The sequence below is a fragment of the Bradyrhizobium sp. USDA 4452 genome (assembly GCF_054063575.1).
This window is the reverse complement of the sequence record NZ_JBSSGK010000001.1, coordinates 1-49909: the sequence shown is the minus strand read 5'-3', so window position 1 is coordinate 49909 and position 49909 is coordinate 1. Positions and strand designations below refer to the sequence as shown.

At 59.1% G+C, this 49909-nt stretch carries 83 protein-coding genes (1 of these 83 cut by a window edge); 42 read left to right on the top strand and 41 right to left on the bottom strand.

What is annotated here, in order from left to right:
- Both ACVISU_RS00415 and ACVISU_RS00410 read right to left on the bottom strand, forming a co-directional pair.
- Positions 1–628, bottom strand: partial view of an ABC transporter substrate-binding protein gene (locus tag ACVISU_RS00415; protein ID WP_050402446.1) — the 5' portion only. It extends 386 nt beyond the left edge of the window; only the first 628 of its 1014 coding nucleotides appear in the window; its start codon is at positions 626–628; its stop codon lies beyond the left edge, outside the window.
- A gap of 161 nt (positions 629–789) precedes the next feature.
- Positions 790–1701 carry an amino acid ABC transporter substrate-binding protein gene (locus tag ACVISU_RS00410; protein ID WP_456705631.1) on the bottom strand — a complete coding sequence of 304 codons (912 nt, stop codon included), beginning with the start codon at positions 1699–1701 and terminating at the stop codon, positions 790–792.
- Between the two features lie 997 nt (positions 1702–2698).
- Between ACVISU_RS00410 and ACVISU_RS00405 the strand changes: the two genes are divergently transcribed.
- From ACVISU_RS00405 to ACVISU_RS00385, 5 genes are all read left to right on the top strand, one after another.
- A complete protein-coding gene (locus ACVISU_RS00405) occupies positions 2699–3325 on the top strand; it encodes an HAD family hydrolase (RefSeq protein WP_456705630.1) in 627 nt (208 codons plus the stop codon).
- Positions 3326–3348: 23 nt separating this feature from the next.
- On the top strand, positions 3349–4560 hold the full coding sequence (locus tag ACVISU_RS00400; RefSeq protein WP_456705629.1) for a molybdopterin molybdotransferase MoeA: 1212 nt from the start codon (positions 3349–3351) through the stop codon (positions 4558–4560).
- 244 nt (positions 4561–4804) lie between these two features.
- On the top strand, positions 4805–5509 hold the full coding sequence (gene lexA, locus ACVISU_RS00395) for a transcriptional repressor LexA (RefSeq protein WP_050402443.1): 705 nt from the start codon (positions 4805–4807) through the stop codon (positions 5507–5509).
- Between the two features lie 256 nt (positions 5510–5765).
- The gene (locus tag ACVISU_RS00390; protein WP_050402442.1) at positions 5766–6194 is read left to right on the top strand and encodes a hypothetical protein; all 429 of its coding nucleotides are present in this window, start codon (positions 5766–5768) and stop codon (positions 6192–6194) included.
- Between the two features lie 145 nt (positions 6195–6339).
- Complete coding sequence (locus ACVISU_RS00385) at positions 6340–6567, top strand: hypothetical protein (RefSeq protein WP_456705628.1); 228 nt, start codon at positions 6340–6342, stop codon at positions 6565–6567.
- Here the strand turns inward: ACVISU_RS00385 and ACVISU_RS00380 are convergent.
- Complete coding sequence (locus ACVISU_RS00380; RefSeq protein WP_456705627.1) at positions 6564–7013, bottom strand: hypothetical protein; 450 nt, start codon at positions 7011–7013, stop codon at positions 6564–6566. The two genes, ACVISU_RS00385 and ACVISU_RS00380, sit on opposite strands and share 4 nt — an antisense overlap.
- Before the next feature lie 53 nt (positions 7014–7066).
- Here ACVISU_RS00380 and ACVISU_RS00375 point away from each other — a divergent pair, with 53 nt between their 5' ends.
- The 15 genes from ACVISU_RS00375 to ACVISU_RS00305 all read left to right on the top strand — a co-directional run bounded on the left by ACVISU_RS00375 (position 7067) and on the right by ACVISU_RS00305 (position 11665).
- Entirely contained in the window at positions 7067–7405 is a 339-nt protein-coding gene (locus ACVISU_RS00375) for a hypothetical protein (protein ID WP_456705626.1), read from the top strand.
- Positions 7402–7644 carry a hypothetical protein gene (locus tag ACVISU_RS00370; protein WP_456705625.1) on the top strand — a complete coding sequence of 81 codons (243 nt, stop codon included), beginning with the start codon at positions 7402–7404 and terminating at the stop codon, positions 7642–7644. The genes ACVISU_RS00375 and ACVISU_RS00370 overlap by 4 nt, the downstream gene beginning before the upstream one ends.
- Positions 7631–7831 carry a hypothetical protein gene (locus ACVISU_RS00365; RefSeq protein WP_456705624.1) on the top strand — a complete coding sequence of 67 codons (201 nt, stop codon included), beginning with the start codon at positions 7631–7633 and terminating at the stop codon, positions 7829–7831. The genes ACVISU_RS00370 and ACVISU_RS00365 overlap by 14 nt, the downstream gene beginning before the upstream one ends.
- A 6-nt stretch (positions 7832–7837) precedes the next feature.
- Positions 7838–8332, top strand: coding sequence for a DNA-directed RNA polymerase subunit alpha C-terminal domain-containing protein (locus tag ACVISU_RS00360; protein WP_456705623.1), 495 nt, complete (start codon positions 7838–7840; stop codon positions 8330–8332).
- Positions 8329–8604, top strand: a complete 276-nt coding sequence (locus ACVISU_RS00355) for a hypothetical protein (protein WP_456705622.1) — start codon at positions 8329–8331, stop codon at positions 8602–8604. The genes ACVISU_RS00360 and ACVISU_RS00355 overlap by 4 nt, the downstream gene beginning before the upstream one ends.
- Positions 8601–8780, top strand: a complete 180-nt coding sequence (locus tag ACVISU_RS00350) for a hypothetical protein (RefSeq protein ID WP_456705621.1) — start codon at positions 8601–8603, stop codon at positions 8778–8780. Before ACVISU_RS00355 ends, ACVISU_RS00350 begins: the two co-directional genes overlap by 4 nt.
- Entirely contained in the window at positions 8773–9309 is a 537-nt protein-coding gene (locus ACVISU_RS00345) for a hypothetical protein (RefSeq protein WP_456705620.1), read from the top strand. The genes ACVISU_RS00350 and ACVISU_RS00345 overlap by 8 nt, the downstream gene beginning before the upstream one ends.
- A complete protein-coding gene (locus tag ACVISU_RS00340) occupies positions 9302–9529 on the top strand; it encodes a hypothetical protein (RefSeq protein ID WP_456705619.1) in 228 nt (75 codons plus the stop codon). Before ACVISU_RS00345 ends, ACVISU_RS00340 begins: the two co-directional genes overlap by 8 nt.
- Positions 9530–9742 carry a hypothetical protein gene (locus tag ACVISU_RS00335; RefSeq protein ID WP_456705618.1) on the top strand — a complete coding sequence of 71 codons (213 nt, stop codon included), beginning with the start codon at positions 9530–9532 and terminating at the stop codon, positions 9740–9742.
- Positions 9743–9756: 14 nt separating this feature from the next.
- Positions 9757–10023 carry a hypothetical protein gene (locus ACVISU_RS00330; RefSeq protein ID WP_456705617.1) on the top strand — a complete coding sequence of 89 codons (267 nt, stop codon included), beginning with the start codon at positions 9757–9759 and terminating at the stop codon, positions 10021–10023.
- A gap of 140 nt (positions 10024–10163) precedes the next feature.
- Positions 10164–10562 carry a hypothetical protein gene (locus ACVISU_RS00325; RefSeq protein ID WP_456705616.1) on the top strand — a complete coding sequence of 133 codons (399 nt, stop codon included), beginning with the start codon at positions 10164–10166 and terminating at the stop codon, positions 10560–10562.
- Positions 10563–10580: 18 nt separating this feature from the next.
- The gene (locus tag ACVISU_RS00320) at positions 10581–10730 is read left to right on the top strand and encodes a hypothetical protein (RefSeq protein WP_456705615.1); all 150 of its coding nucleotides are present in this window, start codon (positions 10581–10583) and stop codon (positions 10728–10730) included.
- A gap of 20 nt (positions 10731–10750) precedes the next feature.
- Positions 10751–11020, top strand: a complete 270-nt coding sequence (locus tag ACVISU_RS00315) for a hypothetical protein (protein WP_456705614.1) — start codon at positions 10751–10753, stop codon at positions 11018–11020.
- Positions 11020–11316 carry a hypothetical protein gene (locus tag ACVISU_RS00310; RefSeq protein WP_456705613.1) on the top strand — a complete coding sequence of 99 codons (297 nt, stop codon included), beginning with the start codon at positions 11020–11022 and terminating at the stop codon, positions 11314–11316. Before ACVISU_RS00315 ends, ACVISU_RS00310 begins: the two co-directional genes overlap by 1 nt.
- A gap of 103 nt (positions 11317–11419) precedes the next feature.
- Positions 11420–11665: a hypothetical protein gene (locus tag ACVISU_RS00305; RefSeq protein WP_456705612.1), complete on the top strand. Its 246-nt coding sequence runs from the start codon at positions 11420–11422 to the stop codon at positions 11663–11665.
- A 226-nt stretch (positions 11666–11891) separates the two neighbouring features.
- Here the strand turns inward: ACVISU_RS00305 and ACVISU_RS00300 are convergent, their stop codons facing one another.
- The 7 genes from ACVISU_RS00300 to ACVISU_RS00270 all read right to left on the bottom strand — a co-directional run bounded on the left by ACVISU_RS00300 (position 11892) and on the right by ACVISU_RS00270 (position 18271).
- Positions 11892–13805, bottom strand: coding sequence for a hypothetical protein (locus tag ACVISU_RS00300; protein WP_456705611.1), 1914 nt, complete (start codon positions 13803–13805; stop codon positions 11892–11894).
- Between the two features lie 387 nt (positions 13806–14192).
- Positions 14193–14447, bottom strand: coding sequence for a hypothetical protein (locus ACVISU_RS00295; protein WP_456705610.1), 255 nt, complete (start codon positions 14445–14447; stop codon positions 14193–14195).
- A 50-nt stretch (positions 14448–14497) separates the two neighbouring features.
- A complete protein-coding gene (locus tag ACVISU_RS00290; protein WP_456705609.1) occupies positions 14498–14875 on the bottom strand; it encodes a hypothetical protein in 378 nt (125 codons plus the stop codon).
- A gap of 18 nt (positions 14876–14893) precedes the next feature.
- Positions 14894–15310, bottom strand: coding sequence for a hypothetical protein (locus tag ACVISU_RS00285; RefSeq protein WP_456705608.1), 417 nt, complete (start codon positions 15308–15310; stop codon positions 14894–14896).
- 8 nt (positions 15311–15318) lie between these two features.
- On the bottom strand, positions 15319–16035 hold the full coding sequence (locus ACVISU_RS00280; protein WP_456705607.1) for a hypothetical protein: 717 nt from the start codon (positions 16033–16035) through the stop codon (positions 15319–15321).
- Positions 16036–16073: 38 nt separating this feature from the next.
- Positions 16074–17198: a hypothetical protein gene (locus tag ACVISU_RS00275; protein ID WP_456705606.1), complete on the bottom strand. Its 1125-nt coding sequence runs from the start codon at positions 17196–17198 to the stop codon at positions 16074–16076.
- A 191-nt stretch (positions 17199–17389) separates the two neighbouring features.
- Positions 17390–18271: a hypothetical protein gene (locus ACVISU_RS00270; RefSeq protein ID WP_456705605.1), complete on the bottom strand. Its 882-nt coding sequence runs from the start codon at positions 18269–18271 to the stop codon at positions 17390–17392.
- A 61-nt stretch (positions 18272–18332) separates the two neighbouring features.
- Between ACVISU_RS00270 and ACVISU_RS00265 the strand changes: the two genes are divergently transcribed.
- Positions 18333–18896 (top strand): HNH endonuclease, encoded by a 564-nt coding sequence (locus ACVISU_RS00265; protein WP_456705604.1) that lies wholly within the window; start codon positions 18333–18335, stop codon positions 18894–18896.
- A gap of 191 nt (positions 18897–19087) precedes the next feature.
- On the opposite strand, the gene ACVISU_RS00260 is transcribed toward ACVISU_RS00265, so the two are convergent.
- The 29 genes from ACVISU_RS00260 to ACVISU_RS00120 all read right to left on the bottom strand — a co-directional run bounded on the left by ACVISU_RS00260 (position 19088) and on the right by ACVISU_RS00120 (position 39169).
- Positions 19088–20782 carry a hypothetical protein gene (locus ACVISU_RS00260; RefSeq protein WP_456705603.1) on the bottom strand — a complete coding sequence of 565 codons (1695 nt, stop codon included), beginning with the start codon at positions 20780–20782 and terminating at the stop codon, positions 19088–19090.
- Positions 20782–21951 (bottom strand): hypothetical protein, encoded by a 1170-nt coding sequence (locus ACVISU_RS00255; RefSeq protein WP_456705602.1) that lies wholly within the window; start codon positions 21949–21951, stop codon positions 20782–20784. Before ACVISU_RS00255 ends, ACVISU_RS00260 begins: the two co-directional genes overlap by 1 nt.
- The gene (locus tag ACVISU_RS00250; RefSeq protein ID WP_456705601.1) at positions 21952–22821 is read right to left on the bottom strand and encodes a hypothetical protein; all 870 of its coding nucleotides are present in this window, start codon (positions 22819–22821) and stop codon (positions 21952–21954) included.
- The gene (locus ACVISU_RS00245) at positions 22818–23207 is read right to left on the bottom strand and encodes a GNAT family N-acetyltransferase (protein ID WP_456705600.1); all 390 of its coding nucleotides are present in this window, start codon (positions 23205–23207) and stop codon (positions 22818–22820) included. Before ACVISU_RS00245 ends, ACVISU_RS00250 begins: the two co-directional genes overlap by 4 nt.
- Entirely contained in the window at positions 23200–24765 is a 1566-nt protein-coding gene (locus ACVISU_RS00240) for a hypothetical protein (RefSeq protein WP_456705599.1), read from the bottom strand. Before ACVISU_RS00240 ends, ACVISU_RS00245 begins: the two co-directional genes overlap by 8 nt.
- Positions 24765–25403, bottom strand: a complete 639-nt coding sequence (locus tag ACVISU_RS00235; RefSeq protein WP_456705598.1) for a phage adaptor protein — start codon at positions 25401–25403, stop codon at positions 24765–24767. Before ACVISU_RS00235 ends, ACVISU_RS00240 begins: the two co-directional genes overlap by 1 nt.
- Before the next feature lie 105 nt (positions 25404–25508).
- The gene (locus ACVISU_RS00230) at positions 25509–26144 is read right to left on the bottom strand and encodes a hypothetical protein (protein ID WP_456705597.1); all 636 of its coding nucleotides are present in this window, start codon (positions 26142–26144) and stop codon (positions 25509–25511) included.
- Between the two features lie 60 nt (positions 26145–26204).
- Entirely contained in the window at positions 26205–27200 is a 996-nt protein-coding gene (locus ACVISU_RS00225) for a hypothetical protein (RefSeq protein ID WP_456705596.1), read from the bottom strand.
- A gap of 13 nt (positions 27201–27213) precedes the next feature.
- Positions 27214–28218 carry a phage major capsid protein gene (locus ACVISU_RS00220; protein WP_456705595.1) on the bottom strand — a complete coding sequence of 335 codons (1005 nt, stop codon included), beginning with the start codon at positions 28216–28218 and terminating at the stop codon, positions 27214–27216.
- A gap of 10 nt (positions 28219–28228) precedes the next feature.
- On the bottom strand, positions 28229–29323 hold the full coding sequence (locus ACVISU_RS00215) for a hypothetical protein (protein ID WP_456705594.1): 1095 nt from the start codon (positions 29321–29323) through the stop codon (positions 28229–28231).
- A gap of 18 nt (positions 29324–29341) precedes the next feature.
- The gene (locus ACVISU_RS00210; protein ID WP_456705593.1) at positions 29342–29566 is read right to left on the bottom strand and encodes a hypothetical protein; all 225 of its coding nucleotides are present in this window, start codon (positions 29564–29566) and stop codon (positions 29342–29344) included.
- Between the two features lie 131 nt (positions 29567–29697).
- Entirely contained in the window at positions 29698–30417 is a 720-nt protein-coding gene (locus ACVISU_RS00205; protein WP_456705592.1) for a hypothetical protein, read from the bottom strand.
- Between the two features lie 199 nt (positions 30418–30616).
- The gene (locus tag ACVISU_RS00200; protein WP_456705591.1) at positions 30617–32098 is read right to left on the bottom strand and encodes a hypothetical protein; all 1482 of its coding nucleotides are present in this window, start codon (positions 32096–32098) and stop codon (positions 30617–30619) included.
- 114 nt (positions 32099–32212) lie between these two features.
- Complete coding sequence (locus ACVISU_RS00195; RefSeq protein ID WP_456705590.1) at positions 32213–33412, bottom strand: hypothetical protein; 1200 nt, start codon at positions 33410–33412, stop codon at positions 32213–32215.
- Between the two features lie 113 nt (positions 33413–33525).
- Positions 33526–33804, bottom strand: a complete 279-nt coding sequence (locus ACVISU_RS00190) for a hypothetical protein (RefSeq protein WP_456705589.1) — start codon at positions 33802–33804, stop codon at positions 33526–33528.
- 36 nt (positions 33805–33840) lie between these two features.
- On the bottom strand, positions 33841–34059 hold the full coding sequence (locus tag ACVISU_RS00185; protein WP_456705588.1) for a hypothetical protein: 219 nt from the start codon (positions 34057–34059) through the stop codon (positions 33841–33843).
- Between the two features lie 3 nt (positions 34060–34062).
- Positions 34063–34230 carry a hypothetical protein gene (locus tag ACVISU_RS00180; protein WP_456705587.1) on the bottom strand — a complete coding sequence of 56 codons (168 nt, stop codon included), beginning with the start codon at positions 34228–34230 and terminating at the stop codon, positions 34063–34065.
- Between the two features lie 3 nt (positions 34231–34233).
- Positions 34234–34392, bottom strand: a complete 159-nt coding sequence (locus ACVISU_RS00175) for a hypothetical protein (RefSeq protein ID WP_456705586.1) — start codon at positions 34390–34392, stop codon at positions 34234–34236.
- 55 nt (positions 34393–34447) lie between these two features.
- Positions 34448–34924 (bottom strand): HNH endonuclease, encoded by a 477-nt coding sequence (locus ACVISU_RS00170; RefSeq protein ID WP_456705585.1) that lies wholly within the window; start codon positions 34922–34924, stop codon positions 34448–34450.
- Between the two features lie 27 nt (positions 34925–34951).
- Complete coding sequence (locus ACVISU_RS00165) at positions 34952–35137, bottom strand: hypothetical protein (protein WP_456705584.1); 186 nt, start codon at positions 35135–35137, stop codon at positions 34952–34954.
- Positions 35134–35667: a transcription termination/antitermination NusG family protein gene (locus tag ACVISU_RS00160; protein WP_456705583.1), complete on the bottom strand. Its 534-nt coding sequence runs from the start codon at positions 35665–35667 to the stop codon at positions 35134–35136. The genes ACVISU_RS00165 and ACVISU_RS00160 overlap by 4 nt, the downstream gene beginning before the upstream one ends.
- A gap of 163 nt (positions 35668–35830) precedes the next feature.
- Positions 35831–36328 (bottom strand): hypothetical protein, encoded by a 498-nt coding sequence (locus tag ACVISU_RS00155; protein ID WP_456705582.1) that lies wholly within the window; start codon positions 36326–36328, stop codon positions 35831–35833.
- 35 nt (positions 36329–36363) lie between these two features.
- Positions 36364–36612 (bottom strand): DUF2312 domain-containing protein, encoded by a 249-nt coding sequence (locus ACVISU_RS00150; protein ID WP_456705581.1) that lies wholly within the window; start codon positions 36610–36612, stop codon positions 36364–36366.
- Complete coding sequence (locus tag ACVISU_RS00145; protein WP_456705580.1) at positions 36590–36814, bottom strand: hypothetical protein; 225 nt, start codon at positions 36812–36814, stop codon at positions 36590–36592. The genes ACVISU_RS00150 and ACVISU_RS00145 overlap by 23 nt, the downstream gene beginning before the upstream one ends.
- 136 nt (positions 36815–36950) lie before the next feature.
- Positions 36951–37250, bottom strand: coding sequence for an HNH endonuclease (locus tag ACVISU_RS00140; RefSeq protein ID WP_456710733.1), 300 nt, complete (start codon positions 37248–37250; stop codon positions 36951–36953).
- A 221-nt stretch (positions 37251–37471) separates the two neighbouring features.
- The gene (locus ACVISU_RS00135; protein ID WP_456705579.1) at positions 37472–37921 is read right to left on the bottom strand and encodes a helix-turn-helix domain-containing protein; all 450 of its coding nucleotides are present in this window, start codon (positions 37919–37921) and stop codon (positions 37472–37474) included.
- Between the two features lie 74 nt (positions 37922–37995).
- On the bottom strand, positions 37996–38226 hold the full coding sequence (locus ACVISU_RS00130) for a hypothetical protein (RefSeq protein WP_456705578.1): 231 nt from the start codon (positions 38224–38226) through the stop codon (positions 37996–37998).
- 3 nt (positions 38227–38229) lie between these two features.
- Complete coding sequence (locus ACVISU_RS00125; RefSeq protein WP_456705577.1) at positions 38230–38562, bottom strand: hypothetical protein; 333 nt, start codon at positions 38560–38562, stop codon at positions 38230–38232.
- A 133-nt stretch (positions 38563–38695) separates the two neighbouring features.
- Positions 38696–39169, bottom strand: a complete 474-nt coding sequence (locus ACVISU_RS00120; RefSeq protein ID WP_456705576.1) for a hypothetical protein — start codon at positions 39167–39169, stop codon at positions 38696–38698.
- Between the two features lie 128 nt (positions 39170–39297).
- Here ACVISU_RS00120 and ACVISU_RS00115 point away from each other — a divergent pair, with 128 nt between their 5' ends.
- Positions 39298–39612, top strand: a complete 315-nt coding sequence (locus tag ACVISU_RS00115) for a hypothetical protein (RefSeq protein ID WP_456705575.1) — start codon at positions 39298–39300, stop codon at positions 39610–39612.
- Positions 39613–39614: 2 nt separating this feature from the next.
- Here ACVISU_RS00115 and ACVISU_RS00110 read toward each other — a convergent pair whose 3' ends face one another.
- Positions 39615–39872 (bottom strand): YdaS family helix-turn-helix protein, encoded by a 258-nt coding sequence (locus tag ACVISU_RS00110; protein WP_456705574.1) that lies wholly within the window; start codon positions 39870–39872, stop codon positions 39615–39617.
- 88 nt (positions 39873–39960) lie between these two features.
- On the opposite strand from ACVISU_RS00110, the gene ACVISU_RS00105 reads away from it, so the two are divergent.
- The gene (locus ACVISU_RS00105; RefSeq protein ID WP_456705573.1) at positions 39961–40617 is read left to right on the top strand and encodes a helix-turn-helix domain-containing protein; all 657 of its coding nucleotides are present in this window, start codon (positions 39961–39963) and stop codon (positions 40615–40617) included.
- On the top strand, positions 40617–40949 hold the full coding sequence (locus ACVISU_RS00100) for a hypothetical protein (RefSeq protein ID WP_456705572.1): 333 nt from the start codon (positions 40617–40619) through the stop codon (positions 40947–40949). The genes ACVISU_RS00105 and ACVISU_RS00100 overlap by 1 nt, the downstream gene beginning before the upstream one ends.
- Here ACVISU_RS00100 and ACVISU_RS00095 read toward each other — a convergent pair.
- The gene (locus ACVISU_RS00095) at positions 40946–41188 is read right to left on the bottom strand and encodes a hypothetical protein (RefSeq protein WP_456705571.1); all 243 of its coding nucleotides are present in this window, start codon (positions 41186–41188) and stop codon (positions 40946–40948) included. The two genes, ACVISU_RS00100 and ACVISU_RS00095, sit on opposite strands and share 4 nt — an antisense overlap.
- Positions 41189–41368: 180 nt before the next feature.
- Here ACVISU_RS00095 and ACVISU_RS00090 point away from each other — a divergent pair, with 180 nt between their 5' ends.
- The 18 genes from ACVISU_RS00090 (at position 41369) to ACVISU_RS00005 (ending at position 49891) form a co-directional block, all read left to right on the top strand.
- A complete protein-coding gene (locus ACVISU_RS00090; RefSeq protein ID WP_456705570.1) occupies positions 41369–41713 on the top strand; it encodes a hypothetical protein in 345 nt (114 codons plus the stop codon).
- Positions 41713–41925: a hypothetical protein gene (locus ACVISU_RS00085; RefSeq protein WP_456705569.1), complete on the top strand. Its 213-nt coding sequence runs from the start codon at positions 41713–41715 to the stop codon at positions 41923–41925. Before ACVISU_RS00090 ends, ACVISU_RS00085 begins: the two co-directional genes overlap by 1 nt.
- On the top strand, positions 41925–42158 hold the full coding sequence (locus ACVISU_RS00080) for a hypothetical protein (RefSeq protein ID WP_456705568.1): 234 nt from the start codon (positions 41925–41927) through the stop codon (positions 42156–42158). Before ACVISU_RS00085 ends, ACVISU_RS00080 begins: the two co-directional genes overlap by 1 nt.
- On the top strand, positions 42158–42751 hold the full coding sequence (locus ACVISU_RS00075) for a hypothetical protein (protein ID WP_456705567.1): 594 nt from the start codon (positions 42158–42160) through the stop codon (positions 42749–42751). The genes ACVISU_RS00080 and ACVISU_RS00075 overlap by 1 nt, the downstream gene beginning before the upstream one ends.
- Positions 42748–43143, top strand: coding sequence for a recombination protein NinB (locus ACVISU_RS00070; RefSeq protein ID WP_456705566.1), 396 nt, complete (start codon positions 42748–42750; stop codon positions 43141–43143). The genes ACVISU_RS00075 and ACVISU_RS00070 overlap by 4 nt, the downstream gene beginning before the upstream one ends.
- Complete coding sequence (locus ACVISU_RS00065) at positions 43140–43493, top strand: HNH endonuclease (RefSeq protein ID WP_456705565.1); 354 nt, start codon at positions 43140–43142, stop codon at positions 43491–43493. The genes ACVISU_RS00070 and ACVISU_RS00065 overlap by 4 nt, the downstream gene beginning before the upstream one ends.
- Before the next feature lie 127 nt (positions 43494–43620).
- Positions 43621–44091 (top strand): hypothetical protein, encoded by a 471-nt coding sequence (locus tag ACVISU_RS00060; RefSeq protein ID WP_456705564.1) that lies wholly within the window; start codon positions 43621–43623, stop codon positions 44089–44091.
- Complete coding sequence (locus ACVISU_RS00055; protein WP_456705563.1) at positions 44091–44417, top strand: hypothetical protein; 327 nt, start codon at positions 44091–44093, stop codon at positions 44415–44417. Before ACVISU_RS00060 ends, ACVISU_RS00055 begins: the two co-directional genes overlap by 1 nt.
- A 2-nt stretch (positions 44418–44419) precedes the next feature.
- On the top strand, positions 44420–44560 hold the full coding sequence (locus tag ACVISU_RS00050; RefSeq protein WP_456705562.1) for a hypothetical protein: 141 nt from the start codon (positions 44420–44422) through the stop codon (positions 44558–44560).
- Positions 44560–45402, top strand: coding sequence for a Lar family restriction alleviation protein (locus tag ACVISU_RS00045; protein ID WP_456705561.1), 843 nt, complete (start codon positions 44560–44562; stop codon positions 45400–45402). Before ACVISU_RS00050 ends, ACVISU_RS00045 begins: the two co-directional genes overlap by 1 nt.
- Positions 45395–45697, top strand: coding sequence for a hypothetical protein (locus ACVISU_RS00040; protein WP_456705560.1), 303 nt, complete (start codon positions 45395–45397; stop codon positions 45695–45697). The genes ACVISU_RS00045 and ACVISU_RS00040 overlap by 8 nt, the downstream gene beginning before the upstream one ends.
- Positions 45694–47043 (top strand): DUF4942 domain-containing protein, encoded by a 1350-nt coding sequence (locus ACVISU_RS00035; RefSeq protein WP_456705559.1) that lies wholly within the window; start codon positions 45694–45696, stop codon positions 47041–47043. The genes ACVISU_RS00040 and ACVISU_RS00035 overlap by 4 nt, the downstream gene beginning before the upstream one ends.
- A complete protein-coding gene (locus ACVISU_RS00030) occupies positions 47040–47312 on the top strand; it encodes a hypothetical protein (protein ID WP_456705558.1) in 273 nt (90 codons plus the stop codon). The genes ACVISU_RS00035 and ACVISU_RS00030 overlap by 4 nt, the downstream gene beginning before the upstream one ends.
- Positions 47305–47484, top strand: a complete 180-nt coding sequence (locus ACVISU_RS00025; protein ID WP_456705557.1) for a hypothetical protein — start codon at positions 47305–47307, stop codon at positions 47482–47484. The genes ACVISU_RS00030 and ACVISU_RS00025 overlap by 8 nt, the downstream gene beginning before the upstream one ends.
- A complete protein-coding gene (locus ACVISU_RS00020; protein ID WP_456705556.1) occupies positions 47474–47875 on the top strand; it encodes a hypothetical protein in 402 nt (133 codons plus the stop codon). Before ACVISU_RS00025 ends, ACVISU_RS00020 begins: the two co-directional genes overlap by 11 nt.
- 256 nt (positions 47876–48131) lie before the next feature.
- Positions 48132–48377 (top strand): Acb2/Tad1 domain-containing protein, encoded by a 246-nt coding sequence (locus tag ACVISU_RS00015; protein WP_456705555.1) that lies wholly within the window; start codon positions 48132–48134, stop codon positions 48375–48377.
- Positions 48374–48646: a hypothetical protein gene (locus ACVISU_RS00010; RefSeq protein WP_456705554.1), complete on the top strand. Its 273-nt coding sequence runs from the start codon at positions 48374–48376 to the stop codon at positions 48644–48646. The genes ACVISU_RS00015 and ACVISU_RS00010 overlap by 4 nt, the downstream gene beginning before the upstream one ends.
- Positions 48647–48865: 219 nt before the next feature.
- Positions 48866–49891, top strand: coding sequence for a tyrosine-type recombinase/integrase (locus ACVISU_RS00005; RefSeq protein ID WP_456705553.1), 1026 nt, complete (start codon positions 48866–48868; stop codon positions 49889–49891).
- The last annotated feature ends 18 nt before the right edge of the window (positions 49892–49909 follow it).

Sequence of the window (49909 nt, the reverse complement as noted above, 5' to 3'; positions counted from 1 at the left end):
CGGTCTTGAGCAGACGCGCGCCCTGCTTCGCGATCGCAAGCTGCCCATTGTAGCCATAGATCGCCCAGGCATCGAGCTTGCCGGAGGCGAACGCCGAGTAGCCGTCCGACGGCGTCAGATTGATGGCCTCGATGTCGCCGAACGCAAGGCCCGCTTCCTCGAGCTGCTTGGCGAGGAAGTAGTGCGCCGTGGTCGCACGCACATAGCCGACGCGCTTTCCCTTCAGATCGGCGATCGAATGGATCGGCGCATCCTTTGCCGCCACCGTGACCTGGATGTTGAGATCCTCATGCGTGACGGCGATGAAGCGCACCTTGGCGTTCTGGCGCGCGGCGAACATTGCCGGAATCTCGCTGCCCGAACCGATGTCGAGCGCATCGCCGTTCAGGGCCTCGATATGGAGCACGCCATTGTTGAGCTCCTTCCATTCGATCCTGTAGGGCGTCTTGTCCTCGCCGGCGGCCTGCAGCAGCGGGCGCCAGCCACCCTTGTAATACGCCACCCGCAACGTGACGCCGCCGAGGTCAGGGCCTGCGCCCGCCCCCGTCTCCGCCCGCACACCGTGCGCAACCAGACTTCCGGCGAGAACGCCGAGCGCAGAACGTCGAGAGAGAGATGGCGTAGTCACCGGCGTTAGGCTCCTGATCAGCAGTCACAACTGCCGCAAGCTTAGGAGAAAAACCGCCGATGTATATGAGACGCTATTTCGTTTTTTGCCCCGCGCGCGAAAAGCCGTTCCAAGGATTGGCGGTTCGGCGCGGAAATCCATATCGGACGACGACAGCCGCGCTACTTCGCAACCTCGTAGACGTCAGGATCGAAGCTCGAGCTCGGATGGGCGAACGCGTTGCGCAGCGCCGGCGAGATCGGGACGTTGTAGTTGATGCCGTTCGGCGGGGTCGGCTGCTCCAGCCACTTCCTGTACATGACCTCGATCTCCGGGCTCTGGTAGAGCTCGGCCGTCGCGCGGTCGGCGAGCGCCTTGAACGGCGCGTCCTCCCGGCGCAGCATGATTCCGAACGGCTCGGCCTTCGAGAACGCCTCCGCGCTGATCATGTAGAGCGCCGGCTCTTTCGATCGCGCGATCGCGACCGCCAGCTGGACGTCGTCGAGCGCGTAGGCTTGGGCGCGATCGGTCTCCAGCATCAGGAACGCCTCGGCCTGGTCCTTGGCCGGCAGCACGTTGATGCCGAGCTTGCGTTCCATGTTGACCTTGATGAGCTGCGTCAGGTTCACCGAGCCTGCTACGGCGGTGACCGGCTTGCCCTTGAGGTCGTCGATGGTGTTGATGCCGGACGATTTCTTGGCGGCAAAGCGCGTGGCGCTCAGGAAGTGCGAGTTTGTGAAGGTCACCTGCTTCTGGCGCTCGGCGCTGTTGGTGGTCGCCGAGCAGTGCAGATCGATGGTGCCGTTGACCATCAGCGGGATGCGGTTCGACGAGGTCACCGGGAGATAGTCGACCGCGATGTCGGGCATGCCGAGCTCCTGCTTCACGGCATCGACGATCTTGAGGCAGATATCGAGCGCGAAGCCGATCGGCCGCTGGCTGTCGTCGAGATAGCTGAAGGGAACGGAAGCCTCCTGGAAGCCCAGCGTGACCTTTTTTGTTTCCTTGATCTTCTGCAGCGTGCCCGACAGCTCCTCGGCCGCCGCGGGGCTCGCGACGAGTATGAGAGCGAAAAGGATGGCGGGCAAACGCATCGGCGGCTCCTGTGCGGGGATCAGGCGGCGGTGATAGCCCAACGCAGAAGCCCGGCGATAGAAGTTGTTGTGTCTATCAGCTATCACGCTTTGCTATGGTCTGCCGCCTGCCGCGCTTGCAACCGCAACGGCGAGACATCCGGACGCGCCGCGTTCTGGTCCGGGCGAGGTCGCCGATTGAGCTCGCTGCGCATTGCCTCGCGGCACCGGGACGTCCGCGGCGCAAAGAAGGGCCCCAGCGAGGGGGTTACACGCTGAGGCCAGGGCAACTTGGTCACGCCATCCTAGACCCCGCCCCGACAATTTCCTCCGCTCCTTCGGAGTACCGGACTCATACGGAGCCGATGACTGAACCTTATTCCGCTCCCGCCCGTATCCCTGACGTCAGGATTTTGCCATTCCTCCTGGGGCTCGAACAACGCCGCCCGTCGTATTTCAATGCGGGCGGCGTTGCGCGTTTCTGGCCTGCAACGAGAAGCGACTACAACGCGCCCGCTCAGCTGACATCAAAGTTCCCGGGCAGGAACCGGAACGGATAACAGCCGACGTGAGTTGGGCCATAGATTTTTTAAAGGATGGAGCGTCATCGCCGTGAGCCGAAAAACCTTGCAAGCACGTTCGGAGCAGGCGCTCGTCGTCATCATTCTCAGCACCGGCGCGCTGATCGCTTACCTCGGCCTCGCGCTCTCCAGGATATGAGAGGTAAGCAACAAGTCGCTTGAAGGTGATTGTTGCGCGACGCCGGGGCCACAGCCCTCATTGACAACACGCGCCCTTGGTTTTGGGTTGCCGGCATTCGCCAGGGACGACGATCGGGATGCAGGCGGCGCCACACATTTAGTGTCGTCCCGGCGAAGGCCAGGACCGATTGCCCCAAGCCTCAACTGTCGCACGACCCCGGGCCGCAGGGTCGACACCCTGCCCTGTCGTCGCATGCCTGCCGCACAAATCGGGGACATTGCCGCCCGCCGGCAATTCTCGTACACAGTTTCACGCAATGACCTCGCAACTCTCTCCCGATTCCGTCGACGTGCTGCTGTTCGATATCGGCCGCGTCGTGCTCGACATCGACTTCGAGAAGGTGATGGCGCACTGGGCGCAGCATGCCGGCTGCGCGCCGGCCGACCTTGCCACGCGCTTCGTCGTCGACGACAGCTTCAAGCATCACGAGATCGGCCGGATCGACGACGCAGCGTTCTTCGCGAACCTGCGCCGGACGCTCGGCATCGACCTCACCGATGCGCAGTTCCTCGAAGGCTGGAACGCGATCTTCACCGGCGAGATGCCGGGCATCGCCCCCCTGCTCGCGACCGCCGCTCAGCGGATGCCGCTCTACGCCTTCTCCAACACCAATCCGGCCCATGTCGCGCATTTCTCCGTGATCCATTCCGAGGTGCTCAGCCATTTCCGCACCGTCTTCCTGTCCTCGACGATCGGGCACCGGAAACCCGACGCCGAGGCCTACGATCATGTGGTAAAAGCCATCGGCGTGCCGGCGTCGCGGATCCTGTTTTTCGACGATTTGGCCGCCAATATCGAAGGGGCGCGGGCGCGCGGCCTTCATGCCATCCACGTGACATCGACGGATGACGTGGCGAGGGCTCTGGCCGCACTTGGTCTGTGATTAGGACGTGAGGAGTTCTGAGCGTGGCGCTGATGCCGGTTGCCGATGCCCTGTCCGCCGTGCTTTCCGGCGCCAACCCGCTGCCGGAGGAGATGGTCGCGCTCGATGCCGCCTACCATCGCACCCTGGCGCGCGACCTCGCCGCACGCCGCACCCAGCCGCCGCAGCCGATGTCGGCGATGGACGGCTATGCCGTGCGCGCGGCGGACGCCGGTGATCTGAAGGCCCGGCTCAAGGTGATCGGCGAAGTCGCTGCCGGCCGGCCGTTCGAGCGCAGGGTTGGCCCGGGCGAAGCGGTGCGGATCTTCACCGGCGGCGTGATCCCCCATGGCGCCGACGCCGTCATCATCCAGGAAGACACCACCGTCGACGGCGACCACATCACGATCACCGAGCCGGCTGCCGCCGGACGGCACATCCGCCCCGCCGGCGTCGACTTCCGTGAGGGCGACGTGCTGCTCGAAGCCGGCAGCCGCCTCTCGGACCGCGCGCTGTCGCTCGCGGCGGCCATGAACTATCCGGACCTTGCGGTGCACCGCCGTCCGAAGGTCGCGGTGCTGGCGACCGGCGACGAGCTGGTGATGCCGGGCTCGGAGCCTGGCCCCGGCCAGATCGTCTATTCCAACGGCTATGCGCTGCGGGCGCTGGCGCGCGCCGAAGGCGCCGAGACCGTCGATCTCGGGATTGCCGCCGATACGGTGGAGGCGACCACCGCCGGCGTCCGGCGGGCCCGCGACACCGGCGCGGACATCCTGATCACGACCGGCGGCGCCTCGGTCGGCGACCACGACGTGGTCAAGCAGTCGCTGGAGGCCGAGGGCGTCGAGATGGCGTTCTGGCGGATCGCGATGCGGCCCGGCAAGCCGATGATGCATGGCCGGTTGGGGCCGATGCGGGTGATCGGCCTGCCCGGCAATCCGGTGTCCTCCTATGTCTGCGCCTTCCTGTTCCTGGTGCCCTTGATTCGGGCGCTGAGCGGCCGAAAGACTGTCCATCATGCCCGCGCGAACGCCCTGCTCGGCCGCGACCTCGCTGCCAACGACCAGCGCGAGGACTATCTGCGCGCGCGCCTCGACGAGCGCGAAGACGGCACGCTGATCGCAACGCCCGTGATGCAGCAGGACTCCTCGCTGCTCGGGAATCTCGCTGCGGCACGCGCACTTCTCGTGCGTCCGCCGTTTGCGCCCGCCGCCCTCACAGGCAACGAATGCGAGATCCTGATGCTGCCGGAGTGAGGCTTTCGCGGCCCGCCGATTACGCGTTGCAGAACGCGTTCACCTGAAATTAAGTGGTTGCGGAACACATATCGAACATATAGTGTCCGTTCATGATTTGTTTCGAGTGCTGGTGTCTACAAACGGGAGACCATCCAGGAAGCGCTTGTACTGAGCACCGCGCTCCTGAGGTCAGGTCCCGCCTGCAGGCGCACCTGTAGAGTCTCGGAATCGAACGACGCTACCAACCGGGGGAATACTCGAGATGCTCACGCGCAAACAGTACGAACTACTGCGTTTCATCAATGAACGTCTGAAGGAGGCCGGCGTACCGCCCTCGTTCGACGAGATGAAGGATGCGCTCGACCTGCGCTCGAAGTCCGGAATCCACCGCCTGATCACTGCGCTGGAGGAGCGCGGCTTCATTCGCCGCCTGCCCAACCGCGCCCGCGCCATCGAGGTCATCAAGCTCCCTGAGCTGTCGGCCGGAGGCGGCAACGGCCGCCGCGGCTTCACGCCGAGCGTCATCGAAGGCACCCTCGGCAAGCGCGCCAGCACCCCGCCGATCGCCGAGGACGACGGCAACCGTCCGGTCGCGGTCCCCGTGATGGGCCGGATTGCCGCCGGTACGCCGATCGAGGCGCTGCAGACCCGCAGCCACACCATCAGCGTGCCGCCCGACATGCTCGGCGCCGGTGAGCACTATGCGCTGGAAGTGCGCGGCGATTCGATGGTCGATGCCGGCATCCTCGACGGCGACATGGCGCTGATCCAGCGCAACGACGTCGCCAACACCGGCGACATCGTGGTGGCGCTGATCGACGAGGAGGAGGCTACCCTAAAGCGCTTCCGCCGCCGCGGCGCATCGATTGCGCTGGAGCCGGCCAACACCGCCTATGAAGTGCGCATTCTGCCGCCGAACCGGGTCCGCATCCAGGGCAAGCTGATCGGTCTCTATCGCAAGTACTGATTTTCAAATACTTGCGGCGGCAGGGAACGAGCGACACATCGGATCGTTCCTTGCATGATAGCGTAACGTGCTGGTTGCCCGATGCGCTCCGACACCTCTCGCGCAGCGTCGCGTGTTTGTGATCGGGGGCGTTGGTCGAGCAGTCGTACAATCGCCCAGAAACGAGGAGACACTCGTTCGCTATCGTCCACTCTGGTAGAGGCCCTATGCCTCAAGGAGAGGCACGGGTCGCTACCTCGATTAGAGGAGCCATCCGATGTGTGACTATAGTCTGCACGCCGTGGCGTCGCGCCCCGCCATTGTTGGAGAGACGCTGATCACCACGACTTTCCGCGGCACGTCGACCCGCGGCTTTGCTTCGGAGAACGATCCCAACGTCGCGGTCTGCATGCTGCCGGGCACCGAGCTCGCTTTCGCCGAGAACGTTCGCTACGACAGCCGCTGGATCTGGACCAAGACGATGAATTTCCGCGTCGGCGTGTTCAACGAAGTCGAGCCCGACGTTCCCGACCGCCATCATGACGCGGTCGAATTCCCCGACGGCAGCCATGTGCTGGTGACCCAGCTCGTCGAGGGACAACGCGTCAGCGTGCTGCAATTGCCGGCACTGCATCCGCCGGTCGAGCAGAAGCCGAAGGTTGTGGAGCGGCGGCCCTCTGCATTCGCGTCGCTGTTTTTGGGTTGAACGCATCGTCACCGCGGGATGAACCATCCGGCGGCGAGTGACCTAAGCGATTTGGAGCGACCCCGGACGTCAGGTTCCGGGGCGCAGAAGGAGATTTGCGTCAGCGGCCACCTTGGCGCATCATCGTACACGGAGGACGTGCGCGGTGGTCGATAAGGTCACTTGGCAAAAGGCTGGACGGGTCACGGAACCGGGCCGCTACATGTTCCGGTTCGGCTGGCTGACGGTAACGGCTGACGATCTGAAGGTCTGGGAGCAGTTTCCCGAGGCTTCCTTCACCCTCGTCAAGAAGCCCGATGCCGACCCCGACTCTGACGAGTATCATCTTGGCCTGTTCGAGCTGCCGGCCGGACCCTCGCCTGGCAACGGCTAATCCTCGCCCTGAAAATCGCTCTCGGCCGGCGTCGCATCGACGGCGGGCCGTGGCGCGGTCGCGGTCGCACGCGGCGTGGTCTCGCTCTCGCCATCGCCGGGAACCGCCGGCGACCATGGCCGGTCGATCCCGCCGGGCTTGACGGCATCAATGGCGTAGCCGTCCCTGATGCGCCGCAGCACCAGCGCGCCGTGACGCCGCAACCGCTCGGCATCGATCACCGAGGCCGCGCAGTCCGTCGGTGCCGGCCGCGCGGTCACGATCAGCGCCGCGCGCTCGCAATCATCAGTCAGCGCCTCGGACCGGGTCGCCAGGGTGACGAAGGCGCCGCCGGGACCTTGGGTCACGCAGCCGCTCGGATCGCAGGAGACACCCTCACCGAGTGAGGCGTCCGTCGCGGTCCGCGCATCGGCGTCCGCTGCCAGCCACTCCTTGACCAGGAACATACTAAATCCAGCGCCAGACGAAATTCCTCTTATTTTCAAAGGGCTATAGAGACATGGAAACCGACGACAATATGCAAACCCCCGTGAACGACTCGGCAACATGCGCGGATTTGCGCGCGCCCCTGACACAGCCGCGTTCCCTGTCTGATCTCAAGACTTGGCTCCACTCCGACCGCATCCGCCACCCCGGCGATCTGGCCCGGACGACACGGGAGTCGATCATCATTACGGCGATCGACACCTACGGCGAAGACCCCGGCTTTGACCAGACGTTCCGGCTTGGCCTCAGCATGCGCCGGGCCGCCAAGGAACTGGCCGACCTCTACCCCGACCTCTCTTGGCTCCCCTCCTGGAAGCCCCGTGTCGCGGTGATCGCGGGAGGGGAGCGATGAGAGCTACGCCCATACTCAAAGAAGAATTCTGCGCTCGCTTCAAGGCGCGCATGCTCGAAACCATCGGTGAGAAGTTCGACGACGGCTCATCGGTTGCGGAATACGCCGATGAGACTGCTCCATCCTATTGGGAGGACGCAAATCAGCGCAACGAAGGCCCCGAAGAATGCGCTGATGCTGACATGAGCTATTGGGCGAGGACTGAAGACGCCATGGGAGACAACTATGGAAATTTCTGAGCGAGTTTGGAAGTACCGCTTTGTGTGTCCCGTCGCCGTTCTTTTTGAGAAGGGAGGCATGGATTCAGACGCCGCGATCGAGATCGCCTATCACATGGCCGACGATTGCTATCTTGAGCGCGATAAGGGGGTCTCTCCAGAAGACGAAGCCTACTCAGCTTACGAAGCTATCGCTGTTGGAGAATAGCACGCAATGATGCGTTTTTGGAACCAATGCGATATCGATTATCTCGCTATTAGCCTAAGAACAATCAATATTCTCAAGCGCGAGAATATTACCTCATTTCAGAAGATGAGAGAGTTGGGACCTTATGGCCTTAAGGCCGTCAAAGGTATCGGAAAGAGACAGTTCAATGAGCTGATGGAAGCAATCCATGAATTTTCTGAGGGCCCTCTTAAGAGGGACGATCCGGGAAAAGACCTGCGACAGATGATCGCGAACCGCGATTTCTTGCTTGAGCAATACCGCAATCTGGTCGCCCACATGAAGCCGTCGAGCGACGGAGCGATCTACGCTTCCGTTAGCCGCTGGGACGCCTTGAACCAAGTCCATGCATTCTTGGAATCGATAGCGGGTGCTGGCTACGGAGGCATGGCAGAATTCGAGACCGCGCGAGCAACCATCCAGTTCGAGTTGGAAATCGGCTTTGGGCTTCTCCCGCTCGAGGCGAAGGGAGAGACGGCATGAGCGGCATGGACGAATGGCAGCGCTTGCAGAATGAAAAAATCGCCCTCATGGGGACCATCGATGAACTGATGGCCCGGAGGGCGCTGAAGGGAAGAGTGACTGTGATGGGAACGAAAAGCACTCACGCTGTGTCCTACGAAGAGGCTGTTCAAATGCTTCTCGACAAGATCAAGGATCAGGCCACCTCAAATGAGGTGCTGGAGAGCATGCTCGATGCGGCTTTTCCTGATCTGGATAAGAACTTCGTCATATGGGGAGACCGCAACACATGAAGCGCTGGATGGCAGAGATTTCCTACAATAACGGCTCACCCCAGGAGACCCGGCTCTTTGAAGAACTGGACGAGTTGCACAATATCATTGAACGCGGACCCCACTGGAACACCATAGAACACATCGTCGTAAAGTTGATCAACCGATCCCTTCAGCCGGAGACAGCAAATGGCTGATGATTGGAGCCCAGACTTGATCAAATCATATGGCGGGATCGAGCGCGCCAAGGCGCTAGCTGACAAGATTGAACGAGCGCCCTACGCGGTTGGTATCGCGTTCAGCTATAACGAATTTCGGTTAGTCATCGACGCGCTGCGCCGACCAAGCTCTGCCCCCGTTGACTTCCGCGAAGAGATGATCGAGCGGCTGCTCAGCCAAGCAACCAGCAACGATCATATTTTTGCCCGAGCCGCGGCTCTGATCAAGCTGGACGATGAGGTGATCGAGCAGCAACGGGCGGACTACGAAGTTCTCGGAGAGAGCTATTTTAAAGTCCGCGAGGAATGTGAGCGGCTTAAAGCCCTTACAGAACGAGCGATCAAGGGCATTCGGGACTTCACCGAGGGCAACTACGACAACCCACGCCAACATCGCCCGGCTACGTGCAAGCACGATCAGTATTGGTATCAGGGCTGCCAGAGCTGCGACGAGGCCTATATGGAGGCGCTCGTCTCATCACTGCTCCCGGAGGGCGACCGTGGCTAAGGTGATCAATTTCAGGCTCGCCAAGCTGTTTCGGACGTCGGCTCCATGGGAGAGCCCATCTGAGCACAAGGCATCTCTTCATGACGCAAGGCGCGCAGCGAATGATGCCATCCTTGATCGGATTCGTGGCGTTCCGGCCAACCCGTCAACGGAAGAAGATGACAACGATCCGCACAATCCATTCGCCCCCGCCCCGGCCGAACTGACGAAGGAGGAGTAGATGCCTGCCATCTGGATTATCGGCCGCAAGGTCAAGCTGCCGAACGGCCATGAATACATGGCTGAGCCGTTTGTGGCTTTTGAGACCAACGAAGCGGCCCAGGGCGCATGCGACATGATCGAACGAGTGGCTGGCGAACGCCCTATGATCGTCGATGCTGCATACTATCGCGACGGCGAGACCATGAAACCACTCAAGCGCACCCCTCAGTAGCTACGGAAAACAAGATGGCGAAGAAACCCGTTCCAACCTTGGCTCAAGCTAAGCGTCTGGCTGCGATCTGGGGTGAGCACAAGTTCGCTCACATCAGCGACAAATACAGTTCGTCGACCGATTTAGTTCTAGTCAAGAAGGGGTGGCTTTTCCCGACCGGAATCGAGGGCAAATACCCCAACGGGGCGCCTTACGCTGAGTTTTACATCAGCGACGATGGCCTGGAGGCCATTGAACGATTCCTTTGGGAGGCCCGCATGAGACAAAAGCGAGCCGCCTAACCGCTGCTGACCGAGGATCGCAGCCTAGATTGATCCTGGTGAAACGATGACGATAGACCAAATTGTGATGATGATCTTCGGCCTGATCGGGATGTTTGGGCTTGGATGGTGCGCTGGAAACGCGAGCAGGAGCAAGACCGATGAGCGTTGAAGCTGAGATTGATGCCGCGACGGAGAAGGGCAAGCGCATGGCCGCTGCCCGGCTTGCCGACGATCTGGACCGCCTTTGCTGTGCGGAAACGGAGAAAGAATTCTTCGATTATGTGACCGAGCGGTGCGGTTCGGTCACTGCCCTGCTTCGAGCCTATGCGCGCAATGGTGAGCAATCGATCATGTCAGAAAACCGCGTAACTATTTTGCAACAACTGGTCTGTGACCTTTCGGCGGATTTGACCGATGAAGGGGCCAACTATTCGACGGAGGGGCTGCAAGAGATGCGGCGTCGAGTAGCAAACGCCTTAGGCCGGGAAGAGTGCCCGGAGTGGCTTCACTGCTACCTTGATGCCGAGATCATCCCGTTCTCTAGGTCGCCATCCTGAGCAGGGGCTGAAACCCAGATGACCGTTAGCGTCCGGATTCCCTACAACGTTCCGCTCAACAAACCGCCGTGGCATGGCTACGCGCAGGCGCTCGCCGATCTCATCAAGAAGGGCGAGACACCCAAGATCATCGAAACCGACAGCGACAAGAACAGCCACTTAGACTGAACAGAAAGAGAGAAACCGTTATGGCCATGGCCGACAATCACGTAACGTCACCGCTTCGACGCGCCAGGATAGGCGTTGAAATTTGGTTAGATCTATTGCCCGAAGAGGCAAGGCTTGACGCAAAGATCGCGCTCGACAAGCTGTGCCAGATAGCAGAGCGCGAGATCGATAGCGCCTACTCTGATGGCAGCAACAACAACTGGAACGGCCGGCGCGCTGAGGAGACCAGGAAGGCACTAGCCAAACCGGCTGAGCAGAGCGTCACCACTGTTAAACAGGGAGAAGTTTGATGTGTCTTGGATGCTGGGAAGAAGAAGGTAAGCCGTTCAAAGTCACCGATGCCGTCCGGCAGTGGGCGCCGAGGTTTGCTGAGGCGGACGAGTTTGGCCCGCTGCATATCGTGGTCAGTGACTGGAATCTGGAAGACGACAACCTCGAGTTCTGCAAGAACTACGAGGGAGCGACGGATAGCGATAAAGCATTGATGAGTGCAATGCAGGCCATGACATGGGAAGAGCGATGGGCGACCGCCGTCCTCGCCCAATATCCCGACGTTGCCGCCGAAGTGGCCTCCTCGCAGTCCTAAGCCAACACGGAGACCAAGATGACGTTTTTCATAATTGTATTGGTTGGACTCATCCTAGCAGCATCTCTTGTTCTTGAGGATGCGCTTTAAGCCAGAGGTGACCATGAGATTGAGCGACGTGCAGCGCGATACTCTTCTGCTCTTGAAGCAACAGGGCCAGCGCCCAGCCTATCCAGGAATTAGCATGGCAACGCTTCGCTCATTGCAGAAGCGCGGCCTCGTCAAGGCTTACAACGGGCAGCTTGGGGCGATGGCATTCCCCCGCAACCGAATACTATGGTCGATTACAGACAACGGACGGGCAGCGATATTCACGCTCGCGGCCGATGACCCTGAACCGACCAGCTGACTCCCCTCCCCGCCCCTCTCCTGCTAGCCTCCGTGGATGGCAGTAAAGATCAGCAAGACGCCCGAGACGGTTCCGAAGACCGGAAGCTACAAGGTCGAGTATGGGGACCAGGTTCGGTACTTCTACTACGACGATGAACCTTCCCGTCGCCTACGCCCTGAGACCATGACCTCCGAACAGGCGTTGGAGAAGGCCAAGGAATTTGCGAGAGAGGAACGGGAGAAGGTCAGGACGCCGCCACAGCGATGAACTCCGGCCGGCACTGCCCTGTCTGCCAGAAGTGTTCAAACACAGCCGTCGATCCAGTCTCAGCCTTTAATGACGCATCGACGAGGCGTGCATATCCCCCATCGGGCTTGACCTTCACTTCCGCGGACTCGCCCGTGTTCTGCATCGAGACGATGCTGTATTTCGTGGCCGCATCCTTGGTCATCGCATTGATGAACGTGTTAGTCGCCAACGCGGTCTGCACCACATCGGAGATGATCGTCTGCCACACCACGTTGGCATCCGTATAGATGCTGTGGATTGCGTTCGTAGGCGAAACGAAGTTGTTCGTTGCCGCGATGAGACCTGCCGCGCCGCCCGTCGTCGCATTGGTCCAGTCGAGCACCGCGCCAAGGTATCGCGGATTTGCCGAGAGTGGCGCAGTGAGATAAGCCGCGAATGGAGATCCTCCGGTGTTGGTCGCAATCAGCTTACCGCCGCTGATCGAGTTCGTCGCACTGTTGAAGGATTGGTGCCAGGATTGACCGGTCCATGCGGTCGTGAGCGTCGCGCTGTTCGCCCGGTTCGTGAAATCGTCGTAGAGATTGTTGAGCGACAGGCTCTTGGTAATGAGTTGCGCCTGCGTCTGGGCCGCACTCAGGATATTAGGCACAAAGATTGTGCTGTTCCAATAGCCTGCATTGCCGTTCCCGAGCGTTCCTGTGGTCACAACGGGAGGCGTGATGGCGAATGTCTGCGCCTGCCCGTTGACGGAAACGACGATGCTCGATGCATTCACCGTCATATCCAGCTTGAAGCGCATCATGGAGGGAAGCGCCGCAATCTGCGTATCGGTCAGTGTACTACCGCCGGAAACCACCGTCAGGAACAGGGCATAATTGGCTTGCCTGACCGTGATGCGATTGGATCCGGAGCCGATCTCAAGCAGCGTTCCAGCCGGCACGAAACGCGGGAAATCGGCGGTGACATCGAGGGTATAGGGAGCCGCAGGAACGGTGAAGGTGTTGACATCGGCCGAGCGCGTTGAGACGGCGAAGGTCGATCGCCATTTCCGCTTTTCGAGCTGCGGATTGTCGATGCCGAGCGAGAAATTGAACGCGCCGGTCGCGGTGAACTTGATTGCCAACGCGACGAAAGCGGTCGTTCCCCCTGCGACAAAACCATTTCCGATCTGGTGGAAGAACGTCTTGTCAGTCTGGACCTGCTGAAGGGTCGCGACCGCATTTCCTGTTGGTGCGCCGACAAGCGCGCCACCTGATGTATATTCGATCAGAACAAGGCTCGGATTGGTGACGTTCGTGAAGCTACCTGCAGCTAGGCGCAACTTGACGGAGCCGATCAGATTGTCAGCTGTGACGGCTGCGAAGTTCGTCGCGGCGCCGAGTTGATAGTAGTAATCTCCCGCTGTACTTCCGCTCCAGGTCGCGACGCCTTGCGATGATCCGGAACCGCCGGTGCGGGCAAACGATGTCGTAAGAGCCGACGAAAACACAAAGCCCCATCCGGTAGGGTCTGTGCTGGCGTTGGAATAGCCAGCGTCTTGCACGCCGTTAGCGACAAGGGCTTCTTCATACCAGTTGCCGGCGGAATCGCCGTAGACTTCGTGGGTAGCGGCGCGCTGGGTTCCGGTTAGCGTGAGTGGCGTGAAATTGCCTCCAGCAGTGAACTGTCCCATCCCGTTCCACGAATCGGGCGTCGGCGTTCCATTTGCGATGGCGAACGCATACATCGCGCCGTTTAGTTCTACGTAGCTCGTTCCGAGTTGCGCGTTGATCCACGCAAGCAGCCGACCATTGAATGGTCCAGAGGCGATCCCAGCGCCATCAAATAAGGCGTGCCAGTCGCCTTCATACGAAAGGGCAGTCCCTGTCAGCGCGCGAACCGTCGCTTGCCGAAGCTCTTGGTTGCTCATTTAGGGTAGACTTCCTTAAAGAAAAAGCCCGGCGCTGTGACGCCGGGCAGTCTGAGAGGAACAGGCCTGAAGGCAGGCCGAGCTACCGCCTGTCACAGACGATCAGGCGGATTCTTTCGCCACTCGCGCCATTCCTGGATCGCGATACCGATGGTGAGGATGGACAGAACGACCATGAATGCGGCGAGCCATTTGACCCAGATGAAGATCAATGCAGCCCCTTTGTTTGGAGAAGGCCGGTCAATGTCTCCGATGCCTGACGCAGAAGCATCGTGGCCTCTTCAAGCTTTGCTTGCACCTCATGGAGACGGCTTTCCTGACTCGAAAAGTCCTTGTCTCCCCGCCCATCGTCTGACCAGACGCGACGAAATTGGTTCAACACCTGGATCATTTTTTTGCTCTGATCTCGTTCACAAGGGCAATCAGCGCCGTTGCATTGCCATGGATCGCCTCCGCGATTCGATCGGCCGCAGCGATGCGCTCGTCGTAGCTTTCGGTCAGAAGGTTCTCGAGCAATTGAATGCGCGTGTCCTTCTTCTCTTCTCGCTTTTCTGACTTGAGGAGCATCACCCACATCACGATGGCGATCAGGCCGGGAGGCCCCCACGCCTTCAGGAACTCTTGCGCAATTTCCAATTCCATCTCCTAGCTGTCCGCCGAATTGCTAGGATCAGTCCCAGCTTACTACGCTGTTACTTTCTGATCGCCGTGATGATCTTTGAGACGTTCTCTGCACCTCGCTTGACGAAGTAGAACGAGACGATCAGGCCACACCAAATGCCAACGGTACCTTTGAGCTCGGGCGTAGTGCCCAAGCCCAGAACTGTGTCCCAGATCACGCATTTGGCGAAATAGGTCAGCCAAACATAGAACGCGAGCTTTTCGGGTTCGTAAGGATGGCCGATCTGCGCGATCTTGAGTTGCGTTATTGACTGCGTTTCGGCCGTCTGAGCCGCGATCTCTTGGCCGGCGAGATTCGCAGCGGTTTGCTTGTCGGTCGTCGTCGCCTTCAGATGAAGGTTGTAGGCATCGATTAGCCCCTTAACGACAGGGCCACCGATGAACGACATGATCGAAAGCCACATGGGTCAGGGCGCCGGCTTGACGAGCGCAACCACCTTCGGTTCGCCGCTGTCATCCTTCTGGGTCACGATCTGCGGCGGGTTATCTGTGATCTTGCGCAGCCAGCCGAACAGCATCCCGATCAGAACCATGCCGACAGGCAATGTCCATGCAGGAACCTTGGCCGTCAGGGGCGTCCAGTCTTGCCCGGTGACAAGCGGAAGAGCCTGATCGTAGAGGCCGACCAAAATGCCGCTGATAACTGTGAGGCGCGCGGCAATGCGGGTTCGCCAGCCGGTGATCTTGGCCTGCACCTTATCCCACAGCGACGCCTCAGCCTTGAACGCTGGGGAGAGCGTCGGCTGCTCCTTGAGGATCGGGCGAACGACAAACACATAGATCAGGATAAGCGCAACGAGGCCGATCGCAAAAAGCCAAAGCATGGTAGCTCCTATTTGTGATGCTGGAAGATGGAAGAGACGAGATTGGCAAGCCATGCTCCAATGGAGCCCGGCGCGGGATTAGTGACGGAAGGAACGACTGAGGGAGACGGAACGACCGGAATAGTCTTGGTCGGAGAGACTCGCGCATCCGCGATCTTGGTCTCGCCGAACTTGATGCTCGGATCGAGCGCCATCATCGCCATGATCAGACCTGCGCAGCCGAGCTGCTGATCGACCACGTTGGGGTCGAAAACGCCATCCTTCACGTATTTGCCCGACACATACTGATCCGTTCCGGACCAGATGTATGGCGATGGCTTGCCGCGGGAGGCATAGCCGAGCCCGTTGTACTCCTCCAACTTTGTCAGCGTGCCGCCGACCGACCAATCATGATTGCGAGCGGCGAAAGGCGCGCAGTTGACCAGCGCATCATAGGCGCCGTCTTCCCAAGTCTTGAACGGTCCCCTTCCCTTCGGAACGTGCGTCGAGACGCTACCGAGCGGGTCGCCCTGCCCGAGCTGGGTATTCCAGTTCTGGGATGCTTCGCGCTCATGAGCAACAGCAATGAAGAACCAGGGAACGCCGGTTTTGGCCGACACAGCTTGATACCGTGCTTTGGCCGTAGGCGCGACAAGCCGGGCCGCGACCCCAGAGAAGTTGCGCGTCAGCTTGGCTTTCTGCCAGCGGGCAGCGTTCGCCGCTTTCAGGGCGTTGAGGTCCGTCATGAACGCTCCAAAGAAAAAGCCGCCCAAAGGCGGCTGTGTTAGATCAGGCGGTACGCTGTAATCGTGGAGTCCTTTATGTTTCCGCTCTGATTGAACTGAATTTTCGCCGTTGTACTGTTCGTCCTGCAGCTAATGCGCAAGTTCCCGGCCGGCGAAGTGATGAAGCCACAAAGTGTTATGGTATCGGAGAAATTGGCGCCCGCGGTGCTTACTGTGCAGCTGGAAATGACAGTCGTACCGTCCCAGAGCTTGGCATCGAAGTTGCGAGAGGCTGCTGTGTCGATCACGGTCAAGGTACCGCAGACAAACCAAGTCCCCGTGCTTCCCTGCGCAACGCTAGGTCCGTCAAAATAGGTGTTCGCCACGTTCATGGCGATATCCACACCAAGGACCGAATTGATTTGAGACGGCGCAAACTGGACAAGCGTTGGACCAGAGCCAACCGCTAGGATGTTCCCGACAGTGCCGCCCGTAACGGCTGTCGTGCCAGGTTGAATGCTGGCTGCCGCACCGGCAACCGCTGTGATCACGCCAGCGCTTGACGTGATCGTGGTTCCGTCCACCTTGACGACGCCGAATACTGAGGAAGTCCCGAGCTGGGGCGAGACGGTGCCAGCGGCCGTCACAAGCCCCTTCGCGTTCACCGTGAACGTCGGGATGAGCGATGCCGATCCAAAGGATCCAACGTTCGAGTTAACCGTTGCCAACGTGGTCGCAAGCGAGCCGCCCGGAGTTGATAGATCACCAGTCAGTGCCGGGAAGTTCGTCGCTTGAATGGTGCCCGTGACCCCGTTGGCGAGATTGACCTGATCCCATTGAGGCGCGTTGCTGGTGCCCGTGTTAGCCAAATATCGGGTTGCTGTCGTGTTCTTGGCGAGTGACGCAATGGTGTTCGTTGCTGACCCGTAAAGAAGATCGCCTTGGGCAACGGTCGAGAGCCCCGTACCACCGCGGGTGACGCCCAATTGCCCGGCCCATCCCAGCGTAATGGAGGTGGCTGCGAGAAGCGCAGTGGTGGGAGAACCGCCGAGAGCTATCGTGACGTTGGTATCGTTGACGCTGGTAAGCGCTGCGCTCGGGACTTGGCCTGGCGTTACCGTTCCAGAGATATCGGAGAACGAGAGCTGTCTAACAGTGAGAGCGCCATTGAGCGTCTGCTGCATGACGACATTCGATGTACCTCCCGTTCCGCTGAGAACCACCGTTCCGGGAAGGAATGTCTGAACGCCGCTCCATGTCTGTGGAAGCGTCGGGATCGCTGGTGTGTACGCCAGAGGACCAAGAACGGCCGTGCCGCCGCTCGTGGCTGAAGGAGGCAGAGCGACATTGGGAGGCGTACTGACGATGATGCCAGTCACAGCTTCACCATCGCGTTCAGGAAGGTGACCGGCTGGATGATGGAGAATGGAGTGCTGGTGCCCCCCTGTGCGTTGCCAGTAAATGTAGCAGCAATATTACCGCTGACCGGGAGCGTCGTGGCTGTACCTGTACTCGGACTAAAAACATTCGCTGATCCACCAGTATTAACCGAAAAGAAGTTGGCGGCTGCGGTTGCCCCGCTTAGAGTACCTGTCACAGACCCCGATGGGGTGTACGCTGGCAAATTGGTGGTAGCGAGAGTTATTGTTTCGACACCGATCCACGCGCCTAGACTTCGGGAAGTCAGGCCGCTTCCAGATCCAGCCACACCGATTGCTCGGCCAAGCATCCTTGGGAGCGTCATCCGGCAGTTTGCCGCCCACGCAGCAGATGCACTGACTTGAGCCGCGCGCGTCGTTGCACCTCCTCCCGAAGTGAGCAGTGGAGCCGCTGAATCGCTCATCACGTTAAAAAATAGCGTGAAAAGATTCTGAGTGTCGGCGTTTGCGCGATTTGACGATCCCGAAGAAGCACTTCCAAACGTTCCATCGTCACATAAGATCCAACCCGTATCGGCAAATCCCTTGAATGTGAACTTGAAATCGCCAGTCGAGAAGAACGACGCGGTTGTGGTGTCTACATAATTCTTGGTCGCTCCGTCAGTCGAAACCGTTGGATCGGCCATGCCCGTGATTTTCTGGGCACCCATCGGAAGAGGTGCCGTCATCGCTGATCGGCCGCCGCGGTCCAGGCTGTTCGTAAGCTCGGTCCCGATATCGGTGATCAGCGAGTTATAGGCGGTCGAACTGATGGTTTGGCCGGATACGGCAGCCGTATTTGCCGGTTGCTGGTATTGGCCGTTTGCCTGACGAGGCATATGTTGCATTCTCCTTCGATAGGCAATACAATGCAACCTCCTGTTGATTTGGAGGATCGCAATGGGTTGTACGATTTGTGGAGCTTCGAAGATTGCCGGGCGCGGCCTTTGCAAAAGCCACTATTACAAAGCGCGCCGACGTGGTGAGTTAGATCAGTACGAAACCAAAGTTGAGGCTGGCACTAGTAAACAAGACCTTGGGATGCGCCTCATGTCGAAGGTCGCGAAATCCAAGGATGGATGTTGGGTATGGACTGGCGCAACAGCCGGTATTGGCTATGGCCAAATCCAAATGTGGCCCGGCGTTAAGCGCGCTCATCGTGTATCTTACGAGCATTTCGTTGGACCTATCCCGAAGGGAAGGTTGCTTCGGCATACGTGCGACAACAAGCTGTGCATCAATCCAGATCACCTCATTCCGGGCACAAAAGCCGACAACGGACGCGATAGCGTCGAGCGCGGCCAATTTCGGCCAAACAACAAGCTAACTCCCGAACAAGTTACGGCCATTCGCGCTGATCATCGGGCCGCTTCTACGATCGCCAAAGAATACGGCGTCGTACCCTCCACAATCACTCGCATAAAGGACAGAACTCGATGGGCCACCCTTTGGAGGGTCGATTGAATGTTGTATGGCCATCGATTTTCCATTAAAAAAGCCCCCTTAGCGGGGGCTGGAGGATTTCATGGGCTGGAAAGCACTTCAGCTTTTGATCGCGTCGGCCGTCATTGCGTCAAACATCCAGTACAAATGGACGCCCAACAATTACTTGGTGGGCATCCTTGCATTCCTTGCAGCGCTTCTGGCTACCGTCTTTATGGGCCAAGCAATCGCGCTGACTGGGCACCTAGCAAAGCTCTGGCGAGGGCCTGCCGTGCCGCCCCCGCTCCCGCCGTGGGCAAGACGGCCTGGTTTGAAAGATAGCGCTGGACCGGCGCGCTCAAGAGCGCTCGGCCAACGAGAGCAGGCATAGTCGCACCGGCCAGCATTCCCGGCAGTCCCGCCACTGTCGCTCCCAAACCGCCAGACAGTGCTGAAGCGAAATGCTGGGCGTACATCCGCGGCGCCGTGCCAGAGTTTGGCAGCGGTTTCATGATGGCTTCGCCTGCTCGAGCAAGATCGGCAAAGTCACCGTTGCCGCGGGCATAGTTGCGGCGTCCTTGGGTATTGATTGTTGCATTGCGGAGGCTGGATGGAGAAATCAGCCCCTCAGCCGTGCTTGAGCCCGCAGCCGTGGCCGCTTTCTCCAGAACCATCAGGTTGCGGTATTCAGTCCGCGCTTGCTGCCACGCACCGGCATCGGCCGGATTATTGGCTGCGATGGATCGCTCCATGGCATCGTCCAAAGAGCCACGGATACCCCGCAAAGCTGCCCGGAGTTGGGGATCATTTGAACCCCGCGCCGCGCGCTCAAGCCGGGAAGTAAGCGCTTGGTAGGCTTCTCCGCTAATCTGGCCAGCATTGTGCGCCTGCGTTTGTCCGATATCTCGGACAATGTTCTCCACAATCGGCGATCGCATCGCCGGAGGAACCAACGCATGATATTCACGAGCCGTATCGACGATATCGGTTACAAACTGCGGATCCATGTGCAGCGTGTTTCGCGCAGACAGAGTATCGAAATCTGCCCCGATCCGATGGAATGCGCGGTCAATCACCTCTGGTGTCGCTCGATTGGCGTTCTCGCCAGCCCTGCGAAGCGCAGCCGCGGTAAACTGTTGACCTTGCGCCTCCTGCATTCGAGCAGCCGCACCGCCGCTCCCTGGAATATCCCCCAAAGCGCTTTCCAGCCACATCAGGGGTTTGTTTCCGGTCGCCTGCCCAGCCGTCAGGTCAACACCCTCGCCTCTCAGCGCGTTCGCCAAGGCCGTACGTTCGGCTGTTGCCGGAAGAGGCGTGATAGCGCGCCGCGCAGTGCTTGTTGCTACTGGCGACAGGAGGGCCGCAGCGGTTCGTGCCCACGGTTCGACCTCGGTGCCTTTTGTGATCTGGCCGGCGGTCTCGCTTGCGATAGCGGGAAGCGCGACCCGGGTCACGGCCCGGCTCGCGAGAGATTCCGGGCCTCCGATCATCGCAGGCAAGAATTCGCCCGCGGTCTGTGCGTACTCGCCCGCAGTCGTTTTTGGCTTGTAGAATTCGCCTGTAACGCCTTCGATGCCTGACTGAATGTCATGGCTGGAGGGAGCGCGCGTGAGAACCGAGCCAACTGGCGTCATATTAGCCAAGGTCTCGGCGCCATGCTTGATGGTGGACGGATCAAGACCGAGCTTGCCAGCAGCCCAATCTACGCTAGCCGAAGCCGCATTACGGAGATCGCCAGCTGCGCCAACGAGCCCGATGCCGCCTTTGATCGCCCCAATGCCTCCCGACTTGGCCACATCAACCGCGATATCTCCCGGCGTGTGACCAGCGTTCAGCTGCTCAAGGAGGGCAGGATCTGTGACAGGCTTTGGCTCCAAAGAGCCATTAAGCTGGGCGAGAAGCGCGGGATCGGTAACAGGAGTTGCCATTACTTCTCAAACCATTGATCGCCGCGCTTGACATAGGTCTTGTCGCCGATCGTCTTCGTGACCTCGGGCGCTTCAGCATCGGCAGTCTTCGTTTCGGATTGGCCTTTCTTGTATGCGGGGCCTGCCTCGCTGCGCATCGAATTGAGAGCGTTCCAACGGGCTTGCCGCTTCTGCGCGATAACTTCAGGACCATCACCAGGCTGCGGGAAGAATTGCTTTCCGTAGTTTTCGAACTCATGCTGGGCGATCGCCGCGCCGGATTCACGACGCAACAGCGCAGTGATGAATTCCTGCTGAGCTTGCTTGTAATTCTGATAATTGCTGCTCTGCAGATAGTTGCCGCCCGGCAGATGATCGAGCACGTTGCCCTTGACGCTCGCGCCTTCATTGTCAAGCTTCCCGAGCGTCCCTTCAGCATGTTCCATGCGCTTGGCGAACTGGAGGGCTTTGCCCTGCTGCTCATTGAACTTGCCAATCGCGGCATCCGCCGTCGCGCGGGTGACCTCATTGCGGAAGGTTTCGGGATCGGCACCCGGCGGGATTTCGATCGTTTCGCCTGTCGGCCCCGTAACCGCAGTTACGACGTCGCCCGCACCCTTTTCCTTCGCCTTGGTGACGCTAGCGATATAGGGGGGATCAGCCGGACCGCCCGGGATCGGTCGATATTGGGGTGCCCCCGGCACCTTTCCGTAATCAGGGTTTGCCTCGAAATTGGCCGGCGTATTGTCCAAATCGTTAGCCAATCGCTTGCGCTGAAGATCGAGGCTTGCAGCGCGGTATTTGTCGTCCACGGCATCGCGCGCCTCTTGCCGCTGCAGGCTCATCGCGTTGTTGGCTGCACCGATCGCGGTCGGATTAGCCCAAGGATCAGCTGCGAGCCCAATCATTGCGGTCGGATCAATCTTCCCACCTTGAAGAACCTGCGCCATGAGCTTCTGCTGCCAGGCCGACTTGCCCTGCTGCTCCTCATTCGCGGCCGATGCGCGCTGATAGCCTCCCAGAGCCCCAGCAAGCCCGCGATTGAGCGCCGTGATCCAGCCGCCTCCCGGTCCGCCGGCCGCGGGCGTCGAGTCCATGCCCTGCTTCATCAGCGCATCAGCCAAAGCCTGCCGGCGCTGAACGTCTTGAGGAGAACCGGATGTGTCGATGTTGAAATCCATCAGAGCCATTTAGCCAGCTCCATAACCGCTCGGCGATCCACCACCCATAAGAGAACTTCCAAACAGGCCCCCCATCTTGGAAAGACCCGTTCCCATCAGGCTCGTTCCGCCAGTGAAGGGAGCAGCTGCAATCCCAAGCCCTGTACCAAATAAACCAGCCAACTGCCCGTTATAGGCATTCGCGTTCTGGCTCTGCTGCTGATAGTTCTGTTCGACCAAGCCTGAGATGTTCGTGGCCGGAATGTTCGTCGTCGGCGTGTTGACCAAAGCAGAATTTGGCATCGTCGGATTGGTGCCGCTCGAAAGCGAGCCATAAGCCTGCACAGGCGCCATGTACTGCTGCAACGCGGAGTTCGCAGCTGTCTGGTAGTCGGCCAGGTTTGCCGAGTTGTAGGCGTCGTTCTTCGACTGGCTGAAATTACGATACGCGGCATCATACCCGGGCATTCCAGGCTGCAGCCCCTGAGCTGCCATCTTGGCCTCGAACTGGTTCTGGTTCTGCTGCCACTGGGGATCCAGCCGAGCCTTGTTCAACGCATCGAGCGCTGCAGCAGTGCCGTTGTACGAAAGATCAAGGCCACCACCGCCCAACGCGCCGGCGCCGCTGTTCAAGAGATTGGTCGCCGCTCCCGTCTGCGCTCCGCGCATCTTCTGGTATGCATCGAACAGCTGCTGAGTTTCCGGCGAAAGCGAAGTCGTCGCGGTATATTGCGCCGTTCCGTCCGGATTCGTGCCGGTCTGGTTGTAGGTCAATGAGCCATAGGGATTGCTCTGGTTGACCATATTTGTTTCTTGGTTGGCCTGCGCGGTCGCAATGTTCGATTGCGTCTGCGCGTTGGCCGTTTGATACGGATCAGGAGGTGTGGGAGCGCTTTTCAACGGAATATCCTCTGCTCTGACCTCAACAGGCCAAAAACGATCGCATCTGCATCGTCAAACCAGTCCCGCAGCACGCCTTCACGCTTGAACCCGAGCGCGCGCAGCATGTAAGCCGCACGGGTGTTGTTGACCGAGGTTCTGGCTGTGATGCGCCGGACCCGCGCAAAGCAATACCGGGCGATTTCCCGCACGTCAGAGATGCTCCAGTTCCCGCAGGTATGCGCAGTCAATTCGATGTTCTGACCCGGCGTGTAGTCATTGAGAATGACGGCGCCAACCGGCTTGCCGTCCTTCTCGATCACAAGCCCGATGAAGGGATCGGCAACATGAAGGCCAAGCTCGCGCTCAAGATACCGTCGCGCGGACTCGCTATCCTGCCTAACCAAGCGGGGAACCCACCTCGTACAGCATTTCAATCGAATTCAACCGAACATCCGGCGTGATCGAAGTCGAAAGCGTGAGTTGGATAACAGGAGATACAACAGCCCCGAATCCTTCCGCGTCAGTCCACGCCGATAAGTCGGTCAGAGCCGCCGGCCAGATGGCCGTATCCCAAATTGCGGTATCCCAGAGCACGCCGCTCGCGGCCGGCGTGCTTGCGGTCGGAGCGATCGGAAGAGTCGTATCGAAATCGACCTTCACCGAGACTTGCGGTGTCACACCATAGGCCGACTGCAACCGCGGCCGAACCATCTTGACGTGTTTTGTGTTGGCCGGCGATTTCAGGTCCGTGTAGGATGGAAATACGGTCCAGGTATAGTTCTTGCCATCGTCCTGCCCGCCGGTTTCGGCCTGCATCACGCGGCCATCGGACGAGCCGTAGTAGAGGTTGTTATTATAGACCCCGAAGCAGTTGGCATCCCATCCGACATATTGCGCCCAGGCCCCCGTCCGAACATTGGCGATGAACTGGGTCGCATCCCCCGCGGTCGCCTTGGGCAAGTTGATGATGCCCATGCTCTGGAGCGGCCAGGTAATGATCTGCCAGCCAGCGATACCCTGTCGCGCGAGAACAGCATTCCGCCAAGCGGGCGCAATCGGCTTCGTGACCGCGACGTTCTGAAGTGCAATCTGATCCAGTGTCATGACCTGGGACATCGGGATAATCCCGTCTTCAGTCATGATCGCAATATCGCCGCCGGCCTTCATTACGCAGCGGCGGCCGAGCGGCTTGGCGATCTTGTAGAGGCCTTTCAGTGTCCAAGCAGTATCAGCAGGGTTCAAACCATCGTACATCGCCACCTCGCCCTCTGAGGTGATGAAGACGTTGGTTTCATAAAGCCCGCTGTTCGAGGAAATCGACCACGACGTTCCGCAAAGCAGATATCCGCCGTACTTGAAGATGCCCGACAGATCGAACGCCGTCGCTGCACCACCAATGGCGTTAGGTGCCAGATACCAAGCCTTCAGTGAGGCAGCTTGCACGCCATAGAGCGCGCTCTTGAACGGCCAGACAAAGGCGAGATTGCCGCCTGTGAGGCCCGTAATCGCGGGCGACGTGGTCCACGACGTGCCGTTGAAGAGCTGCGCAGCATCCACGCCGTTGACGCAGATCAACCAGGTTGCGCCGGAATTGGTGAACTGGATGAACTCTACCAGCGCTGTCGAGTTGAGACCAGATACGACGGCAGCCCCGACCGGTCCCGCACTCGTCACATCGTAAATCGCACCATTGCAGGAAGCGAAGAACTTGCTGCTGAGCCCGTTGACATAGGGAATGAGCGACGTGACCGCCGCAGCTGGCATACCCGTCGCGTAAGCCGTCGAGCCCCCACGCATGCGAACATAATCAAGCTGCGGAAAAGCATTGTTCAGGATGTAAGCCGTTCCAGGAGGCGCCGTGGACAGGTTATCGCCCACATACCAGCCCTGGGTAGGAGCCGGCAGGAACGTAGCCTTGGAGTTCGGCTTCTGGCTCGGATTATTGCGAAGCGGCTGCAGCATTACGGGCCAGTGTAGGTGATAGTTCCAGGAAACCAGCCGTCGAGATCGAGCGCAGGCGATGCCATCCTGACGATGCGCTCAGCATCTTCGCGCCCGGAAGCGCGGTTCAAGGACATTTCGTAGCGGCGGAAATCCTCGGCATAGTCGAGCCCCTTCGATTGCTTCCAGCGCCAAACAAGCCCTCGCCGAAGTACAAGCTCGTCGATCATCGAGAAGTCGCTATCGAGCAGGAACGTGGGCTGACGCTGCAATCCGGTCGCGTTGCTTACCCAATTCGTGCTGTAATAGTTGAAGGTGATGATCTCTCCCGATCCAATCGCCGGCCACAGCTCGAGCACGCCGCCGATGATGCGCCATACCGGCCGGGTGGGGAAAGACGGCGCCGATTTCATCTGCGCCAGCTGTTCATTCGTCACCGGTCCGTAGATCGGGAGCGTTGGATAAAGCGATGAGAAAAACTGCTGGCCTGCAGATAGCTCAGCCCAATCACCCGGCAACGTGAACAGCGTTGTTGAGCCATCCCCTGTAATCTGGCCTGCGATGTTGAGGTTGCGCCAGAAGAAACGCTCACGCAGCTCGTCACCGATATCCTGCGCGAGCTGAACGAACTTCTGTACGTTCGGGTCAGTCGATGACACGGCCTGAGCGGGCGCCGGAAGGCCACACAGTGGCATAGCCTGTTGGAGACACGACAAGATGCTCATGTCATAGATCGCCAGCTAATGCCGCGTCTGGGATTGACATCAGGCAGCTTCCTTACGCGGCCGGCCGGGACCACGCCGCGGCTCGTCACCATCTTTGCTGGCGACCTGAGCGGCGAGCTCGTCGATCTGGCGCTGCATGTCTTCCATGGTGCTGCGCAACCGCTCGTTTTCAGCCGCATACTTCGCCGCGGTCCCGTTGTCCTTGGCGCTTTCTAGCCACGCCTTGGCTTTCTCGCGCCAGATCCGGCCGTCTGCCAGCCTGTTGATGTTGCCATCGGCCACGGCCGCCAGGTTCTCGACCGAGAAAATACCAACGGCGTTGAATTCAGCGATCCGAAGCGCCGGAATCATCGGCCAGTTCTTCAACGGCGTCCCGTCGATGTGCATTTCCTGCCGTTTGGCTTTCCACGCCTCGTATTGCGTGGAAAAACGCTGCTTGATTTCTTCCGTCACGGGCGAAGTCGCCACGTTCAGCATGTCGCCAGCAACCACGATGCGCACCATTTCAAGTTCGCGCATGCGAACAGCGCCAGTCTCTTCCGTAGCCTTCTCATCCGGAACAGGCTCGACGAAGAAGATGGGCGTTACGCCCTTGTTCATTTCGGCATAATCGACCGTTCCGCCCATACCGACATTGGCGAAGGTATACGCATGTGCACTGCCGAGATCGTCCATGGTTCGTCCTTTTGATCGGAGAAAGAAAAAGGGGCGCCCGGAAGGACGCCCCGTCTGTCGTCAGTTCTGCGAACTCACATAGGGCCAGCGCAGGAACGCTTCCTGATAGCCCGTGGTGGTCGCATTGATGTTGTTGGCGGTCGCCGTGGCGTTCGCGCTCATCGTGATCGAATACGGCGCTGCGTTGCCGCTGATCGAGACGATGGTCGTGGAACCCGGAATACCGGTGCCTGCGATCGTCTGGTTCGGATAGATGCCAGCGATCGAAGTCACATTGGTGAGTACCGGCGAACCGTTGGTGGTCGTGACGTAAGTCGAGTTGTTCGACGCCGTTATGGTCTGCGCCGAGTTCGTTGCAGTCGCAGCAAGCGACATCACCACCACGCTGCCCTGAATGTCCAGGATGACAGCGCCGGTTGCGATGCCGGTACCCGATAACGTCTGACCTTTCACGAGGAACTTGTTGGTCGAGACGGCAGTGAGGCTAGTCGAGCCGCTGGTGGTGTTGGCCGTGAACGTACCAGACGTTGCCGCCGGGTAAACGCCAGTCAAGCCCATCGAGGTCGCGAGCGGCGATGCCGGAGCTGTCAACTGACCGACCGCAGCCGACGTGGTCACCGGCTTGGTCTGCGCGTTGACCGTCGCGAAGTTGATGAGGCCCGTTCCCGCGCGCTGCACCCAGATGCCATAGACACCTGCGGCAGAGAACGTGAACGACCAGTTATTGCCGGCATTGGGAGCCGCAGCCGGATCGCCAAGACGGCCACCCAGATACAGAGCGCCCACGTTGGCACCAAATGGAAGCGAGCCTGTCGCAGCTGCCGGGGTCGGCAGTGCGATATAGCTGTTATCCCAGGTGAAGGCGTCGCCCTGATTGTAGGTGACAGCCGCGGTCGGAGCGAAGAGGACATAAACGAATTCCGCTTCGTTGTCGCCGGCAGCGACGGAGCCGACCTTGAAGGACGGCAAAGGGGTCTGCCCGGCGTTGCCGAACGGCCCTTCGGGCTGATAGGTGCGAGCACCCAGCGCCTCGAACTGTGCAAGTGCGATAGTCATGTGTCGGTTCTCCTTACTGCCAGAGCACGCCCTGGAGGGACGAGTTGTTGACAGTCATGTTGCCGGCCCACGCACTGATTCGAACGATGGCGTCCTGATTGACGTTCGCCCGATCGCCGCCAATGACCTTGAAGTTCCGGCCCGAATGCGGGCGATAGAACAGGTAGTCAGTGTTGACGAAGTACATGGTATTTGCGGGAATCTGGCCGTTCTTGCCGCCGTCCAGGATCACGTCCACTTCCTTGCCGGCGCCGTAGTATTTCAGCGACGTAAAGCCCGAGCCGGTCGAACGGCCGGGAGAGGTCGTGATGCGCTGGATGGACTGCAGCGAGTTCAGGTAGGCCAGGTAGTAGTTGTTGTCGGCCACGATGAGATCGACGCCATCGCTATTGCGCTTCAGGCCGATGGTGGTCGAGTTCATGTAGGACTGGATGTTGGTCGAGGTGACGACACCACGGGCATCCGTGTTGGCGTTCACGGCGACGTTGCGCCACCAGACCTGCGACGAGCGATCGATGCCGCCGACGATCCCGGAGGTCGGAGCCTTGGAGATGAGCAGCGCGAGGCCGTTCATCTGCTTGCCCGAAAAGCCGGTACCGTCCGAGTAGACCGCAGCCGACATCTGGTTCCAGAAGGTGTCTTCCGCAGTGTCAACGCGAGCTTCGATCAGATCGATCATCTGCTCTTCGCTGGCGTTCTGCAGCTCTTCCAGACCGGAGATGGTGACAGCGATCGAGGCCTGCTTGATCGGGAAGCGGGCCGCGGTCATCGTGTCGTTGAGCGACACGTTCAGGAACTCAAAGCCCGAGTACCACATGAAGGTCTGGTTCTGGCCGTAGCGCAGTTCCTGGTAGATTTCACGACCGCCTGAGAACGGCTTCTGCTTGCCCTTCTCCTTCAGCCGCGCCAACAGCGCGTTGTTGTTGGTGATGTTGTCGGCCAGGGTGCGTGACCGCGACTCAAGAGTGGTCGTGGTCACGTCACCCCAATCGACGGAGGTAACGAGAGGCGATGCCATATTCTATCCTTTAAACGCCCCGCTGAGCGTCAACGGCGGCGCGAATGGTGTCACGGATGGAGGCTCCGGCTGCGACCTTGGGGCCTGCTGGCGAGAAGCCAGCGGCCGGCGCGCCTCCGGTTGCTTTGTCGGCTGCTTTCGCCCTTTGAACGGCGTCTTCAGCCTTTGCTGCGCTCTGGGGCATCGCCTGCTGTTTGATGAGCAGCGCGCGGATTTCCTTGTTCGCCCAACAAGCCATGTCGTAGGCGTCCTCAAGATTCTGGGCTTGCCCAGTCTCGATCAGACGCCCCATGTCGGCCTTCACATTCGCGAAATACGGATGCTGCTTCGCGTCTGATGCGAAACGATCGATCTCGGAATTGACCGCGAGCATTTCCTGTTGGGTAACGTGGTCCCGCAGAGCACGGAGTTCTTCATGGATCGGCGAGAGGTCCACTTGGGCCTGTTGATGGGCCTGCGGAACTGCCGCTTCTCCGTTTTGAGGGGAGACGCCGAAGCGGCTGAGAATGGCTTGTGCAAGCTGAACAGGATGGAAATTCTGGCGCTGCGCCAAATGCGCGATGCCGCCAACGAAATCCTGCTCCAGCCTGAGTTCGATGCTCCGATAGTTCTGGAGCGCGCTATTGAGATCGGTTCCTGACTGCTTCGCCAGATCAATCCACTGATCGAGCGGCTTGTACTCGGCGAGCTTGGCGAAACCGTTGTTCACCTCCTGCTCGCGCTTGAAGATCGCATCCTTGACCGGCTGCGGCAGCTCGTTGAACGCCGCCTTTGCGGTCGGAGACCAGGACGTTGGCGGCCTCAGCGCTTCATCAGCAGCTTTCTGAGGATCTTCCGGCTGAGGATCAGCCTTTGCAGCCTCTTCCGGCTTTGACGTTTCCGCTTTGGGCTCGGTCTTGGCGAAACGACCGCTTTCGTCTCGGGCTCGGTCTCCATCGGGCTTGGCCTCCGACTTGACAGGCTCCTCAGCCTTTGGCGCCTCTGGCTCTCGCTGCTTCGCAACTGCCGCGGCGATCGTATCGCGTAGACTGGGTTGCTCCTGGCTTTCGGTCGCAACAACGGTTTCGGCCGCGCCCTGCGGCGCGTCGAGTACTTCGTCTGCCATTGATTTTGATCTCGCTGGTTAGTCTGCGGGGAGCGCCGGCTTGTACCCGGCTTTGACTTTGGCGATCGCGGCCCCGATCTCCGCTTTCGTCACCTTCGGCCGATCAGGCCGGATTTCTGCGTGCTTCATGGCAGCCGGGATATCGCTGCCAATTTCTTCGACGCCTTTCGCCTTATAACCGGCGCGGATCGCAGCCTTGGAGTCGTAGAACTTGCCGTCCGCCATGCTCTGGATGGCGTCCATCGAGTCAGATACGACCATTGGGAAGCCCAATTCCGAGCGCGGCCCAGAGCCGCGGAAATGCGAAACGCACGCTGACGGCCACGGCTGCTCCAAATCATGCCAATCCTGGCAGGCCCGACACATGCGCTGCATCAGTCATTACCTTTCGGCTTCTTGGCTTCCTTCAACCGGCGGTCCATTTCGGTCATCGACAGCTCGTGCTTGTGATCCTGCGCTTCGGCCTGGTTGCGGAGCGCCTGCGCATCGAGAGCAGTCTCGGCGCCCATCTTCTGCATTTCCATCGCGTGCTGCTCTTTCTGCATCTGGTGGTCCATGACCTTGCCGCCCATTTCCAGCTGCATCGATTGCTGATCGTGATGGGCCTGCTGCGCTGCACTTGCGACTTGCATCTGGGCCTTTTGCCCCTCAGCGTCGGCCTTCATCTTGATCCCCTGCAGCTTGGCTACCTCGTCCGGCGATGGCTGCGGAGGCGGTTTGGGAGCAGCAGCTTGCGCCTCCAGCTTGTCCACGGTCTCCTCGATCACCTCCTCCAGAGACCGTCCAACCCGGAAAGATCTCGTTCCAAACAGGAGCAATTCGCCGGCCAGTTGGGTCATCGCCGGGTTCTGCTGTACGATCGGGCCCCACGCCTGCACAAACTGGGTGGTCGCCTGAATGAACTGCGTCCGATCCTGCCGCTCTTGGCTTTCGTCGCCCGTGATCGTCGAATCCACCTCGATATCAATCCGGAAGCGGCGCGTCATGCCGTCGCGCAGGAGCGCCATAACGGCGTCGATTGTCACGGGCTGCTGCGGCGCCTGCTGAGGCTGCGGCAACGGCTGGCCCTGCATCGGAGGCTGGACCGGGATCATTTGCGCTTCGCGGCCTTATGCTTTGCCGGCTTCGGCTTGAACTCGCCGCATGCCCGCAATTCCGCTTGGACTAACGCCGCCGTGCTCTTGTTCTCAGCCAACGCAAGCGGCGGATAGCGGAAGCAAAAGCCATATTTCTTCTTTCCCTGCTCGTTCTCGTGCTCGAACTCGTGATCGTAGAACTTACACTTGGAACACGTCATGCCATCACCGGTTGGCCCATAGGCTGCTGTGGAGCGGCTTGGGCTGCTTGAGCCTGCTGCGCCGCCTGAATGATTGCCTGCTGCTGTGCGGCCAGCGCCTGGGCTTCCAACTCAGCCTGTGACGGCAGCTGCATGTTCGCCATCTGCATCAGGGTCTCTGGAGCGCAATGGGTCGCAAGCACCTCGCCCACCAGTCGGCAGATATCGCGGCTGAACCGGGCAATCTCGTTCTGCCGTTCCTTGATCCGGATCGAACCGAACTGCGCCTTGATCGATTGGGCCGTCGCCGTCTCGTTGGCGTTGCCGTCGCCGCGCATGATGTCGGACAGCCCATAGATCTGGTAAACGTCCTCGATCAGCTGCTGACGGAGCTTGACGCACCCCTCAAGGATGGTCCCGACCTGATCGATCGGCAGCCAAATGACCGGCGCCGCAGCCTTCCCGCCGTCCGTGAATGCAGCCCACGATTTCACGGCAATCAGCCGGTTTTCAAAGCCAGGCGTGACCGCGCGCTCGATCTCCGGCGCACCCTCGCCCTGCGGACCGGCCGGATAGAAGCCAACCAGCTTCAGCGACTCCGAGAGCGCCGCGATCCGCGCCGTCAGCGTGTCGATCTCGTCCGCCTGGTCCTTGTAGAACACATAATCCGGGATCGGCTCGAGACTATCATTGGTCATCGTGCCGTAGGCGGGCCGCGGGCACGGGAAGAAGCCCTCGAACTTCAGGTACGGCTCGCCGCTCTCCAGCACCTTCTCGTAGCCCTTGGCAACCCAAAGCACCCGGTTTTCAGTCTTGTCCCAGATTTCCCAGATCGTGGCCTTGTTCTCGGCGAGCGCGGTGCCGTCGCGCTTGTAATCGCTCTGCTGATCGGGGCCGGCGTCGAGCGGGATTTCCTTGCCGACCTCATCCCCGAAACGCTTCACCAACTCCTTGCGGCCGAGATAGCCGCGGAACGCGACCCACTCGACCTCTTCCCAAATCCGGGAGATCGAATGGACAAAATCCTCGCGCTGGATGTACTCCAGAATGCAGTTTTCGAACTTGAGGATGGTCTCCGTACTCGCGTAGGCTTCTTTCCCTTCCTCGCGCGCATCCATCGCGGGATCGATGGCAGCGTCATCAGGCTGGCCGCTCTCCACATCGACTGTATTGAAAACCGGCTTGTACTTGACCCGGGCCTGACCGCGGGCATAGAGCAGATAATCATCCCTGACCTGCTCCAGTTTCGAATTGTAGTCGTTGGCTTCAAGCGTGAAGTTGATGCCGCGCTCAAGCAGCTCCGTCGCTTTGTTCGCGACCGGATCGCGGTCCTTCCAGCGTTGCTGGACAATCCCCTTCGGCGGTTTGGCATACACCGAGGGTTTCATCGTCTCCATGTTGGACCACAGCATCTGATACTGGCGCACTTTCGCAGTGCGGGATGCCTCGTACCGATACTTGTCCCGGATTTTCTTGCAGCGATCGGCCCAGCGCTTCATGGCCGTGGTGTTCTGAGCGCGCTCGATCTCGCTCAGCCACTTCTGGACCTCGCTGGACTGCTGGGGCTCGTCAGCCATTACAGGAAAATTCCCCAAACAATTCGCGAGCGTAAATCATAAGGTTTCCCGGCGACCTGCTGTTGGTCGCGATTCCACGGCTTCCCATTCCGCCATCGTCATCTCGTTGATAGGCTTGAACAACGGATTGGGCTTGTCAGCATCCCGCTTTGCCTGCGCTCGCCAAGCCATGCACATATACCGAAACGCATCCGCGCTATGGCTCGTCCAATCGTGTTTTGGCATGTCTTTGAACGCCCGCGTCTTTTCGTCGTAGTCAGCGCGGTACTGTCGCAGCGCCTCGATGCCATCCCGGCAGCGTTCGGCATCAAACCAGAGGTTCGGAAAACTCACCCGCGCCGCGTTGATCCCATCCATGACCTTGTGCGCCGGCACGAGATCAGGACTGCGACCCAGTGCAAGCAGCGTCTCAACCCGGGTGCGGCCAGTTTCAAGACTGCGTGCCTTGGCATCGTGGGGCACGTAATCCTTGCCCTTCGGATAGCCTCTCGACATGATTTCTGCCACGTAATGGTTCAGCGGCTGGCCGTGGTTCTCGTAGTGATCAATCACCCGAACCTCGTTGCCGACCGCCTGCCAGAACCAGATGGCCGTCGAATCTCCGATCCCCAAATCCCATGCCGTATGCACGGGTATATTCGGGTCAACCTCGATGCTCTTGAGCCGCCCCTTGCGCTCAGCCTCAGCCACCTCGCGCCCGAAATAGGCACCCAGGATCGCCGCCTCAAACGAGCACTCGAACTCCTGCTCGTACTGCTCGGGCGTCATGTCCAAGCGCGCCGCGGCCAACTCAGCGCCCGGCAGCAGCCCGGTTTCCGAGGCCCGCAGCATGAACCAGAACCAGTCCGGATCACCCTTCGCTCGCTCGAATATGTCGAAGAACGAATTCCTGCCCTTCGGCGTGCCTATGAACGTCGCCGATCCCTGCCGATCAGCGAGCATAGGGCGAATGATAGAACCCCAAACACTAGGAGCCATATCAGCGTATTCATCAAGCGTGCCGTCATCGAGGTAGCCACCACGCAAGGCATCCGCATTGTCTGCCCCGTAAATCCTGAGCCGTTGCCCTCGCAAAAGCTCCACGTAGAGCTCGGATTCGTTCGGCGGCTTGCTCCACAGCGGCCGGCTGTAGTGCTTCAGATATTCCCAGGCCACGTCCTTGGCCTGCTTCAGGAACGGCGCGATGTAGGCCGCCCGGTATCGCTCCTTGTCGGTCAGCGCTGCGCGCCGGACCATGTCGTTGATACAGGCTACCGTCTTTCCGCAGCGGCGATGGGCAACCCCCACAGCAAACCGCTGCTTTCGATCGTGGAACGGTAGAAACACCCTACGCGGCGCATAGGGGATAACTATTGGGGCGGCAGCCATGTCAGTGAATGAGCGACCGGGTTTTCCTTGTCACCCGCAACAGTCAACGGCAGCACGCGGCCGAGCAGCGACATGAACGCTTGCGGATTCAAGGTCGCCTGCATACGCAGATAGGCCGTTGTCCCGCCGCCGGGCTTGATGTCGTCACCCGCCAATTCTGCCGCTTGAAGGATCATCTCCTTCAGTTCGCCGGTAAGCTTGTTCGGCGTCCCCTTCTTACGGCCGCCGCGGCGCTCGCCGGGTTTTGATCCCCGAGGCATCGCTTTGCTATCCTTCGCTAGTTCAGCAATCGGGCGTTAGCCCTCTTTTAAAGCCTTCGCCATGAGCTTGCGGCGAGCCTTGGCTTTGATTTCGGCCGCCTCGCCTGCTGAGATATGGCCTGCGCGCTCGGACCGCGTAGCGCCGCTTATGGCCATCCTGAGATGGGTCTTGTCATTGCCGGGGAACGTGCGGCCGGGGCCAAGAAACTCACGCTTCGGCATATGGGCGCGCTTGTCGGCGGTGAGGACGGCCATGACTTAAGCGCCCCGTGCAGCGGCGACGATCTCACGCCAGATGCGCTCGTTCTCTTCCGGCGCATCAACCATTACTGGCTCGGCCTTCAGGATTTCCGCCTCGGTAAGACCGCGCTCTGCCATGGCTTTCGCCAGATGACTGGCTTCCATGGGCGCATAATGCATCGTCATGGCTCAGCTCGGAATCTTCGCCGCGATCGCAGCGACGGCGGCTGCGGCCTGATCGACCTGGGGCTGCTCATCGACGGGCGGCGTGTTCTGCTTGGCGAGCAGTGCATCAACCTTGGCGCTGAGAGCAGCGATGTCTTCGTTCAGTTTGGTGAAATCTGCCATTACGATCTCCTCAAAGGTTGCGTAACGCTGATGGTGGTGAGACCAGAACATCTGGTTAGCGGTTTTCCAAGAAACGTGCCGCTTCAGCTGAGATCGTCTCAGACTTTGACGCAGGCAGGCTGCGAAGAGCGAGACGCTGCAACCGATGCTTCGTCACGTCATTTCCATTGTCTGCGCTCGTACCCCAACGAAGGTTGGAATAGTGGTTATTGTGATGAAACCCGTCCTTATGACAGACTTCCGCGCCCTCGAACGGCGCAGGCCCGAGAAACGCTAGGGCAACCAATTGGTGCGCCTTCATCCGGTAAAGGCGCCCACCCTTGGAAAGGGAAAAGCGCTTCCGGCCATTTCCGTTGGTGCGTTCTGGCTTGAGATGAGCTGGCCCACGCCGAACATCTCCTCGTTCGGAGACTTCGTAGTCCAGAAATCCAGGTACCGGTTTCCAAAGCATGTGGGAAAGCTCAGAGCGCAAAAACCATTCAGGTGAGCGATGGCCCGCCGGAACGCGGGTGCCATCAATACTGATTTGCATTTGGCCGTAAATTCATATCGCGTTAATTTACGGTTTCATCCCGTGGAGAATTCGAACAACCTGCTTATGAGCCTGACGATACGTCGCGTTGACGCTCAGCTCTCCGATACGGCGCTCGACTTCCTTCAACGTCTGACGCACAATCTCATCTCGATCGATTTCGGTAAATGACCGCTGGGGCGGCCGAAACGCGGACTGCGCTACCTCGATCATGCTGCTCTCACATTGCTTTCGCGCGTATAGAAAAATTCGCGCTTTCCGGGAGGAAGGAATTCGATCTTGCCGCGGCTATTGCGCCCGCGGACAGTCGTGATGAGGTCAGCGAATTCTCCCTCCATGATCTTGATCCTGGCACCTGTCGGAATAGCATTGCGCCGTGTCACAAGCTCACCGTCATCGTTGACGAATTCGCCCGTCTGGTTAGTGACGAAATCCCACTCGCCGCGCATGTAGCGCTCGCGGAAGCGCCAAACTATCGTTTCTGGCACGCGAGCCGGCGCGTTATTGTCGCCCGTCAGGATCGCCTCGACCCCGTTGACGCTGCGCACCGCCCAGAAGTTGCCGTCCGGGATCTCCACGAACAGGTAGCGGCCGAGGATCGGATATTCCTTCGGAACTTTCGTGCGGGCGTGGGAAACCCACTTTCGCATCTTCGGCCAGAAAGCTCGATAGCCGAGATCAGCCAACCCGCCCTCCGCGCGACGATGGCAATTCGGATTCGTAATTGCGACGTACCAGCTCATTTTGCCCCCGTTCGTTTTCGATATTCTGCCAACCATTCCCGCGATTTATTGAGCCTTGCGGCTTCGCCCTCCTGGTCCCTGTCGATCGGCGCCAAGCCCGAAGTCGGCACCCGGAGATCCGGCTTTCTGGGCTCGCGAACGGAGCCGTCTGAAGGATCGCGGATCATGCCCAGCCCTTCTGCCTGATGATTGCGCCGAGATTGCTCGACACACACCCCTCGGAAAGCCCTCTCTCAACACTGGTAGTGTTTATTATATCTGTATCTGCTTCTGGCCGTTTTGCAGTAACGGGCGTAACACCGTTACGTAACGCACCGTTACGTACATGATCACGTAACGCCCTTAGCTCATTCAGTTCCGCTTTCTTCTTCCTGCGATGATTGCGCTGCCGATCGGCGTTGGTCGGATCGGCCTCATCACTTTTGTATTGCCATTGGTTCCAGTCGTGCGGGACCACAGAGCCATTCTCTAGTTGATCGAACAAGCGCTTCGCTACCAGCTCGGCAATTGCAGCCGCAGCACGAGCCTCTGAGACACGCAGCTTGACCGCAATGACACTAAGAGCCGGCAGCACGCCGCCATGCTCATTGGCCACACAATTGAGGTTGAACCAATTGCGAAAGGCCTTGTCGCCGAGCATAATCAGCTTTGCATTGTCCACGCACGCATTCTGCGCGCGCCACCAGCGTCCAGGCTTCACGTCATCCCCAAGGTCTGCATGTAAGTTTCGAGGATCGCCTCGCGCTCGGCGCGCTTGTTTGGGTCTTCTGCCCTGATCCGGATGATCGAGCGAAGCGCCCTCACGTCAAAGCCGTTCCCGCGGGCCTCCGTGAAGACATCCTTGATATCGGACTGGAGAGCTGCCTTCTCTTCGTTCAAGCGCTCCACGCGCTCTACAATCGATCGTAGCTGCTCTTTAGAATTATGCCCCGGCTGCTCGCTCATGCGCGCCCTCGGTATTTGTGGTGATTGGAACGCGGTGAAACGACTGGCGAAGCATCAGGTCTACGCCCAATGCGAGGATGTTTCGCATGTGATCCGGCCCGACTTCGATACTCGTCAACTCCTCCGAGCCGAAGGCTTGGAAATTCAGGATATACCGCCCAGGATCAGGAGACGTGAGATAGGCTAGACGCGCGATGGTCATGAGGCACGCTTCTCCCGCTTGAGAAGCGCAACAATCTCGAGCACTCGGACGCGATGACGGAGCCGATCTCTCGATTTCGGCGAAGACTTCCTCAACTCGTCCTTCCGAGCGTTGATTAGCGTGCGAATCCTTGGCTTCATGATAACCTCGCAAATTCACCGAAATATACCTTCTCTGCGGCCCTTCTAGCCGCCACGGCCTCATCAAACGTCTCGAACTGTCCAAGCTCACGGTTCGAAGCATTCAAACAGATGCATGAGGTCCATCTACAATCGCGGCGATGCCAATAGACTCCCGTAACGCCAGAGGTGTTATTGCGAGCGAGACGCCTATTTTTAGCGTTCTGCTCGACTGTCGCAATTCGAAGGTTCATGCGGCGATTATCAAGAGTATCGCCGTTGACATGATCGATAACGAAACCAGGAGGGTCGCCCATCAGAAAGCGATGCAAGCGCACTATGGATCCGGAGCGATCTTTGGAGGCGCTATATTTCGCGGCGTCGTAGGATGCCACGTAGACGCGCCCAACTGGCCCCACGACGAACCAATTCCGACCAGAAATTAGATCAATGTCAGAGGCATCAGCGATTGCGACAAAACCTCTCGTCAAGGGTATGGAACAAACACCATCTTGAATACTGACCGATCTAACGTCCTTCACAATCTTATCTCCGGGATGTTTTCCTTGATGCGCGCGATCTGCTCGGCCAAGCCGGCGTCTTTCTGGGACTTGGCTTCGATCTTGCGAACAGCGTGCAGGACAGTGGTGTGATCGCGACCGCCGAAACGGCGTCCGATCTCGGGCAAGGATTTCGATGTGACTCTCTTGGCGAGATACATCGCCAACTGGCGAGCTCTGACGACGAGCGCCGTGCGCCGCGCGGATTTGAGGTCGGCCATCGTGATCGTCGGAAACTCTTGCAGCACCGCGCGCTGGACGGCCTCGACCTGGCCCAGAATGATTGGCTGAGGCTCAGGCGGAAACGCAATCTTGCAGGCGCCGGCGATGACAGCATTCGGAATGGGCGGGAGAGCTTTTGCGGGCTCAGGAACAGGAACGACCGCAGGAGGTTCACCTTCCCCATGATGCCGTCTCAGGCTCGCCAAAAGGCGATCAGAAGCCCTTACAGCGCGTTCGCGGTGTACTGAATCGTCTGTCCTTGCTAGCGACATACTACCCCCTACTGCTTCTCGAAACTTGTCTTGTCGAAAATGATCTGGGTGCCGTTGTCGCGAATGCAGCCCTTACGGCCGGCAAGCACCAGGAATGGGTGAAGGACCAACGCGATCACCAACAGAAATGGGAGAACAAGCATAAAGAGGGCGACAATGATGATGCCGCCTATTATCGCGCAAACGCATGCCACATAGCCAATTGGATTGGTCACGCGTTTCCCATTGAAGGTAATCATCGCTTAATCCTCGCCCACCACAGCTTTAGCCGCGACCACAGCAGCGTGATCAGCCCCGGCAATTTCCTCGGTAATTCTGATTTCATTTTCCAGCTTTCGCATTTGACGTTCGCACTCTGCGCGATAAGCCGCCCTGATGGCCTCGTAGACCGAGACACTGATTATCCTCAGACGCTCCCGGCGATAACGGAGCGACCAGAGGAATCCGTAATCAATATTGTACTCGCGAGCGACAGATCGCATTGCGTTTTCGGTGTCGCCAGGCCCTCGGGCCTTCATGCGCGTTAGGTCTTTCGACCAAATCGCAGCCTGATCCAGATACGCGGCGTCAGACATTTTTGGCAGCCTCTTTTTGCACACTCGCAAAACCTTCCCTGCTTGATTGCTCGGCATGGAAAGGCACGACAACGAAAACGAAGAACTCAGTTTCATCACGCTCGGCGCGGCAACGCTGAACGTGGTCAGATACCTACAGAAAGAGAAAATAGAGAACGGAAGCAGCGATCCCGGCGCCGGTCACGGCGACAAACAGGAGCGCGAAGATCACCTTGAGAAAGTCGATGGTCGCCTGAGCGACCGCGATCGTAGGGCTCACCTCAGCGAGGGCATTGATCGGATTCGGAGATTTGAGGATCGAGCGCGAGGGCAGCGGGGGAAATGAAGCATCCTCTTCTTGCCTCGGGAGGATGCGACCGAGGCCGACGCCAGATCGAGTGATCCTTTGCCCGTCCGACGCTGCAAGAGAATTTAGTTCGGCGCGCGTAACTGCGTCGTAGCGTGAGGCCCGGGCGCCAATTGCCCCCCCGGGCCCGGGCCTCACGGCTTGAATTGAAACAGCAGCCGGCGCTGGGGATAACCGGGGCTGGCGGTGCTCGCCGGCTGCTGTCTTCGCACCGTGAAACCCAGAAAGCGGTGCGAAACGGATTCCGAAATGGCGGCTCATGCAAGCCTCCAAGCGCGTCGGAAGGCTTCTAATCCCATCCTGAGTCGAGCGAAAAACGGAATCGACAATTTGAATGGGACCATGCAACCTTGGCGCGCGTCCCATTTGAAGAACCGATAGGAGCCATCGTGAGCAACGACCCCGTGAAGGCAGTCACCGAGGTAATTCCCGCCGTAGAGGGAGAGCCCTCCGCTATTGCTAGCGCCAATGCTCCCTTCATATTTTTGGATGGCGCAGTTACCTACGGCTTCGGGGAGGGAATAGGAAACGTTACGCTGGAGGCCCTGCGCTTCGGCCGTGTAAATGGAAAGATAGTTACAGACCGCGTCGCTGTTGCCCATTTGCGGATGGGCATAATTGGATTGCGCAGCTTGAAGGGTGCTATTGACGCCATGCTCTTGCAGTCGATGCCGGCGGAAAATTCCGAGGAGAAGCCGAGCTGATTTCATGCCGCCCCCTGCTCTTCTGGAACCTGCTTGACGATCCGCGCGAGCGCTGGGCACGACTTGGTTGCTGGAACAACCCCGTCCGTAGCCTTGTCGATCCGAACCGCCCAGGTCGGATCAATGTCAATCTCGCACAGAAGTAACTTGCTGACGGTCTGCTGAGCGCATCCAAGGCGCTCTGCCAAAAGAGACTGCTTGCCACCGCACGCCGCTATCGCGGCTGCGACGAAAGGGTTGTTTTTGACGGGGTCGACCATGGGTCCCGTCATAAACCCAAAAGTGGGTACCCGTCAATACCCGACTTTTGGAACCACCCATTTACCCGCAAAAGGGTATAAACCCGCCATGGATACCATCGAAATCGGGAAAAAGATTCGGGAGGCTCGGGAGAACCGCAAGCTGTCCCAGGAAGAGGTGGCCGAGGTTGTGGGGGGCGGCCAATCCACTATCGGCCGCATTGAAAGCGGTGACTGGAAGCGCATTCCCTCGGCGCTGCCGGCAATCGCGAAAATGCTGGGCCTTTCCTTGGAAGAGCTGGATCCGCAACTAGCTGGCCTGCCTGCCCCTTCCCCCGGCTCGATCGTCTCGCGTGTGCTCGGCGAAGAAGACTTCAAGGTCTATGCATCTGCGGAAGGCGGCCCTGGCGAGATCATTCTTTCGACCGACCCTATTGAGGTCATTCCGCGTCCATCGGTCGTAGCGAATATCCGCGAGGCCTATGGCCTTATCATTACAGGGACTTCGATGTACCCGGAGTTTCGGCACGGAGAGACAGCGATTGTTAACCCGCTCCTGCCCTTCCAGCCTGGCGAGGTCCACATTTTCTATGCTGAGAGAGAAGGCGCAGCTCGGGCTTCCATTAAGGAGCTTCGTCGCGCTACGGCTGACAATTGGCTGGTGACACAGCACAATCCTCCGGATGGGAAGCCAAAGGACTTTTCGCTACCACGGCGCGAATGGCGCTGGGTTCATAGGGTTCTTGGGAAATACTCGAGGCGGTGATGAAAGTACCGGCTATCTGTGCCGCCCTGTCGATTTTGACGGCCGTTTCGGCGAGCGCAGGCTATTTCGATACAGACTCGAACAAATACTACGGAATGTGTCACTCGCAGCCTCAAACCGTCGTATGCGTCGCAACAGCTTCGGCATTCTACGACATGCTGCAGGCGCAGGGATACCTCTGCACCAAAGATCGAGGAGATATTACGCGCCTGCAAGTGACCGACGTTCTGCTAAAGTACCTGCGAGATCACCCCGAAGACCGGGGTGATCCGCTTTCTGACTTGGCCGTTCGAGCATTCCAGCAAATGCTTGGATGCAGAAAGGGTTCTTAATAGCGCGCACCCCTCGTCCCGAAATGCCCATTGTTGGGGTTATAATTCCCTGAGGTGCCATAGTTATCCCGCTGGGTACCATTCGGATTCGTCGCCGTATACGGCTGCACATAGGTGCCATTGCTGCGCGTATAGCCCGAAACGCCATGGCTGTTCGGATTAGAGCCAGTCCCGGCATATTGCGCCTGTGCAGCGGTCGCGGACGCAGCGAAAATGATCGTCAAAAGTACCTTTTTCATGATGCTTTCCCTGCCCGGCATTGGGCGCGCGAAAGAGACCACACCCACAACCCTTAGTAAATACAGCGAAAATACGGATCGGCTTCGCTCGCGATAATTTTTACCCAATTACCCGAATTATGTTTGACACGGGTACCCACATTCGGGTAGATTGCTCCCATCAGATCGGGAGCACGGGCAATGGCTACCACCACCTACACCTTCGAAGAACTTCCTCTCGTCATCGCTGGCGGAGTTCCCGCCGGCCTGATCAACGGCCAAGCCGAGATCACCTATTCCCGCAATGGCGACTGGACCATCTCCAGCGTCACCCTTGAGGGCTTCGGAGAGCGCGTCAACGGCGTGCGCCAGTGGCCGCAGGTTTCGGCGCCCGCGCCCATCGTCACCATCGTCTGTGACCGCCTCAACAACGAGTGGCATTCCAAGGTTCAGGACGCGGTGAACGAGGCGATCAACGAGGATCGCGAGTGCGCGGCCTGCGACTACGCCGACATGCGCCGTGAACGGATGATGGAGCGGGTGTGATGGCTACGCACCAGATCAACGGCGTCAAGGTCCACACCTCATTCGATTACCCGCCAATCCCGATCCGCAGCATGGATTGGTCTGCCGTCACCGACAATTACGACTGTGACTGCGATCAGGACGGGTTTTTCAGCACTTCTCCTGTCGGCCACGGCGCCACGGAAGAAGAAGCAATCGCAGATCTGATGGCTCAGATTGAGGAGAACGAGTGATGGGAACGATGGCCGAACCCGATCCAATTCCTTCCCCTGCCGAAGAGGTCGAGCGCAAGGTCGATGCCATCATCCGCGAGCTCGATGAGTTCTGCGCTATGGCGAACAACCCCGAAACCGCTGATCTCGTCGAAGGCCAGAAGATCGCATTCGGCCAGATGATGGTTCGCATCCAGCTCATCATGGGCTTTCTCCTCGCCGGCAAGCAGCCCGCATTCAGGATTGTACGCTGATGGCTAACGTCAAACCCTCCAAAGAGATCATGGATTTCATGGAGAAGCACTCCATTGATAGCGATGAAATCTGGCAGGTGCATGGCAATTCCTGGTGCATCAAGCACAAGGCGCTGGAGCGTGCTGGTGCCGCCGCTGGCATCATCTGGGATCGCCCAGCGATGATCGAGACCAATTCAGCGGACGGCATCGTTGCAATCTGCGTCTTTGGTAAGCTGGGTGATCGCGTCGAGTGGTCAATTGGAGAGGCTGCGCCGAAGAATAACAAGAACGCTTATCCGTACGCTATGGCCGAGAAGCGCGGAAAGGATCGTTGCATCCTGAAGCTGCTCAATACTCACGGTTACTTATATTCGGAGGCTGAGTTCGAGGCTGATGAAAAGCCCGCAACCTTGGCAAAGAAAGATGCCAAGGAAATTTACACCAAGCTTCAGCGTGAGATGCGAGAAGCTGCGATTTCTCGGCCTGCGCTTAAGGCGTGGCTGGATGGAAATCTTGATCGCATTAAGATTTTGCCGGATGACTGGCAGGACACGTTCCGCCTCCAGTGCGAGGAAGCTTTTGCCGATCTTCGCAATAGAGAGGCCGTATGAGCCGCGCGCAACTCACACTCAGCGATCAGGCTGTCCGCGCTCGCGCCGTCCATTGGATCGAGAAGGCGCCGCAGGGAACGCGCGTTATCTTCAAGGACGCGAAGCGCACGCAGGCCCAGAACGACAGAATGTGGGCAGCGCTGACCGACATTGCATCCCAGCTCATGTGGCATGGCGTCAAGCTGTCCACCGAGGATTGGAAGCTCCTGTTCATGGATGCGCTGAACCAGGAAATGCGCCTTGTCCCCAACATCAACGGAAATGGGTTTGTCAATCTCGGCCGCTCGTCGTCGAGCCTGAGCAAGGCTGAATTCTCAAATCTGATCGATCTCATCCATGAATTCGGTGCCCGTCACCACGTCGTTTTCCATGATCCGGAGAGCCGGTCATGAGAACCGAATTCAGCAAGCGCACCAAGCGGGATGCCTACGAGCGATCGGAAGGCCTGTGCGAAGGCATCCTGCCGACTGGCGACCGCTGCTCCGCCAACTTGAAGCACAAGCGTTACCACTTCGATCACGTCATTCCAGCCGGAATCGGTGGAGACACGAGCTTGCAGAACTGCGCCGTTCTTTGCGTCGAGTGCCACAGCGAGAAGACGACCAAGATCGACATTCCGATCATCGCGAAAGCCAAACGCAACTACGACAAGTTCCGCGGCATCAAGAAGCGAAGCACGTTCGCTTGCAGTCGTAACAGTCGCTTCAAGAAGAAGATCGACGGAAGCGTGGTGCTGCGATGAACCTCGATGTCGGGCCACATGCCGGCGGATGCCTCATCGTGATCTATGCGGTGATCCTGCTCGTCGCTGTCGCTCTCGTGTTCTGTCTTGCGTGATGACTAACCACTAGAAAATACGGGGTAAAATCATGATCGAAGACAGTTCCATTGAGCAGTATCAGAAGGCCGTCCGCGAGTTTCTACCGCAAGTCGGCGTGAAGGCCGAGCTTTACACGTCGATCGAGCACGCCTCGTGGAAGAAGGGCGCCTATTCGGTCAGCCTCTATCCGCACGGCATCACCAACTCCCACAGGGGATACCTGCGCACCGAGGCCAATTCGATCGGCGAGCTCTGGGCTGACATCCAGGCCAAATGGGCCGAGCACAAGGAGGCTCACCGGCAGCAGGTCACTCGCCAGATGGCGCTTGCCATCATCCGCATCACCACCGAGCTGGGAGAATGCACGGACGCTGCCCTTCGGAATGAGTTCGATCCCGCGCAGATCGCGAGTTACGGCAAGGATGCATGCACGGAGGCCGACGCGATGGGTGGTCGCGGCCCGTTCTCGATCACCATGAAGGGCGGCGCAAACGGCGCCCCTGATCTGGAGGTGGCATAATGGCCACCACGCATTTCTACGAAACCGATTTCCAGATCGGAAGCAAGACCATCCTGGTCTTTGCTGAATACACATTCAGCGCCGGCAGTCCCGCGCACTATGGTTCCCTGTCCTACGAGGGACATCCGGCCGAGCCAGCCGAGATCGAGTTCGTCAAGGTCGAGATCAACACGACCGACAAGGACCACAAGACCGCGAAGGCCGAGAACTTCTTTCCGGCGCCTGACTGGCTCTACACGATCCTGCATGAAGACGATGATGTCTATCAGGAGATTTGCAGCCAGGATCACACCTACTATCCCGAATACGAATACGAGCGGGATTGATCATGATCCACCTCGCCCAACTCGGCTTCCTCGCCGGCCTGGTGATCCTGATCGGATTGGTGGCTTGGCACTATCCGTTGATTGTTCTGGCAGGCGCAGGCATTGCGGCGCTCGTCCGCACCGTGTGGATCGGGAGAATGTGATGACTGAGCTTCTTCCCTGCCCGTTCTGCACATCCAAGGCTGTCGAGATCGAAGAGATCGTTCTTGGGGATGGCACGGCTGAATCGGCGCAAGTCGAGTGCCCGGCCTGTTTGGCGCGCGGCCCGGAACACACAACAGTTGATCAAGCAACTCGCGCTTGGAATGAGCGAGACGGTATCGCTCCTGCCCAAGGATGCAGCAGGTCTGAGCCTGCAGCGTGGCAGGTGAAAGCCAAGGGCCACGATGATACCTGGCTGCATATCCCGGACTGCTTCGTGGATGAATACCGAGCGGATGGATGGGACGTTCGCCCGCTTTATGCGGCGCCATGGCATGCGCAGCACGCTTCTGATTGCGCGCTCCACAATGCGCCCGCGCTGCCGGTTGGTCCGTGCGATTGCGGTGCATCTTCGTTTGAGTCAGGACAGAGGGCTGAGCCCAAGTTTTACGGCGCACAGTGCCCGTCCTATCCGAATTGCAGTGGGGGCTGCGGTCTCGGCTGTTCCCACGAATTTGAATCCCAGGCAGAGCGTCGTTCCGAACGCAAGGAGCGAACCGGCTTAGACGTTGAGGAAGCGCAAACACTGGATGGTAGTGAAGCATTTATTGAGTTCGGCACTGGATGGGCGAAGGTCCATTATCGCCGCGAGGTGACCGAGCAAGATCGTGCAAGCCTTGCGGCTGCGGTGTCTGGTCAGAATTCCGGACAGACAGATGCGCTCGCCAAAATCGCGGAGATAGCAAGCAATCCCAACGATGGCCCCGAGGCGATGGCTCAAATTTACGCCATCGTGCGCGATGCTTCATCTTCGCATTCTCCGGGTGGGGGCGGCCATGACTGACATCGTGGAACGGTTGCGCACGTCATCCCAGATCGGCCGCAGAGGTCAGGACGAGGCAGCCAGCGAGATCGAACACCTCAGAACTCTGGTCGAGGGGTTGCAACGGTCTGCGTGGTTGATCCTGCGTGCAGTAGCGCAAGGCGGCCCCGTTCACGTCACCCGCAATCTCGTTGCAAATTTTGATCGTCGCAGAGCCGAACTCGTCACCTGGACCGATCCAACGACGGGCGCTGTGATCTTTGAGGCAGTCGAGAAGGTTTCACACCCATCGACAGATTGCGGAGATGCTGCATGAATATGCACGTTCCTTCCCTTCAGCGTAGCCTTACGGACGTCGTGGCCGAGTACGAGCATAAGCTCGCCGATCTTGGTAGCGTCTTCCAGCGCTACACCCAGGCCGGCGCCGATCTCAAGATGGCGGCCACCATTGGCGGGACGTGGGGCAATGTCTCCATTGATACCGACCGCGTGCATGAGGCCTCATTGAAAGAAAGCCTTCTAAAGTCGGCATGGAACCACGTTTATGAGGGCCTGAATATTCAGCGGATTGCCAGCGCCGATGACAAGCGGCGTTGGAAAATGGCGATCGAGAATCCGCCGGCCTTCACGATCGACAATATCCGAGGCACCTTTGGTCACTACATCCAAGATCCGCGCGGCAATATTCTACGCGGCCTCGCTGAGGTCTTCTGCGGGCTAGATCCGGCCTATAAGAGCCACGACAAGGTCAAGATCGGCGTCGCAGGCCTGCCGAAACGCATCATCATTGGATACGTCGATGACTACGGTTCGTATGGCCGGGACAAAATCGAGAACGTAATAAACGCCCTGGCTGCATATCAGGGCAAGCCACTGGTGACGTGGCGCGAGCTTTCCGCGCTGCTGCACAATGAGAACGCGCTTCTGACTGACGGGGAACTGCCGAAGTCGCGCTATGAAGAGCCGCTTCGGATCGTCGGCCGCGGCATCTCGCTAAAGCGCTTCAAGAACAAAAACGGTCACCTTGTATTTTCGCCAGAAACCTGCCGGGATGTGAACAAGGCGCTTGCCGAGTTCTACGGCGATGTGCTGCCGGACACCACGGAAGAAAAGCCGACCGAGAAGCAGGTCGGCACTGCCGTTAGCAAGGATCTGCAATACTACCCGACACCCACTGAGGTCGTAGACCGTATTGTTTCCGGCCTTTACGGCATCAAAGGCCAGCGTGTGCTTGAGCCTTCCTGTGGCTGCGGGCGTTTCATGGATGGTTTGCGCAGGGCCGGAGCGAAGCCGTTCGGAATTGAGTTTGACCCGCGCCGCGCCGCCGAGTGTCGAGCTAAGGGCCACGCCGTACTCACGGCAAATTTCCTGGAGACCGCTCCAACCGGAGACTTTGACCGTGTGGTGATGAACCCGCCCTTCTACGGAAAGCATTACGCCAAGCACGTCAACCACGCGCTGAAGTTCCTTAAGCCTGACGGAAAATTGACCGCCATTTTGCCGGCCACCGCTCGCTATGACCACGGCCTGCTGAGCGGCAGCTGGGATGATCTGCCGGTCGGCTCGTTTAGCGAGAGCGGCACAAACATCAACACCACTGTACTCACGCTCAGCGCCAAGTCGGTATCCATCCCTCCGCATAGCGAGCGGATCGCTCCATGAAACAACAACCCTTCAATGAAGGCGATATCGTCCGTATCAAGGACAATGATCATCTCGGGCTGCATCGTGTTGATAGCTGCGAGTGGCACACCGATGTTAAGCCGGGCGTGTCGCCATATTGGCTTTGTGAGTGTGCGGAGATCCGCGAGCCCGTCGATTGGTCAAAGTATGCTCCGGGCACGACGGGCATTATCACCGCGTCCTATTGGCGTGGCTCCGCCGAGCATTTGATCCCGGCGCTCTCTCCGCAGAGGTCAAACCATGATTGACCCGGATGAAATCAGAATTTTCCCCTGCGGAGCCTGCGGCGGAGATGGCGGCGGCTACGAAGGCGGCAATGAGATTTGGATCAGATGCGACCTCTGTCTCGGCGAAGGAGAGTTCGAGATTGAACTAGCCACTATTGAAATGGAAGATTTGGAGGAGGCCCATGGGCTATGACTCTCGCTGCTATGACCTCGCCGTCGCATTTCTTTCGGACGACCCAAACAAGGATACCGAGGCTAATCGCGACGAACTTGCGCAGCATATCCAAGACGAGATCGAGGGCTGGATCGAATACATCCTAAAGCCAACTGAATTACCGGGAACGGGACCGCAAGGCCGCACCACCAAACCTGAAATGACAGGTTCACTCTGCGGGACGCCGCAAGAGGCCGGTGATTTTCCGACGCCTGAAGGCGGCATTATCAAAAATGGCCGCTACTTCAACACTGGAAAAACGTACTGGCCGGACGGCACGGTCAAGTTTGATTTCGACCAGCGCAACGCTCTCGATCCCTGGTTCAACGGGACGATCAGCAATGACGGGTTCATCCATGACTATGACTGAGGTCCGCAAGCTTCTTCTGCGGCGCGCAAAACCCTTCGCCAAGTACAGAAACTCGACTGGCATTAAGGCTTGGTGCGCGGCGCATAGCGTTGCCAATAGCCATGCATGCGAGTTTTTGAACGGCCAGCGCAATCCGACTTCCGACCTTTTGGAAGCGCTCGGACTAGAATGGCGAGTGATGCGCAAGCGCGCCTCGTCAGCCATCCTTCACGAACAAAGCAACGATCTCTAACCCCGCCAGCAAGAGGAGATTCCAATGGCGCATGTCTACGAAGGTAACCCCGATGGCCGTCAGGCCGACACCGCGATTGCGGTCAGTCGTTTCCGCCCGAAATACAGAGCGCTGACGGAGGACGAAAAGGCGCTGCATGACGCGCTGAAGGACAAAGCGGCAGAACTGGAGGGCCTGTTCAACCAGGTCAAGGACGGCCGCTACAAGTCCCTCGCCTTCACGTCGCTCGAACAGTCGGTCATGTGGATCGTCAAGGAATTGACGTCATGACCGAACGCCTTGGCGACGCGCCGATCCAGCAGAAATATCGCGAGCAGATGCAAGCCATTGCAGCCACGCTTGATGGTTTTCTTAACGGCGACGCCAAGGGCGCTGGCCGGGAGACGGGCTTCGTTCTGCTCGTCTTCCCGTTCGGCAACGCCGATGGTGCTCGCTGCAACTTCATCTCGAATGGCGCCGACCGCAAAGACGTGGTGACGCTGATGCGCGAGATGATCGCCCGTTTTGAGGGCCAGCCCGAGACAAAGGGGCACGCATGACCGCAGCATTTGTTTCACAGGAGGGCCAGTGACAGCCGTCCTCACCCTCAACGAGGCTGCCGCCGAGCTGCGCAAAACCCCGCGCTGGCTCAAGGAGTGGCTTTCCGCAAACCCGGTGGATGAAGCCGGAATTCCCTTTTATATTCCGCTCGGCCGGAGCAAAACATTCGAGCCCGCCGACATTGCACGCATCAGAACGCACATCCGCAGGGGGGAACAGTGCCGCTTGAAGTCTATCGGCGTGGTGGGATCTGGCATTGTCGAGGCACAGTTGGCCCAAATGGCCGTCGAAAGCGTATTAGGCAGTCGCTGCACACCAAGGACAAAGACACGGCAGCGCGCCAGGCTACCGAGATCGAAAAGAAATACTGGGACGGTCATTTCGATGGTCCAGCCGCAATCCTGACGTTCGCCGCAGCAGCGCGGATGTATCGGAATGCCGGCAAGTCAGATCAGTTTTTGGCGCCGATCGAAAAGTATCTCGGCGTGACGCTGGTGAAGGATATCACCGAGGGCTCGGTGCAGGAGATGGCAAAGGACCTATACCCCAACTGCGGGGGCGCGAGCCTGAACCGCATGGTGCTGGTTCCGACCAAGGCCGTGATCAATCACGCGGCCAGCCGCAAGCTATGCTCCCGGCTCGAGGTCAAGCCCTATGAGATCGACGCCAAGGTCCGTGAACCTGCCACCCTGGAATGGGTCGAGAAGTTCATGGCCGAGGCTGGACCACACATCGGCACAATGGCCCTGTTCATGTTCCTGACCGGTGCCAGGGTCGGCGAGGCCGTGGCGCTTCGGCCTGACGATCTCAACCTGCAGGAGGCTACGGCGCTGATCCGGCAGACCAAGAACCGGGCCGAGCGATCGTCCCACCTGCCCGTCCCGCTAGTCGTGGCGCTGGCCAACCTTCAGCCGGTCAATGGACGGGTGTTCGGCTACGTCAAGCCGGCCAACCTCAGGAGCGCTTGGGACGGGGCTGTGGCGCGCGCCAAGATCAAGCACCTGTCGCCGCACTGCTGCCGCCACGGCTTCGCTACAGGCCTCCTGCGGGCCGGCGTGGACGTGGTCACGGTGGCATGGCTCGGCGGCTGGAAGAGCGCAAAGCAGGTTCTGGCGACCTACGGGCATGCGAACAAGGACCCGAAGCTCATCGAACTGCTGCTCCGGCGTGCTGCCCCACCAGTGACACAGTCGGCAGAGGCAGCACCAGAAACAGCAACAAAGACAGCATCTTACGGAAATTAACGCCTACCTTGACCAGGA

Coding starts and splice junctions, on each gene's coding strand:
- ACVISU_RS00410 (WP_456705631.1), bottom strand. CDS start 1,701: ATGCGTTTGCCCGCCATCCTTTTCGCTCTCATACTCGTCGCGAGCCCC.
- ACVISU_RS00405 (WP_456705630.1), top strand. CDS start 2,699: ATGACCTCGCAACTCTCTCCCGATTCCGTCGACGTGCTGCTGTTCGAT.
- lexA (WP_050402443.1), top strand. CDS start 4,805: ATGCTCACGCGCAAACAGTACGAACTACTGCGTTTCATCAATGAACGT.
- ACVISU_RS00390 (WP_050402442.1), top strand. CDS start 5,766: ATGTGTGACTATAGTCTGCACGCCGTGGCGTCGCGCCCCGCCATTGTT.
- ACVISU_RS00380 (WP_456705627.1), bottom strand. CDS start 7,013: ATGTTCCTGGTCAAGGAGTGGCTGGCAGCGGACGCCGATGCGCGGACC.
- ACVISU_RS00375 (WP_456705626.1), top strand. CDS start 7,067: ATGGAAACCGACGACAATATGCAAACCCCCGTGAACGACTCGGCAACA.
- ACVISU_RS00370 (WP_456705625.1), top strand. CDS start 7,402: ATGAGAGCTACGCCCATACTCAAAGAAGAATTCTGCGCTCGCTTCAAG.
- ACVISU_RS00365 (WP_456705624.1), top strand. CDS start 7,631: ATGGAAATTTCTGAGCGAGTTTGGAAGTACCGCTTTGTGTGTCCCGTC.
- ACVISU_RS00360 (WP_456705623.1), top strand. CDS start 7,838: ATGATGCGTTTTTGGAACCAATGCGATATCGATTATCTCGCTATTAGC.
- ACVISU_RS00355 (WP_456705622.1), top strand. CDS start 8,329: ATGAGCGGCATGGACGAATGGCAGCGCTTGCAGAATGAAAAAATCGCC.
- ACVISU_RS00350 (WP_456705621.1), top strand. CDS start 8,601: ATGAAGCGCTGGATGGCAGAGATTTCCTACAATAACGGCTCACCCCAG.
- ACVISU_RS00345 (WP_456705620.1), top strand. CDS start 8,773: ATGGCTGATGATTGGAGCCCAGACTTGATCAAATCATATGGCGGGATC.
- ACVISU_RS00335 (WP_456705618.1), top strand. CDS start 9,530: ATGCCTGCCATCTGGATTATCGGCCGCAAGGTCAAGCTGCCGAACGGC.
- ACVISU_RS00330 (WP_456705617.1), top strand. CDS start 9,757: ATGGCGAAGAAACCCGTTCCAACCTTGGCTCAAGCTAAGCGTCTGGCT.
- ACVISU_RS00325 (WP_456705616.1), top strand. CDS start 10,164: ATGAGCGTTGAAGCTGAGATTGATGCCGCGACGGAGAAGGGCAAGCGC.
- ACVISU_RS00320 (WP_456705615.1), top strand. CDS start 10,581: ATGACCGTTAGCGTCCGGATTCCCTACAACGTTCCGCTCAACAAACCG.
- ACVISU_RS00315 (WP_456705614.1), top strand. CDS start 10,751: ATGGCCATGGCCGACAATCACGTAACGTCACCGCTTCGACGCGCCAGG.
- ACVISU_RS00310 (WP_456705613.1), top strand. CDS start 11,020: ATGTGTCTTGGATGCTGGGAAGAAGAAGGTAAGCCGTTCAAAGTCACC.
- ACVISU_RS00305 (WP_456705612.1), top strand. CDS start 11,420: ATGAGATTGAGCGACGTGCAGCGCGATACTCTTCTGCTCTTGAAGCAA.
- ACVISU_RS00300 (WP_456705611.1), bottom strand. CDS start 13,805: ATGAGCAACCAAGAGCTTCGGCAAGCGACGGTTCGCGCGCTGACAGGG.
- ACVISU_RS00295 (WP_456705610.1), bottom strand. CDS start 14,447: ATGGAATTGGAAATTGCGCAAGAGTTCCTGAAGGCGTGGGGGCCTCCC.
- ACVISU_RS00290 (WP_456705609.1), bottom strand. CDS start 14,875: ATGTCGTTCATCGGTGGCCCTGTCGTTAAGGGGCTAATCGATGCCTAC.
- ACVISU_RS00285 (WP_456705608.1), bottom strand. CDS start 15,310: ATGCTTTGGCTTTTTGCGATCGGCCTCGTTGCGCTTATCCTGATCTAT.
- ACVISU_RS00280 (WP_456705607.1), bottom strand. CDS start 16,035: ATGACGGACCTCAACGCCCTGAAAGCGGCGAACGCTGCCCGCTGGCAG.
- ACVISU_RS00275 (WP_456705606.1), bottom strand. CDS start 17,198: ATGCAGCAGACGCTCAATGGCGCTCTCACTGTTAGACAGCTCTCGTTC.
- ACVISU_RS00270 (WP_456705605.1), bottom strand. CDS start 18,271: ATGCCTCGTCAGGCAAACGGCCAATACCAGCAACCGGCAAATACGGCT.
- ACVISU_RS00265 (WP_456705604.1), top strand. CDS start 18,333: ATGGGTTGTACGATTTGTGGAGCTTCGAAGATTGCCGGGCGCGGCCTT.
- ACVISU_RS00260 (WP_456705603.1), bottom strand. CDS start 20,782: ATGGCAACTCCTGTTACCGATCCCGCGCTTCTCGCCCAGCTTAATGGC.
- ACVISU_RS00255 (WP_456705602.1), bottom strand. CDS start 21,951: ATGGCTCTGATGGATTTCAACATCGACACATCCGGTTCTCCTCAAGAC.
- ACVISU_RS00240 (WP_456705599.1), bottom strand. CDS start 24,765: ATGCTGCAGCCGCTTCGCAATAATCCGAGCCAGAAGCCGAACTCCAAG.
- ACVISU_RS00230 (WP_456705597.1), bottom strand. CDS start 26,144: ATGGACGATCTCGGCAGTGCACATGCGTATACCTTCGCCAATGTCGGT.
- ACVISU_RS00225 (WP_456705596.1), bottom strand. CDS start 27,200: ATGACTATCGCACTTGCACAGTTCGAGGCGCTGGGTGCTCGCACCTAT.
- ACVISU_RS00220 (WP_456705595.1), bottom strand. CDS start 28,218: ATGGCATCGCCTCTCGTTACCTCCGTCGATTGGGGTGACGTGACCACG.
- ACVISU_RS00215 (WP_456705594.1), bottom strand. CDS start 29,323: ATGGCAGACGAAGTACTCGACGCGCCGCAGGGCGCGGCCGAAACCGTT.
- ACVISU_RS00210 (WP_456705593.1), bottom strand. CDS start 29,566: ATGGACGCCATCCAGAGCATGGCGGACGGCAAGTTCTACGACTCCAAG.
- ACVISU_RS00205 (WP_456705592.1), bottom strand. CDS start 30,417: ATGATCCCGGTCCAGCCTCCGATGCAGGGCCAGCCGTTGCCGCAGCCT.
- ACVISU_RS00200 (WP_456705591.1), bottom strand. CDS start 32,098: ATGAAGCGCTGGGCCGATCGCTGCAAGAAAATCCGGGACAAGTATCGG.
- ACVISU_RS00195 (WP_456705590.1), bottom strand. CDS start 33,412: ATGGTCCGGCGCGCAGCGCTGACCGACAAGGAGCGATACCGGGCGGCC.
- ACVISU_RS00190 (WP_456705589.1), bottom strand. CDS start 33,804: ATGCCTCGGGGATCAAAACCCGGCGAGCGCCGCGGCGGCCGTAAGAAG.
- ACVISU_RS00185 (WP_456705588.1), bottom strand. CDS start 34,059: ATGGCCGTCCTCACCGCCGACAAGCGCGCCCATATGCCGAAGCGTGAG.
- ACVISU_RS00180 (WP_456705587.1), bottom strand. CDS start 34,230: ATGACGATGCATTATGCGCCCATGGAAGCCAGTCATCTGGCGAAAGCC.
- ACVISU_RS00175 (WP_456705586.1), bottom strand. CDS start 34,392: ATGGCAGATTTCACCAAACTGAACGAAGACATCGCTGCTCTCAGCGCC.
- ACVISU_RS00170 (WP_456705585.1), bottom strand. CDS start 34,924: ATGCAAATCAGTATTGATGGCACCCGCGTTCCGGCGGGCCATCGCTCA.
- ACVISU_RS00165 (WP_456705584.1), bottom strand. CDS start 35,137: ATGATCGAGGTAGCGCAGTCCGCGTTTCGGCCGCCCCAGCGGTCATTT.
- ACVISU_RS00160 (WP_456705583.1), bottom strand. CDS start 35,667: ATGAGCTGGTACGTCGCAATTACGAATCCGAATTGCCATCGTCGCGCG.
- ACVISU_RS00150 (WP_456705581.1), bottom strand. CDS start 36,612: ATGAGCGAGCAGCCGGGGCATAATTCTAAAGAGCAGCTACGATCGATT.
- ACVISU_RS00145 (WP_456705580.1), bottom strand. CDS start 36,814: ATGACCATCGCGCGTCTAGCCTATCTCACGTCTCCTGATCCTGGGCGG.
- ACVISU_RS00140 (WP_456710733.1), bottom strand. CDS start 37,250: ATGGGCGACCCTCCTGGTTTCGTTATCGATCATGTCAACGGCGATACT.
- ACVISU_RS00130 (WP_456705578.1), bottom strand. CDS start 38,226: ATGATTACCTTCAATGGGAAACGCGTGACCAATCCAATTGGCTATGTG.
- ACVISU_RS00125 (WP_456705577.1), bottom strand. CDS start 38,562: ATGTCTGACGCCGCGTATCTGGATCAGGCTGCGATTTGGTCGAAAGAC.
- ACVISU_RS00120 (WP_456705576.1), bottom strand. CDS start 39,169: ATGAGCCGCCATTTCGGAATCCGTTTCGCACCGCTTTCTGGGTTTCAC.
- ACVISU_RS00110 (WP_456705574.1), bottom strand. CDS start 39,872: ATGGTCGACCCCGTCAAAAACAACCCTTTCGTCGCAGCCGCGATAGCG.
- ACVISU_RS00105 (WP_456705573.1), top strand. CDS start 39,961: ATGGATACCATCGAAATCGGGAAAAAGATTCGGGAGGCTCGGGAGAAC.
- ACVISU_RS00100 (WP_456705572.1), top strand. CDS start 40,617: ATGAAAGTACCGGCTATCTGTGCCGCCCTGTCGATTTTGACGGCCGTT.
- ACVISU_RS00095 (WP_456705571.1), bottom strand. CDS start 41,188: ATGAAAAAGGTACTTTTGACGATCATTTTCGCTGCGTCCGCGACCGCT.
- ACVISU_RS00090 (WP_456705570.1), top strand. CDS start 41,369: ATGGCTACCACCACCTACACCTTCGAAGAACTTCCTCTCGTCATCGCT.
- ACVISU_RS00085 (WP_456705569.1), top strand. CDS start 41,713: ATGGCTACGCACCAGATCAACGGCGTCAAGGTCCACACCTCATTCGAT.
- ACVISU_RS00080 (WP_456705568.1), top strand. CDS start 41,925: ATGGGAACGATGGCCGAACCCGATCCAATTCCTTCCCCTGCCGAAGAG.
- ACVISU_RS00075 (WP_456705567.1), top strand. CDS start 42,158: ATGGCTAACGTCAAACCCTCCAAAGAGATCATGGATTTCATGGAGAAG.
- ACVISU_RS00070 (WP_456705566.1), top strand. CDS start 42,748: ATGAGCCGCGCGCAACTCACACTCAGCGATCAGGCTGTCCGCGCTCGC.
- ACVISU_RS00065 (WP_456705565.1), top strand. CDS start 43,140: ATGAGAACCGAATTCAGCAAGCGCACCAAGCGGGATGCCTACGAGCGA.
- ACVISU_RS00060 (WP_456705564.1), top strand. CDS start 43,621: ATGATCGAAGACAGTTCCATTGAGCAGTATCAGAAGGCCGTCCGCGAG.
- ACVISU_RS00055 (WP_456705563.1), top strand. CDS start 44,091: ATGGCCACCACGCATTTCTACGAAACCGATTTCCAGATCGGAAGCAAG.
- ACVISU_RS00050 (WP_456705562.1), top strand. CDS start 44,420: ATGATCCACCTCGCCCAACTCGGCTTCCTCGCCGGCCTGGTGATCCTG.
- ACVISU_RS00045 (WP_456705561.1), top strand. CDS start 44,560: ATGACTGAGCTTCTTCCCTGCCCGTTCTGCACATCCAAGGCTGTCGAG.
- ACVISU_RS00040 (WP_456705560.1), top strand. CDS start 45,395: ATGACTGACATCGTGGAACGGTTGCGCACGTCATCCCAGATCGGCCGC.
- ACVISU_RS00035 (WP_456705559.1), top strand. CDS start 45,694: ATGAATATGCACGTTCCTTCCCTTCAGCGTAGCCTTACGGACGTCGTG.
- ACVISU_RS00030 (WP_456705558.1), top strand. CDS start 47,040: ATGAAACAACAACCCTTCAATGAAGGCGATATCGTCCGTATCAAGGAC.
- ACVISU_RS00025 (WP_456705557.1), top strand. CDS start 47,305: ATGATTGACCCGGATGAAATCAGAATTTTCCCCTGCGGAGCCTGCGGC.
- ACVISU_RS00020 (WP_456705556.1), top strand. CDS start 47,474: ATGGGCTATGACTCTCGCTGCTATGACCTCGCCGTCGCATTTCTTTCG.
- ACVISU_RS00015 (WP_456705555.1), top strand. CDS start 48,132: ATGGCGCATGTCTACGAAGGTAACCCCGATGGCCGTCAGGCCGACACC.
- ACVISU_RS00010 (WP_456705554.1), top strand. CDS start 48,374: ATGACCGAACGCCTTGGCGACGCGCCGATCCAGCAGAAATATCGCGAG.